Origin of the sequence: Cupriavidus basilensis OR16 (assembly GCF_000243095.1) — a bacterium.
In the GTDB taxonomy this organism is placed as follows: Bacteria; Pseudomonadota; Gammaproteobacteria; order Burkholderiales; family Burkholderiaceae; genus Cupriavidus; species Cupriavidus basilensis_D.
Genome location: NZ_AHJE01000001.1, coordinates 57,672 through 115,342, shown reverse-complemented (window position 1 = coordinate 115,342; position 57,671 = coordinate 57,672). Strand labels below are relative to the sequence as shown.

The following is a 57,671-nucleotide window of genomic DNA, read 5'->3' as shown; positions in this document are numbered from 1 at the left end:
GGCCGCCGCGCCGGCCGAGCAAGCTGCGCTCATCGTACTCAGCCTGGCCGCAATGGCCTGGGCGCTGAGCCGCCGGCCCTGGCAACTGCTCGGGCGCGACGAATTGCAGAATGGCTGGCTGGGCGCGCTGGTCTTGCTGGCGCTGCTATGGACGCTGCGCGCGACGCTGCCGGGCGGGCTGGCGATCCAGCTGTTCGGCGCCACCCTGATGGTGACGCTGTTCGGGCTGCCGCTGGCCCTGCTGTCGCTGTTCGCGGTGGACCTGGTGTCTTTCCTGGGGCTGGGCTACCTGGCTGGCGACACCTGGGCCCGGCTGGGCTGGGCGGCGCTGTGGCCACGCTATGTCTGGATGGGATTGTTGCCGGCCTTGTTATCGGCGGTGCTGCAGGGGGGCATGCGCCGGCTGCTGCCGCACCATCCTTTCGTGTTTATCCTCGGCCACGGCTACTTCGCCGCCGGCCTGGCCGCCCTGGGCGCTGGCGCGGCGCGGGCGATCTGGCGTAGCTACAGCGTGGGGGATGGCGTGCTGTCGTTGGCCGATACGCTGACCGCCGTGCTGATCCTGGCGTTTGGCGAGGCCTTTCTCACGGGCATGCTGGTGGCCGTGTTCGTGGTCTACAAGCCGCAATGGGTCGTCACCTTCCGCGACGAGGACTATCTGACGCGGTAAGCCGGCAGTCCTGCCCCGGGCGGGGCGGAACTGCCTTGGTGCGCCAGCCGGGCGGCTTCAGCTGTTCTTGGACAGGGCCAGGCGCAGCAGGTCGGCCACGGTGTTGACGTTGAGCTTTTCCATGATGTTGGCGCGGTGCGCCTCCACGGTCTTGATGGAAATGCCCAGGTCGTCGGCGATCTGCTTGTTCAGCCGGCCTGCCACGATGCGCTCCAGCACCTGCTGCTCGCGCGTGGTGAGCTTGCCCAGCAGGTCCTTGGCGGCGCGCTGCTCGCGGGCCGCGGAATGGTCGGTGCGGGCCTTTTGCAGCATGCGTTCCACCAGCGAGCGCAGCTCGGACTCATCGAACGGCTTTTCGATAAAGTCGATCGCGCCCTTCTTCATGGTGGAGACCGCCATCGGCACGTCGCCGTGGCCGGTGATGAAGACGATCGGGATATTGATGTTCTCCGCGATCATGCGTTCCTGCAGCTCGGGCCCGCTCATGCCCGGCATCCGCACGTCCAGGATCAGGCAGGAGACCTGGCCCGAGTCATAGGCGGAAAGGAACTGTTCGGCGCTGGTAAAGCTGCGAACCTGGTAGCCATTGCCCTCCAGCAGCCAGGTCAGCGAGTCGCGCATGGCTTCATCGTCGTCGACGATGAAGACAGTCTCGCCGCGGTGGGAGGTGGGGTTTGGCGTTACGGTCATGAAGTCTCCTGGGACATCAAAGTCATTTGCCGCCAAGTGTAACCGGGCCGGGCGGCAAGCAACAGGGGCGGCCCTGGCGCGCCTGATCTTGTCTTGTCAATGCCGGGCGGCCCGCCCGGCGCGTTATTGGTCGCTTATTGGTCGATCAGCGCCGGCTGCAGCGGCAGCATGATCTTGAACGTGCAGCCGATGCCATCGGCATTGTTCTCCACCCACAGGCGCCCCTGGTGGGACTCGATGATGGAGCGGCAGATATTCAGGCCCATGCCCATGCCGTCGGACTTGGTGCTGAAGAACGGTTCAAAGAGGCGTTCTTTCGTGGCCTCGTCGACGCCTGGGCCCTGGTCGATCACGTCGATGCGCATGTTCGGGCCGATCTCGCCCGGCTCGATGCGCGCGTGCAGGCGCACCACGCCGGTGGCACGCAGGGCTGGCAGCCCGGCCATGGCCTCGACGGCGTTCTTGAGCAGGTTGACCAGCACCTGCTCGATCAGTACCGGATCGACGAACAGCACCACCGGCGGCGCCGGCAGCCGGGTCAGGATGGTGACGCGGCGGCGGGTGGCCTCCAGGTCGGCCAGCCCGACGGCATCGGCCACGATGTCGTGCAGGGCGGCTTCGCGCCGCTGGGGCTGGCTGCGCTTCACGAAGCCCCGGATGCGGCTGATGATGGTGCCGGCGCGCACGGCCTGCGCCGAGGTCTTCTCCAGGATCGGGATCAGGTCCTCGGCGGTGCTGCGCCCGGAGCGCAGCCGGGCCACCGCGCCCATGCAGTAGTTGTTGATGGCCGCCAGCGGCTGGTTCAGCTCGTGCGCGAGCGACGACGCCATCTCGCCCATGGTGGTCAGGCGGCTGGTGAACTGCAGCCGTTCCTCATGCTGGCGGGCCATTTCCTCGGCGGCCTTGCGCACCGTGATATCGGTGGCGATCTGCATCTGCGCCAGGTGGCCGTCCACCCACTGAATATAGCGGCGGCGCACTTCGAACCATTTCTGCATGTCGGGTACGAACACTTCCCGCGCGTCCGAAGAGTAGGGCATCAGTTCCGAGGCCGGCAGGCCGGCGTAGGCGTCGACGAAATCGGTGGCGTCGCTGGAGACCTGCTCCTTGTCGACCTCGCCGCCGGCCAGCTTCAGGTGGCCCTCGGCTTCCCAGCCGAATAGCTGCCGGTAATAGCGGTTGGCGAACAGCAGTTCGGGCTTGTCGGTGGCCAGCACGGACACCGCGGCGTCCAGGCTTTCCAGCACCGTGGTGAAACGGTCGTGGGCGGCGGCGAGCTCCTCGCGGGCGCGTTTGGGCTCGGTGATGTCCGTCATCGAGGCCATCCAGCCGGTGTGCCTGCCACGGCTATCCACCAGCGGCGAGACGTACATGCGGGCATAGAAGCTGCTGCCGTCGCGCCGCATGGCGCGCATCTCATAGCCGCTGGCCGGGGACTTGCCCTGCAGCGTCAGGTCGATCTGCTTTTGCATCTCCTGATGGTCGTTGGGCGGCCAATAGGGGAAGGGCGGCACGCGGCCGACCAGGTCGCTGTCCTGCCAGCCGGTCATGCGGCAGAAGGCGGGATTGACGTAGGTGATGCGGCCGTTCAGGTCGAGCGCGCGCAACCCGATCAGCATCGAGTTTTCCATCGCGCGGCGGAACGAGGTCTCGGCCAGCAGGGCGCGCTGCGCCTCGGAGCGCCGGCTGGTGTGGCGCCACATGCTCCACAGGCTCCACAGCAGGAAGCACGACAGCCCGACCACCAGCCACAGCAACATGTTGTTGGGCAGGTTGGACGCGGGTGGATAGGCGTCGGCGCGCAGCGACAGCGAGTGCCCCGGCGGGTCGAGCAGCACCTCGTAGGACAGCGCATTGCCCGGCACCGGCCGCAGCGAGGTGCTGGCGCGGATCTGGTTGTTCTTGTCGATCAGCGAGAAGCGGTAGCGCTCGGTCAGCTCCGGCGGCAGCAGGTGGGTCAGGATGCCGTTGATGGAGTAAAGCGCGCCGAGGGTGCCGAGGAACTCGTTGTCCCGCACGATCGGCACCTCCATCAGCATGAAGCTGTCGCCGCGGTCATTGACCAGCGGGCGCGAGTACACCACGCGCTGCGTTTCGCGCGCGGCGTCGAAGGTATCGAGCACCTCGGGCTCCAGCGGCTGGTCCTGGGTTTCGCGCAGCCGGCTGGCAAATTCGGACGTGGACGGCAGCGACCAGCGCCCGCGCCGGGTCGCGTCCAGCCAGTTGACGAAGACGATTTCCGGGTTCTCGCGCAGGATTTCCTGCGCGGCGGTGCGGTAGGCGCCCTGGTCGAGCTGGGCGGCGGCGATGTCGCGCGCCAGCGAGGCCAGCTGGTCCTGGTTGCTCAGCAGGGACAGGCGCACGCGCTGCTGGGCCCAGGCCGCGTCGCGATAGAGCGCGTCGCGTTGCTGCTGGCGCTCGGTTTCATGGAGCGACCACAGGATCACGCCCATCGCCACCGTGAACAGCACGATCGCCACCAGCGGGATAAACATGAACCAGCTGGTCGCCACCAGGTTGCGCCAGCGCAGCCACCACAATCCGCGCGGCGGCCCGTTGACGGCGGCGGGCTCGTCCACATGGCCAAGCGTATCGAGGGGCGTCAGCGGGTTGGGCGGGGCGGCCAGCGTAGGGTCGCTGCCGCTCGCCTTGGCGGAGCCGGAAGCGGAGGGAGGGACGACTGCGGCGCGGAGGTGGGAAAAGAAATCTTTGAGGGACGGCATGGTGGGATTGACGACTGACCGACCAGTGTAGCGGGATTGAGGCGCCCCGTCGCTTGGGGTAAGCGCCAATGCGGCACTGCGGCATTCCTGCCGATGGCGCGGCGGGCCGGCGGCGTTTGGTGGCAAGGGCTGGCGCAGTTTTGTTGTGCGCCGCCGCAATATTTCACATTATAAGAAACCATATCGCAATTTGAAAATTGGGCTTGTCTTGCTCAATGTGCTTCCATAGAATCGGTCCGACCGAAAAGTGCGGACGGCAGTGCTGCGTCCGGTCCTGCCAGCCTCGCTGGCAAGCCCGGGCGGAGTGCTAGCGAAGGACCGTGCGAAGACACTCGCGGCCCGCGCGCCGTACCGTAGTCACACCGTCAGGCCGGGGCTCCCACTACAAGAATCAGGGGGCACCGAGGCAGGAATTCACCAGGAGACAGTCATGTCAGCTGTACCAGAGCAGATCCTCGGCGCAAGTAGCGCCAACGACGCCGATCCCCAGGAAACCCACGAGTGGCTTGACGCCCTGCAGGGCGTGATCGCCGCCGAAGGCACCGACAGGGCCGCCTTCCTGATCGACAAGCAGATCGAATACGCACGCGTGAACGGCGTCACCCAGCCGTTCCACGCTGAAACGCAGTACATCAACACCATCCCGGTGGAGCAGCAGGCCCGCATTCCCGGCGACCAGGACATCGAGCACCGCATCCGCTCGTACACTCGCTGGAACGCCATGGCGATGGTGCTGCGCGCCAACAAGCACACCAACGTTGGCGGCCATATTTCCTCGTTTGCCTCGGCGGCCACGCTGTATGACGTCGGCTACAACCATTTCTGGCATGCCCCGTCCGAGAAACACGGTGGCGACCTGGTGTTTGTGCAGGGCCACTCGGCACCGGGCGTGTATTCGCGCGCCTTCCTGCTCGGCCGCCTGAGCACGGAACAGCTCGACAGCTTCCGCCAGGAAGTCGACGGCAAGGGCATCTCGTCCTACCCGCACCCGTGGCTGATGCCGGACTTCTGGCAATTCCCGACGGTGTCGATGGGCCTGGGCCCGATCATGGCCATCTACCAGGCCCGCTTCATGAAGTACCTGCACAGCCGCGGCCTGGTGCAGACCGAAGGCCGCAAGGTCTGGGCTTTCCTGGGCGACGGCGAGACCGACGAGCCGGAATCGCTGGGCGCGATCGGCATGGCCGGGCGCGAGAAGCTGGACAACCTGGTGTTCGTGATCAACTGCAACCTGCAGCGCCTGGATGGCCCGGTGCGCGGCAACGGCAAGATCATCCAGGAACTCGAATCCGAGTTCCGCGGCGCCGGCTGGAACGTGATCAAGGTGGTGTGGGGCAGCCGCTGGGACCAGCTGCTGGCACGCGACAAGAAGGGCCTGCTGATGAAGCGCATGATGGATTGCGTGGACGGCGAGTACCAGACCTTCAAGGCCAAGGACGGCGCCTACGTGCGCGAGCATTTCTTCAATACGCCCGAGCTCAAGTCGATGGTGGCCGACTGGTCCGACGAGGACATCTGGCGCCTGAACCGCGGCGGCCACGATCCGCACAAGATCTTTGCCGCCTACAGCGCCGCCAACGAGCACAAGGGCCAGCCCACGCTGATCCTGGCCAAGACCATCAAGGGCTATGGCATGGGCGACGCCGGCCAGGCCATGAACATCAGCCACCAGCAAAAGAAGATGCCGGTGGACGCGATCCGCCGCTTCCGCGACCAGTTCAACATCCCGGTCGGCGACGACAAGATCGAGGAAGTGCCATACATCACCTTCGAGGAAGGCTCGAAGGAACTGGAATACATGCGCGCCCGCCGCATGGACCTGGGCGGCTACCTGCCGGCCCGCCGCCAGAAGGCGGAAGCCCTGAAGGTGCCTGAGCTGTCCGCCTTCGATGCGCTGCTCAAGGCCACCAGCGAAGGCCGTGAAGTGTCCACCACCATGGCCTTCGTACGGATCCTGAACACGCTGCTCAAGGACAAGCAGATCGGCAAGCACGTGGTGCCCATCGTACCCGACGAGTCGCGCACCTTCGGCATGGAAGGCCTGTTCCGCCAGATCGGCATCTGGAACCAGCAAGGCCAGAAGTACGTGCCGGAAGACCACGACCAGCTGATGTTCTACAAGGAATCGCAGACTGGCCAGGTGCTGCAGGAAGGCATCAATGAAGCCGGCGCCATGTGCGACTGGATCGCCGCCGCCACGTCGTACTCGACGCACGGCATCCAGATGATCCCGTTCTACATCTATTACTCGATGCGGTGATCATGCAGGATGGCCTGCGCCGCATGTACGCTGAGCAGGAAGACGTCTACTACTACCTGACGGTGATGAACGAGAACTACGAGCACCCGGAAATGCCGGCTGGCGTAGAGGGCGACATCGTCAAGGGCATGTACCAGTTCAGGAAGGGCGTGGAAAACAGCAATGCGCCGCGCGTGCAGTTGCTGGGTTCGGGCACGATCTTCCGCGAGGTGATCGCAGCCGCCGACCTGCTCAAGAAGGACTGGGGCGTCGAATCGGATCTGTGGGGCTGCCCGAGCTTTACCGAACTGGCCCGCGAAGGCCACGACGTGGAGCGCTGGAACCTGCTGCACCCGGCCGAGCCGCAACGCGAATCGCACGTGACCAAGAGCCTCAAGTCGGTGCGCGGCCCGGTGATCGCCTCGACCGACTATGTACGCGCCTTTGTCGACCAGATCCGTCCCTTCGTGCCGCGCCGCTTCGTGGTGCTGGGCACCGACGGTTTCGGCCGCTCGGACACCCGCGAGAAGCTGCGTCATTTCTTCGAGGTGGACCGTCACTGGGTGACTTTGGCTGCACTGAAGGCGCTGGCCGACGAAGGTGCCATCGGTCGTGACAAGGTGGCCGAAGCCATCAAGAAGTACAACCTCGACCCCAACAAGCCGAACCCGATGTCGGTCTAACCAGGCAACCCCCGCAGGCGCGGCAACGCCGCGTGCGCGGGCGCCAGGCTGATGCCCGGCGCCTTGCGGCGCGGCGGCGTGACAGATCACGGCGGTGAGGGTAACCTCACACGCTCGTGTTTGTCGTGCGCGCCGGCCTGCCCAGGAGACACTGAATGAGTCAAGCGATTGAAATCAAGGTGCCGGATATCGGCGATTACGACGCCGTTCCCGTCATCGAAGTGCACGTGAAGCCGGGCGACACCATCAATGCGGAAGACGCGCTGGTGACGCTGGAATCGGACAAGGCCACGATGGACGTGCCCTCGCCCCAGGGCGGCACCGTCAAGGAAGTCAGGATCAAGATTGGCGACAACGTCGCCGAAGGCACCGTGCTGGTGATGCTGGAGCCGGCTGGCCAGGCTGCCGCCGCACCCGCCCCGGCAGCATCCGCGCCGGCTCCGGCGCCCGCTGTGGCTCCGGCTCCGGCCCCTGCTGCCGCAAGCGCTCCCGCGCCGGCCGCCTCCACCGGCCCGATCGAGGTCAAGGTGCCGGACATCGGCGACTACGACTCGGTCCCCGTGATCGAGGTCCACGTCAAGCCGGGCGACACCATCAACGCCGAAGACGCGCTGGTGACGCTGGAATCCGACAAGGCCACCATGGACGTGCCGTCGCCGGCCGCCGGCGTGGTCAAGGAAGTCCGCATCAAGATCGGTGACAACGTCGCCGAAGGCACGCTGATCCTGATTCTCGAAGGCACCGCCGCTGCGCCGGCCAGCGCGCCTGCCGCTGCAGCGCCGGCTCCGGCCGCCGCCGCGGCGCCTGTTCCGGCTCCCGTAGCCAGCGCACCGGCCCCGGCACCTGCTGCCGCGCCCGCCGCCGCTCCAGTTGCTGGCGTGACCGGCGCCGCTGCCCACGCCAGCCCCTCCGTGCGCAAGTTCGCGCGTGAGCTGGGTGTGGATGTCACGCGCGTACCGGGCACCGGTCCCAAGGGCCGGATTACCCAGGACGACGTGCAGGGCTACGTCAAGGGCGTGATGAGCGGGCAATCCGCAGCCCCGGCAAAGGCAGCGGCTGCCCCTGCCGGCGGTGGCGAGCTGAACCTGCTGCCGTGGCCGAAGGTGGATTTCACCCGCTTCGGCGAGGTCGAAAGCAAGCCGCTGTCGCGCATCAAGAAACTCTCGGGCGCGAACCTGCATCGCAACTGGGTGATGATTCCCCACGTCACCAATCACGACGAGGCCGACATCACCGAGCTGGAAGCCTTCCGCGTGCAGCTCAACAAGGAATACGAGAAGCAAGGCGTCAAGGTCACCATGCTGGCCTTCATGATCAAGGCCACCGTCGCCGCGCTGAAGAAATTCCCCAATTTCAACGCCTCGCTCGACGGCGACAACCTGGTGCTCAAGCAGTACTTCAACATCGGCTTTGCTGCCGATACGCCGAACGGCCTGGTTGTGCCGGTGATCAAGAACGCCGACAAGAAGGGCGTGATCGAGATTGGCCAGGAAATGAACGAGCTGGCCAAGCTGGCGCGCGACGGCAAGCTGAAGCCGGACCAGATGCAAGGCGGCTGCTTCTCGATCTCTTCGCTGGGCGGCATCGGCGGCACGTATTTCACGCCGATCATCAACGCGCCGGAAGTGGCCATCATGGGCGTGTGCAAGTCGTACCAGAAGCCGGTGTGGGATGGTAAGCAGTTCGTTGCGCGCCTGACGCTGCCGCTGTCGCTGTCGTGGGATCACCGCGTCATCGACGGTGCGGAAGCGGCCCGCTTCAACACCTACTTCGGTCAGCTGCTGGCCGATTTCCGCCGCATCCTGCTGTAAGGCGGACGAAGGCGCGCATGACCCCAAGGGCCATGCGCGCTTTTGCCAGCAACGTCTGCAACCTGCCGTCAGCAAGCCAGGAACACTGGAAACCAGAAAGCGAGCCCATGACTACCTGCGTTGTCGTCAAGAAGGCAGGCGAGGTGGCAATTGCCGCCGATGCACTGGTGACGTTCGGCGACACCCGGCTCACGCGTGCCTACGAGCGCAACCAGAAGGTGTTCCCGGTGGGCGACAGCTTCGTGGCGCTTGCCGGTACCACCGCGCACTTCCCGGTCATGCGCAGCTTGCTGGCAGGGCTGGGCGAGGATTGCCGGCTGGGCTCGCGCGATGACGTCTTCCGGACCTTCCTCAAGGTGCATGAAAAACTCAAGAACGAGTATTTCATCAACACCAAGGAAGACGAGGACGATCCCTACGAGTCCTCGCAGATCGTGTGCCTGATTGCCAATCCGGCAGGCATCTTCGGGGTGTACTCGTACCGCGAGGTTTTCTCGTTCGATCGTTTCTGGGGCATTGGCTCGGGGCGCAATTACGCGCTGGGTGCCATGCACGCGGTCTACGACCAGCCGGCGCTCGGCGCCGGGGAGATTGCGCGGATCGGCGTGGACGCAGGCGTGGAGTTCGACAAGAGTTCGGCAGGCCCGGTCGAGGTGCAGGTGGTGCGACTGGGCGACATCGCTGGCGACGGAGCAACCAATAACGATGGCGCGGCCCGCATCTGAAGCGGGACGCGTTCTTGAGGAGCAAAACATGAGTGTGATCGAAGTCCAGGTGCCGGATATCGGCGATTTCGACGCGGTGGAAGTCATCGAGGTGCTGGTCAAGGCTGGCGATACGGTCGAGCAGGAGCAGTCGCTGATCGTGCTCGAGTCCGACAAGGCCAGCATGGATGTGCCTTCGTCCGCCGCCGGCAAGGTGGTGGAGGTGCGCATCAAGGTGGGCGACAAGGTCGCCAAGGGCGCCGTCATCTGCACGCTGGAGAGCGAAGCGGCGGCCAAGCCCGCGGCCGCACCGGCTCCCGCGCCCGCGCCTGCACAGGCATCCGCTCCCGCGCCTGCGGCCGCGGCGCCCGCGGCCGCCGCGCATTCGGGCAGCGCGGACATCACCTGCGACATGCTGGTGCTGGGCGCCGGCCCTGGTGGCTACTCGGCCGCCTTCCGCAGCGCCGATCTCGGCATGAACACCGTGCTGGTCGAGCGCTACAGCACCCTCGGCGGCGTCTGCCTGAACGTGGGCTGCATCCCCTCGAAGGCACTGCTGCATAACGTTGCCGTGATCGACGAAGCCAAGGCCCTGGCGGCCCACGGCATCCTGTTCGGCGAGGCCAAGATCGACCTCGACGGGCTGCGCCACTACAAGGAAACCGTGGTCGGCAAGCTGACCGGCGGCCTGACCGGCATGGCCAAGGCCCGCAAGGTACAGGTCGTGCGCGGTATCGGCACCTTCCTCGACCCGCATCACCTCGAGGTGCAGGAGACCGAAGGCGACGCTAAAGCGACGACGGGCAAGAAGACGGTGATCCGCTTCGAGAAGGCCGTGATCGCCGCCGGCAGCCAGGCGGTCAAGCTGCCGTTCATCCCCGAGGACCCGCGCATCGTCGACTCCACCGGTGCGCTGGAACTGCCGGAAGTGCCCAACAAGATGCTGGTCATCGGCGGTGGCATCATCGGGCTGGAAATGGCCACGGTGTACAGCACGCTGGGCGCCAACATCGACGTGGTGGAAATGCTCGATGGCCTGATGCAGGGCGCCGACCGCGACCTGGTCAAGGTCTGGGACAAGATGAACAAGAAGCGCTTCGACAAGGTCATGCTCAAGACCAAGACGGTTGGCGTGGAAGCGAAGCCGGACGGCATCTACGTCAAGTTCGAAGGCGAGCAGGCGCCAGCCGAGCCGCAGCGCTACGACCTGGTGCTGGTGTCGGTGGGCCGCGTGCCCAACGGCAAGCGCATCGGTGCGGAGAAGGCGGGCGTGGCGGTGACGGATCGCGGTTTTATCGACGTTGACAAGCAGATGCGTACCAATGTGCCGCACATCTTCGCCATCGGCGACATCGTCGGCCAGCCCATGCTGGCCCACAAGGCTGTGCATGAAGCGCACGTCGCAGCAGAAGCCGCGCACGGTGAGAAGGCCTACTTTGACGTCAAGCAGATCCCGTCGGTGGCCTACACCGATCCGGAAGTGGCCTGGGCCGGCGTGACCGAAGAGCAATGCAAGGCGCAAGGGATCAAGTACAGCAAGAGCGTGTTCCCGTGGGCGGCCTCCGGCCGTGCCATCGCCAATGGCCGCGACGAAGGCTTCACCAAGCTCATCTTCGATGAGGAAACCCACCGGATCATCGGTGGCGGCATCGTCGGCATGCATGCAGGCGACCTGATCAGCGAAGTCTGCCTGGCAGTCGAGATGGGCGCCGACGCGGTGGATATCGGCAAGACCATCCACCCGCACCCGACGCTGGGCGAATCCATCGGCATGGCTGCAGAGATCTACGAGGGCGTCTGCACGGATGTGCCGCCGCCGCGCAAGCGTTAAGCGATACACGCTAGCGACATCGTTGAGGCCCGCTGCACGGCGGGCCTTTTTACGTCTTGGTTTGCAATTAACTGCCAGGATTTTTTAGCATACGCTTGCGGCTGAGCCGACCAAGGCGGGCTTGCAGAAGGCGGGGGCGCCCGAGTTCTGTGTTCCCAGGTTCGGCAGGCAAAAAAATCCCGGCGCATGGCCGGGAATGAATCGATATTGGAATACATGGAAACCAGATACCGAGGAGACACAGTAGGAGGGCAGGGCGGCGGGGTGGCCTTCCGTGCTGCCTTCGTTGGCAAAATGCGCTGGCCATGCCAGTCGCGCTTTGCCAACGAACCGGCCGAAGCCGGTCCGTTTCCTGCCGTCGCGGATTAGGCGGCAGTGGTGGTCTTCTTGGTCGCGGTGCGAGCCGTGGCGCTGGCTTGCTGTGCGGCCTTGGTGGCGGCGCTGGCGGCTGCCTGGAAGTTGGTTTCAGCGATTTCAACGGCTTGCTTGGTGGCCTTCTGGACCGACTCGTAAGCGTTGTTGGCGGCGCTGATCGCGGACTTCACGATGGCAACGGTCGACTCGGAGCCGGCCGGGGCGTTCTTGGCGAGGTTCTCGACCAGGGTTTGCACCTTCTTCGAGTTTTCGGCCAGTTGGGCTTCGGCAACCTTGGTGAATTCAGCCTGGGTTTCCGAGGCGATTTCGTACACGTGGCGGCTATAGGCCAGGGCCTTTTCGGCAACCGGCTGGACCAGCGAGGTCTGGAGGGCCAGGAATTCCTGGGCGTCCTTGGCCGAGAGGGCCTTCTTGGCGTTGTCCACGTTTTCAGCGAACGTGGCCTTGACGACTTGCAGGTTCAGCTCGACCAGCTTTTCAATGCCTTCGAAGGCTTTGGTGGTCAGGCCAAACAGGGTTTCGAGGTTGGCTTTTTGTGCTGCAGCGACTTGTTCCGGGGTGAAGCTCATGCTGGTCTCCAATAATGAAGTTCAAGGTCATGCAAAATTAGGCCGCCCAGATGTCAAAGCCATGACGAAGTAACGGTTAATGCAGTTCTCTCGTCAGCCAGCCCCAGGCGTTTGGGGGTTATCGGCGCGCTCCGCTTGCCCTGCAAACTGGATGGTGCGCCGCAACAATTCCAATTGTAGGGAAAAGAAAAACGGTGTCAAGGTCTTCTTGTGCATTGCACAAATAACTGTTGTTGAAGTCGATGTGGTGTCACATTCTGCCTGCGTAGCGTCGGCAAGCTCGCCACGGCAGGCACGTTCCACGCACAGGGGGGGCAGGTCGGGGCGGCGCACCGCGGCGCCGGCACAGTGCTACCATCGCGGTCTGCCCGAATTGCCGCTGCCCAAATCGCTGCTGCCCAAGGGCGCAACCCACCGGCCGATGCATCGTGGCCTGGTTGCCGAGACCGCCCGCCTACGTCTGTCCTCATGCTTGCTTTTTACGCCGATCATTTTGTCCTGCCCCTGCCCGAGGGCCACCGCTTCCCGATGCGCAAGTACAGCATGCTGAGGACGGCGGTCGAGCGCGACGTGCCCGGGCTGAGCCTGGTCGAGGCGCCGCGGGCCGGGGACGATGCCTTGCTGCTGGCGCACACGCCCGAGTATGTCGCCAGCGTCTCCCGGGGTGAACTGGACCCGTCGCGCCAGCGCGAGATCGGCTTTCCGTGGTCGGACGCCATGGTCGAGCGGTCGCGGCGGTCCGCGGGCGCCACCATCGAGGCCTGCCGCATCGCGTTGCGCGAGGGCATATCGGTCAACCTGGCGGGCGGCACGCATCACGCCTATGCCGACAAGGGCGGTGGTTTCTGCGTCTTCAACGACGCGGCCGTCGCCGCCCGCCAACTGCGCCGCGACGGCCGGGTGGAGCGCGTGGCCGTGGTCGATCTCGACGTGCACCAGGGCAATGGCACCGCCTCCATCCTGCGTGACGACCCGTTCGTCTTCACGCTGTCCCTGCATGGCGAGAAAAACTATCCGTTCCGCAAGGAAGCCAGCGATCTCGACGTGGGCCTGCCTGATGGTTGCGACGACGACGCTTACGCCCAGGCGCTGCAGGGCGCACTCGATATGCTGTTCGCGCGTTTCTCGCCCGACCTGATCATTTATCTGGCCGGAGCCGATCCGCATGAGGGCGACCGGCTTGGGCGCCTGAAACTCACGCTGGCCGGATTGGCCCGGCGCGACTGCCTGGTGTTCGACGCGGCCCTGGCGCGTGGCCTGCCCATTGCCGTGGCCATGGCGGGCGGCTATGGCAACCAGATCGAGAACACCGTCGCGGTGCATGCGCAAACCATCGCGCTCGCCGCGCAATATCACGAACGCTATGCCCGGCGCGACACGGGAGCCGCCGCAGGGGCAATCCTGCCCGCCGGCGATACGGAGGCGGCACAACAATGAGTGCAACCAGCCAGGCCCACGTGGCACGCGGCAACTTGTGGATGGCCGGCATGCCGTGGCTGTTCGTCGTGATCTGGAGCACCGGATTCATCGTTGCCAAGTACGGCATGCCGCACGCGGAGCCGATGACCTTCCTGTTCCTGCGTTTTGTCGGCGTGCTGGTGCTGATGGTGCCGTTTGTGCTGATCGCGCGCGTCCCGCCGCCGCGGCGCGCCGGCAAGACCGACTGGCGCACGATCGGGCATATCGCGCTGGCAGGGCTGTTCCTGCAGGCGGGTTACCTGGGCGGCGTGTGGGCCGCGGTCAAGCTGGGCATGCCGGCAGGCGTCTCCGCCCTGATTGTCGGCATGCAGCCCATCCTGACCGCGCTGGCGGCCTCTCGCATGGGCGAGACCATCGGGCGGCGCCAGTGGCTGGGGTTGCTGCTCGGCATCCTTGGCGTGGGCCTGGTGGTGGCGAACAAGCTGTCGGCCAGCGGGCTGTCCGCGCCAAGCCTGCTGCTGGCGCTGGGCGCCTTGTTCTCGATCACCTTTGGCACCCTGTACCAGAAACGCTATTGCCCGATGTTCGACCTGCGCATGGGCTCGGTGATCCAGTTCGCCGCGGCCGCACTGGCCTGCCTGCCGTTCATGTTCCTGACCGAGACCCGCCATGTCGAGTGGAATGCCGAGATGTTCGGCGCGCTCGCCTGGTCGGTGGTCGCGCTGTCCATCGGGGCCATCTCGCTGCTGTTCCTTTTGATCCGGCAAGGCGCGGCCACCAAGGTATCCAGCCTCATGTACCTCACCCCGCCGACCACCGCCGCCATGGCGTGGCTGCTGTTCGGCGAGAGCTTCCCGCCGCTGGCCGCGCTTGGCATGGCCCTGGCCGCCGGTGGCGTCGCGCTGGTGATCCGCCGCTAATGTCCTCTTTTCGCGCTTTTCGATGAAACCGACCGCAGATACCCGCAGCGCCTATCGTCATTTCCAGCCCATCACCACGCGCTGGATGGATAACGACGTCTATGGCCACATCAACAACGTCATCTACTACAGTTATTTCGATACCGTGGTGAACACCTACCTGATCCGGGAGGGCGTGCTGGATATCGCGTCCGGCGACACCATTGGGCTGGTGATCGAGACGCAATGCAATTATTTCGCTGCGCTGAGCTTTCCCGATACGGTGGTGGCCGGGATGCGCGTGGCGCGGCTGGGCAATTCGAGCGTGCGCTACGAAGTGGGCCTGTTCCGCAACGACGAAGACGTGGCCGCGGCGCAGGGCCATTTTGTCCATGTCTACGTGGATCGCGCCACGCGCCGCCCGGTGCCGCTGCCGCCCGCGCTGCGCGATGCACTGCAGGCCCTGGTGTGCGAGCCGGCGGACGCCACCGCATGAGCCAGCCTGCGCAAAGGAGTTGAGAACCATGGATTCGCAGCAGAAGCGGGATACCGCCCAGGTCGACCAGGCCATCATCACGCGCCGCTCGGTGCGTGCGTTTCTCGATACGCCGGTGCCGCGCGACGTGGTCAACGAGATCCTGGCCGTGGCCAGCCGGGCCCCGTCGGGCACCAACGCCCAGCCATGGCGGGTCTATGTGCTGACCGGCGATGCCAAGGTGAGGCTGTCCACCGACGTGCTGGCCGCGTATGACGATCCGCAGCGCGACAGCAAATATCGCGAGGAGTATCCCTACTATCCGCGCGAGTGGGTGACGCCGTATATCGACCGGCGCCGCAAGGTGGGCTGGGACCTGTACAGCCTGCTGCAGATCAGCCGCGAGGACAAGGCGCGCATGCATGCGCAGCACTCGCGCAACTTCACGTTCTTTGGCGCCCCGGTGGGCATGATCTTCACCATCGACCGCATCCTGGAGCAGGGCAGCTGGCTCGACTACGGCATGTTCCTGCAAAGCATCATGGTGGCGGCGCGGGCGCGCGGGCTGGATACCTGTCCGCAGGCGGCGTTCACCCAGTTCCACGCGGTCATCGGCAATCACTTGCGGCTGCCGGCGGATGAAATGGTGGTGTGCGGCATGGCCCTGGGCCATGCCGACCCCGCCGCCATAGAGAATACCCTTAGTACCGAGCGTGAACCGGTAAGCGGGTTCGCGCGTTTCTTATCTTGAGAGCGTGTCGGCGGCGAAGGCGCACTTTGTGCTGCCCGCTGCCCACTGTTAGTTGGCCCGGGGCATCCTGGTGGGTGAGTGAGAAAGATGAAACGGTGTGGAATTACCACAGTCGACGTCGGTCTTAATGCACGTGTCATGTGATGTGTGCCCCATATTTTTCGTAATGTGGAATTGTTTGCAAATCGAACTTTAAAGAGGCTTCGTAAGTCTTTAATCTTGCTAACAATTTCTTTTTTTCCTAAACTGGCGCAATCCTAGTTGCGCGCTGAATGAATCATGTTCCGGTCTGATTCCTCCCTATTTTTGCGATTCTTCGGCTCTACCCCTCTTACTTCGGTTGCGGCCTCTGTGCTGTTGACCGTTTCCATGCTGGCCGCCCCTGTGGCCGATGCCGCGACGAATACGTCGGACACCGCAAAAACCAGAAAGTCACCAAGTCCGAGAAAAAGTCGGCAAGTTCTTCCTCTAAATCCGCAAAATCCAAGCAGGCCGCGACGAGCGGCAAGGCTGAGCGCGCCACTACGCGCAAGGTCGTGGTACTGAAAAACGGTAAGCGCACCGTGGTGGCGCAGCGCCAGGCGGCACCAGTTCGCGCGGCGTTCATCCCCGCGAAACCGTCGCTGGGCGAGGCACTCGGCCTGCGCAGCACCGAAGACGCGCTCGCGCTGCGCTCCAGCGTGGCGCTGGTGATGGATCAGAACTCCAACGAAGTGCTGTTCCAGAAGAACGCTGCCGCGGTCCTGCCGATCGCCTCGATCACCAAGCTGATGACCGCCCTGGTTGTGATGGACGCGCGCCAGCCGATGGATGAGGTGCTCACCATCAACGAGGAAGACCGCGACAACGAGAAGCACAGCAGTTCGCGCCTGCGCTTTGGCGCGCAGCTCACCCGCCAGGAGGCGCTCCTGCTGGCACTGATGTCCTCGGAAAATCGCGCGGCATCGGTGCTGGGCCGCAGCTACCAGGGCGGCCTGCCGGCCTTTGTGCAGGCCATGAACCGCAAGGCGCGCGAGCTCGGCATGAACGACAGCCACTTCGTCGATTCGAACGGCTTGTCGAGCAGCAATGTCTCGAGCGCGATGGACCTTGTGCGCATGGTCAACGCGGCGTACCGCAACCCCACCATCCGCGAGTTTTCGACGCAGACCGAGCATGAGGTCAATGTACTGGGCCGCACGCAGCACTACGTCAGCACCAACCGCCTGGTTCGTGGCGGCAACTGGGAGATCGGCCTGCAGAAAACAGGCTTTATCTCCGAGGCTGGCCAGTGCCTGGTGATGCAGGCACGCGTGAATGGCCGCAATGTGGTGATGGTGTTCCTGGATTCCGTTGGCAAGCTGTCCCGCTTCGCCGATGCCAACCGCGTCAAGGACTGGCTGGAGCACGTGCAGACCGGGCCAGGCCGGCTTGACGTCAAAAAAAACGCGCCGTCGCCGGCGCGTTTTTCTTTGTGGCGGCGGTGGCGCGCTTAGAGCAGCTTGCCCGGATTCATGATGCCGGCCGGATCCAGCAACTGCTTGATACCCTGCATCATGCGCAGCTCAAGCGGATCCTTCAGGCGCAGGAAATCGTCGCGCTTGAGCTGGCCGATGCCATGCTCGGCGCTGATGCTGCCGCCGTAGCGCGCGACCTCGTCCAGTACTTCGGCCGTCAGCGCCTTGCCATGCTGCGCGGTCCAGTCGCGTTGCGCACCCGCGGGGCGCGACAGGTTGTAGTGCAGGTTGCCGTCGCCGAAGTGCCCGAAGATGAACGGGCGGATGCTGGGGCTGATGGCCTTGAGGCGCGTCTGCATCGACGCCATGAAGGCCGGGATCTGCTCGATCGGCAGCGAGACATCGTGCTTCAGGTGCGGCCCGTCGGCGCGCTGCGCCTCGGAGATTTCCTCGCGCAGCTTCCACAGGCTCTGCAGTTGCGACAGCGAGGCAGAGACGGCGGCGTCCAGGCACAGCTCGCGCTCCAGCGCCTCGCCGATCACGCGCTCCAGCAGGACGTTGAGGGCGGCTTCGTCGGTGGTGTCGGCAAGTTCCACCAACACGTAGGCGGGATAGCGCTGGTCGAAGGGCTCCTGCACCCCTTCCGCGTGCCGGAGCACGAGGTCGACGCAATCGCCGGTAAAGAACTCGAAGGCTTGCAGGCGCGCGCCGCACTGCGCGAACAGCAGCTCGAAGAGCTCCAGCGCCTGCAGCGGGGAGGCCACTGCCGCCAGCACCACCGAGCGCGCGTCGGTGCGCGGAAACAGGCGCAGCGCGGCCGCGGTGATGACGCCTAGCGTGCCTTCGGAGCCGATCAGCAGCTGCTTGAGGTCATAGCCGGTGTTGTCCTTGCGCAAGGCGCGCAGGCCGTGAAAGATCTCGCCGTTGGGCAGCACGGCTTCCACACCTAGCACCAGCTCGCGGGTCATGCCGTAGCGCACCACATTGACCCCACCCGCGTTGGTCGCGAGATTGCCGCCGATCTGGCAGGAGTCCTCGGCTGCCAGGCTGAGCGGCAACAGGCGATGCGCCTCCTGCGCGGCGCGCCGCAGGTTGCCCAGGATGCAGCCCGCTTCGGCGACGAGCGTGTTGGCGATGGTATCGATCGAGCGGATCGCGTTCATGCGGTCCATGCTCAGCACCACGTTGGCGGGGCTGCTGTCGGGCGCAGCGCCGCCACACAGGCCGGTGTTGCCGCCACGCGGCACCACCGGGACCGCGGCCTGCTGGCACAGGGCCAGGCAACGCGCCACTTCATCGACCGAGCGTGGGCGCACCACGGCCTGCGCATTGCCACGATAAAGGCCGCGCCAGTCGGCAAGCCACGGCGCAACCTGGTCGGGTTCGGTGGCGACCACGTCGGGGCCTAGCGCTTCGATCAGGCGGGGCAGGAAAGCGGAGTTTTGCATGGTGGTTCTATCCGGAGAGGCAATGCGGCTTCAGGCCGCGGAATGAGAGGGGTCCTGGCCGCTCGCGAGGGGCTCGCCGCGCGCGGCCAGCCGCAGGCCAAGGCGCGCCGCGGCACCGCGCAGGTGGGTCACCGCCGCGTTGCGCGCTTGTTCGGGGTCGCCGGCGCGGATGGCGTGGAAGATGGCCAGGTGCTCCTGGTGGACCTGCTCTGACAGGCCATCCTGCTGGCGGGTATTGAGCCGCGCCACATGCACGGCGTGGTGCAGTTGCAGGTTCATGTATTGCAGGAGCTGCGCGTAGTACTTGTTGTGGGTGGCGGTGGCGATCGCCACATGGAAGGCGGTGTCCGCCTCCACGCTGCGGTGCGGGTCGTGCAATTGCGCCGCGAGCCGCTCTAGCAGCGTCTGCATGCCGGCGACATCCTGCGCGGTGCGCCGCAGCGCCGCCAGCGCGGCGGCGGCGCTCTCCAGATCGAGCCGCAGCTCGTAGATGCTCGCGAGTTCGTCGCGATCGATGCCGATTTCCTGCGGCAGCTGGAAGCCGGCATTGCCCACGCGCGAGCGGACCGTGCTGCCCACGCCCTGGCGGCTTTCGACCAGTCCCTGGGAGCGCAGGTGCTCGGTCACCTCGCGGATGACAGCGGGGCTGACACCGTATTGCTCGGCAAGCTGCTTGCCGGTTGGCAGCCGGGCGCCAACAGGATAGGTGCCGCCGGCGATTTCGGCGCGAAGTTGCTGGGTCACCTGTTCGGTGAGGGTAATGGCTTTGGTCCGCATGCCCAGCAGGATATAGCTATTCAGGTTATCTGAAAACTAAGCGTAAACCCTTGGTACAAACCATTCATTCGAAATTGAGCGCTGGGAGGGAAAGGCAGGAAAAGGCAGGCGAGGCGTGCCTGAAGACTCGGCGGGAAGGGCGCCGGGCCCGCCCGCCGTCAACGTCGCTGCGTTCAGGCCGCGACGTCGGTCGCGTAGCCCATGCCGCGCGAGATCTGCAGTGCGGTTTCCTTGAGGTTCTGCAGCCAACTGTCCTGCAGGCGGTCGGCGGGGGCCGAGAGCGAGAGCCCGGCCACCAGACGGCGCGAGTCATCGTAGATGCCGGCGGCGATGCAACGCACGCCAAGCTCCAGCTCTTCGTTGTCGCGCGCATAGCCGTTGGTGCGCACCCAGTTGAGCTCGCGCTCGAGCTTGATCAGGTCCGTGATCGAGGTGCGGGTGTGGCCGGCCAGCCCGGTGCGGGTGGCGTAGTTGCGCACCCGCGCGACTTCATCGGCGGCCAGGAACAGCTTGCCTACCGAGGTCAGGTGCAGCGGCGCGCGGCCGCCAATGGCGCGCACCACCTGCATGCCGGAGCGCTCGCTATAGGCGCGCTCGATGTAGACGATCTCGTCGCCTTGCCGCACTGACAGGTTCACCGTCTGGCCCGTCACGCGGTGCAGGGCCCGCATCGGTGCCAGCGCCGCGTCGCGCACCGACAGCCGGGCCTTGACCAGGTTGCCGAGTTCCAGCAGCCGCATGCCAAGGCGGTAGCTGCCCGGATCGGAGCGGTCGACAAAGCGGCAGGCCACCATGTCGTTGAGGATGCGGTGCGCGGTGGACGGGTGCAGCCCGGTGGTCAGCGACAGTTCCTTGAGGCTGACCGGATCAGCATGCTGGGCGAGCGCATCCAGCAGGGTCATCATGCGTTCGATGACCTGGATGGACGTCTTGCCTGGGGCTTTGTCTGCTTCTGCCATGGGGAAATGTTGCCGTGCGGCAAATTAAGCGGTTGCCTGATTCTATCTCGCATTGTGAAAATTTCAATAGGTGAAATGGCATTACCGAAAGAATCTTCGGAATTCGCCGACGACGGATGTGTCGGAAAAGGCATGCAGAAATGCGGCGAATTCCCCCCGGCCGTGCACGCTTTTGTATGCTGGCTGGTGCGCGAGGGCGCATAATTGCGGGGTTTCGGGGTCTGGAAAAGGGAAACAATGCGAGTTGGTCTGTTCGCCACCTGCCTGGTGGACCTCATGCGTCCGGAAATCGGCTTCTCGGTGCTCAAGTTGCTGGAGAAGGCTGGCTTTGAGGTGATGGTGCCTGAAGCCCAGACCTGTTGCGGCCAACCTGCCTACAACTCGGGCGAGCGCACGGCATCGCGCGACCTGGCGGAGAAATTCCTGCGCGAATTCGAGATGTTCGACTACGTGGTGATTCCGTCCGGATCCTGCGGCGGCATGGTGCTGCATCACTATGCCGATCTGCTCGGCGACGATCCCGAATTGAATGGCCGTTATGAAGGGCTGCGCTCGCGGGTGTTCGAGCTGACCGATTTCCTGGTCAACGTGGCCAAGCTGGGCGAGTTCGACTCAAAGTTCGCGGGCCGCATCACCTACCATGATTCCTGCTCTGGCTTGCGTGAGCTGGGCGTCAAGAGCCAGCCGCGCGCCCTCCTGGCGCAATTGCCCGGCGTGCAGTTGAGCGAGATGAAGGACTGCGAGGCCTGCTGCGGATTCGGCGGCACCTTCTCGGTCAAGTACGGCAATATCTCCACGGCCATCGTCGACGAGAAGTGCGTCAACATCAAGGCCAGCGGCGCCGATGCCGTGGTGCTCGGCGATCTCGGCTGCATGCTCAATATCGAAGGGCGCCTGCGCAGGACCGGCGACACGCGCACGCAGGTGCTGCATATCGCCCAGGTATTGGCAGGCGACGCCTGAGCCCGCGAGATAAAAACAAACCTTAGCGAGATCCCCGCTATGCAAGTTCGCAGCATGGAATTCAAGGCGCGCGCGGGCCAGAAGCTGGCCGACCAGCGCCTGCAGCAGAACCTCAAGAAGCTCTCCACCAAGTTCGTCACGGCGCGCGCCGATGCCATCCGCGATATCGATTTCGATGCCACCCGCGAGGCCCTCAAGGAGCGCCGCGACCGTGCGCTGCAGAACCTCGATGTCTGGCTCGCTACCTTCGAGGAAAACGCCACGCGCCGCGGCGCCACCGTGCTGTTGCCGAGACCACGGCCGACGCCGCGCGGCTGGTGGCGCAGATCGCGCAGAAGCACGGCGTGAAGAAGGTCATCAAGAGCAAGTCGATGGTGACCGAAGAAATGCGCCTGAACCAAGTGCTGGGCGAGATGGGCGTGCAGAGCATCGAGACGGATCTGGGTGAGTACATCCTGCAGATCAACGATGCCGAGCCGCCGTCGCACATCATTGCCCCGGTCGTGCACAAGGACAAGGAAGAGATCGCCGATCTCTTCGCCAAGGTGCACCACAAACCGCGCCTGACCGATATTTCCGAGATGACACGCGAGGCGCGCGAAGTCCTGCGCCCGGAATTCCTGTCCGCCGACATGGGCGTGACCGGTGGCAACTTCATCATTGCCGAGACTGGTTCGGTCGCGGTGGTGACCAATGAAGGCAACGAAGGCATGTGCACGGTGATGCCGCGCGTGCACGTGGCCGTGACCGGCATCGAGAAGGTGCTGCCGACGCTGGAGGACCTGGCCACCGTGATGCGGCTGCTGCCGCGCTCGGCCACCGGCCAGGCCATCTCGAATTATTTCTCGCTGCTGACCGGCCCGCGCGCGCAGGGCGAGCGCGACGGCCCCGAGCATATGTATTTCGTGCTGGTCGACGGCGGGCGCAGCGGCCTGATCGGCGGCGATTTCCAGGACATGCTGCGCTGCATCCGCTGCGGCGCCTGCATGAACCACTGCCCGGTGTACCAGAAGATCGGCGGCCATGCCTACGGCTGGGTCTACCCGGGCCCCATGGGCAGCGTGCTGACGCCGAGCTATGTCGGCATCGCCAACGCACTGGACCTGCCGCAGGCGGCCACGCTGTGCGGCGAGTGCAACCGCGTGTGCCCGGCGTCGATTCCGCTGTCGGACCTGCTGCGCAAGCTGCGCGAGAAGCAAATGGAGCGCGGCCTGCGTCCCTGGCAGGAGCGGCTCGGGCTGCAAGTGTGGGGCTACGTGGCGCGCCGCCCGGGGCTCTACGCCTTCGCACCCGCATCGGCGCGCGCTTGCTCTCGCGCATGGCGGCAGCAGCAAGCTGATTGCCAGCTTGCCGATGGCTGGCCGCGGCTGGACCGAGACCCGCGACCTGCCGGCACCGAGCGGACGCACGTTCCGCGAACTTTACAAGGAAAGGAGGGCCCGTTGATGGCTACGACGACAAGCAATGCGCCGGCGCTGGCAAGCATGCGCACCGCACTCGATCAACATCTCGGCGGCAAGCTTGCCGCCGATGGCCTGGTGCGCAGCTGGCGCGAGGCCGCCCCGGGCCTGGTGCTGCCTCCGATGTTCGGGCAAGCAATGGAAGAGTTGCTGCGCCGGCTGGAGATGTCGGCGGTCTTTGCGCAGGATAGCTGCTCGTTCTCGAGCACAGCCGTCACTGACCAGCTCAAGCGCTGGCTGGACAAGGCGGCCACTGCTTGATCAGCCACACGCCTTGCCGAATGCAAAAGGCCCCCGCCGAGCGGGGGCCTTTTGCATGGTGCGTGGCTAAGCGAGCGAAGCGCGAGGCTCAGCCCAGCAGCAGGGCATCATCATCCAGCTGCTCATGCCGCGTCTGCTCGAACATGCGCAGCAAATCCGGCACGTCCAGCCCGGCGCGCTGGTCGCCCGACACGTCCAGCACCACCTGGCCCTGATGCAGCATCACCGTACGTTGCCCGTAGTCCAGTGCCTGGCGCATGCTGTGCGTGACCATCATCGTGGTGAGCTTGGCATCCTCCACGATCTTGGCGGTCAGTTCCAGCACGAAGGCGGCGGTCTTCGGGTCCAGCGCGGCGGTGTGCTCGTCGAGCAGCAGGATGCGCGAGGGCTGCAGCGAGGCCATCAGCAGGCTCACCGCCTGGCGCTGGCCGCCCGAGAGCAGGCCGATGCGGTCGGTCAGGCGATTTTCCAGGCCGAGGTTCAGCAGGCGTAGCTTGTCGCGGAACAGCTCGCGCGAGGGCTTGTTCAGCGCCGCGCGAAAGCCGCGGCGGCTGCCGCGCGCCATGGCCAGCGCCATGTTTTCCTCGATGGTGAGCGCCTCGCAGGTGCCCGCCATCGGGTCCTGGAACACGCGCGCCACCAGCGGGGCGCGGTCCCAGGCCGGCTTGCGCGTCACGTCGACGTCATCGATCGTGATGCGCCCGGTGTCCACCATCTGGTCGCCGCTGATGGCATTGAGGAAGGTGGATTTACCGGCGCCGTTGGAGCCGATCACGGCAACGAACTGGCCCGTCGGGATATCCAGGCTGAGGCCGCGCAGCGCGCGCGTCTCGATCGGGGTGCCGGGATTGAAGGTGAGTTTCAGGTCTTGTGCGCGCAGCATCTCAGGCACCTCCGTTCTTGCGGCCGAACAGCTTCTTGCGGGTCCCGGGCAGCACCAGGGCACCTGTCACCAGTACGGCGGTGACCAGGTTCAGGTCTTGTGCCTTGAGGCCGATGAACTCGCTGTTCAGGGCCAGCGCAATGAAGAAGCGGTAGAGGATGGCGCCCAGCACCACGGCCAGCGTGGTGTACACCAGCCGGCGCGCCGGCAGGATGCTCTCGCCGATGATCACCGCGGCCAGGCCGATCACGATGGTGCCGATGCCCATGGAGATATCGGAGCCGCCCTGGGTCTGCGCGAACAATGCGCCCGCGAGAGCGACCAGGCCGTTGGACAGTGCCATGCCGGCCAGCGTGGCGCGGCCGGTGGCGATGCCCTGGGAGCGCGCCATGCGCGGGTTGGCGCCGGTGGCGCGCATGGCCAGGCCGAGCTGCGAGGAGAAGAACCAGTCCAGGCCGAGCTTGGCCACCACCACCACGATCAGCAGCAGCGCGGGGCGCAGCATGTAGTCGGGCAGCCAGTCGGGCTGCAGGATGGTGAAGATGGTGGATTCGGTGATCAGCGGCACGTTGGGCTTGCCCATGACGCGCAGGTTGATCGAGTACAGCGCGATCATCATCAGGATACTGGCCAGCAGGTCCATGATCTTGAGGCGCACATTGAGCCAGCCCGTCACAAAGCCGGCAAAGGCGCCCGCAACGATCGCCAGCCCGGTGGCGAGAAACGGATCCTGGCCCGAGGCGATGAGCGTGGCTGCCACGGCGCCGCCCAGGGGGAAGCTGCCGTCAACGGTCAGGTCGGGAAAGTTGAGGATGCGGAAGGAGATCAGCACCCCCAGGGCGACGAGGCTGAAGATCAGGCCGATCTCCAGGGCGCCCAGCAGGGAAAAGAGGGACATGGGGGAAATCCAGTTGCTTGTGTCCGGCACGGGAGGCCGAATCGGAAAACGCCTGGCGTGCTGCCCGGGTAGGGCGGCGCGGCGCAGGCGTTTCCGGGGGGCGGGCCCGGATAGAGCCACCTGCGCGCGAACGCGCAGGATCAGCGTGCCGTGATTACTTGATGACAGTCTTCGCTTCCTTGACCAGCTCCGGCGAGAGCGTCACGCCTTGCTTCTCGGCCGCGCTGGTGTTCACGAACAGCTCCAGCTTGTCGCTGGTCTCGGAGGCGATCGCGCCGGGCTTTTCGCCCTTCAGGATGCGGACCACCACCTTGCCGGTCTGGTGGCCGAGGTCGCCGTAGTTGATGCCCAGTGCCGCGATGGCGCCGCGCTTCACGCTGTCGGTATCGGAAGCCACCAGCGGGATCTTCGACTCGTTGGCCACCTTGACCAGCGCTTCGTACGCCGACACCACGTTGTTGTCGGTGTTGGTGTAGATCACGTCGACCTTGCCGATCAGGCTCTTGGCGGCGGCGCCGATGTCGACCGTGCGGGGGGCGGCGGCCTCTTTCAGCGTCATGCCTTCCTTGGCCAGCAGCGCCTTCAGTTCCTTGACCACCACCACCGAGTTGGCTTCACCCGGGTTGTAGACCATGCCGACGGTCTTGGCCTTGGGCACGACGCGCTTGATCAGGGCAACCTGGCGGTCCAGCGGCAGCTTGTCCGAGACGCCGGTCACATTGGTGCCGGTTGCACTCCAGGTCTTGACCAGCTGGGCGGCGACCGGATCGGTCACGCCGGAGTACACCACCGGCACCGACTTGGTGGCCGCTACCACGGCCTGCGCCGACGGCGTGGCGATGGCGACGATCACATTGGGCTGGTCGCCGACGAACTTGCGGGCGATCTGAGCGGCGGTGCCCGTATTGCCCTGCGCGCTCTGGTATTCCCACTTCAGGCTCTTGTCGGCGTCAAAGCCGGCGGTCTTCAGCTCGTCGCGCACGCCATCGCGGATGGCGTCCAGCGCGGGATGGTCGACGATCGAGAGCACCTTGACGGTCTGGGCCTGCACGGCGCCACCATACAGCAGCGCGAGGGCGACGGCGCTGCCCAGGATGGTCTTGGTCGATGTCTTGAGACACTTCATAGTTTTTAATCTCCCCCGGATATGGGTTCTGGGTGATGAGCCGCGTTTCGTTCTCGATAAGAACTGGTCCGCCGTCCTGCCCGGCGGCGCGCTGCGCCGGCCGGCCGGTCCGTTGTGTGGGCGATACGCCAGGCGGCAGGCTGGAGGACGCTCTTGTACAGCGGATACGACGGCGATAAGCCTGCGAGGATACCATTTTCGAGGCGATTTTTGCCTTGTTTTGCCCCGTTCCCGCTGGTCGGTGGGGGAAAACGGCAAGCCCGGAGCACGCCATGGGCGGCTCCGGGTGGCGCACCGTCGCGGGTGCCTTGAACGCGGAAACGTTACTGCGCCGGATTGTGGATTTCGGCGTGGATGCGGGCAATGGCCGCAGTCACCGCTTCGGGCAGCGGCGTTTGCCAGGCATCGATGTTCTCGCGCAGTTGTTCCAGCGATGTGGCGCCGACGATGGTGCTCGCCGCGAACCAGCGCGAGTAGCTCCAGGCCAGCGCCAGCGTTGCCGGCGAGAGGCCATGTTCGCGTGCCAGCGTCACATAGCGGGCGGCCGCGGCCAGGCTTTCCGGGCGCAGGTAGCGCGGGCTCCAGTCGGGCGGGAAGCGCGTCAGGCGGCCCTTGGCGTGCGCGTCGAACACCGGGTGGGCGAGATCGCCGCCGAGGTACTTGCCGGTGAGCTGGCCAAAGGCCAGCGGGCTGTACACCAGCAGGCTCACGTCGGTACGGAAGCACGCCTCGTCCAGGCCCTGCTCGAAGCTGCGGTTCAGCAGGTTGTACGGGTTCTGGACAGTGGCGATGCGCGGCAGGCCGTGCAGCTCAGCCTGCTTGACGAACTCGGCCACGCCCCACGGCGTTTCATTCGAGACGCCGACATAGCGGATCTTGCCCGCGCGCACCAGTTCGCCCATGGCTTCGAGCTGCGCCTGGATCGAGGCGCACTCGCGCTCATTGGCCGGATCGAACTGCTTTTGCCCGAAAATGGGCGCGTTGCGAGCGGGCCAGTGGATCTGGTACAGGTCGATGTAGTCGGTCTGCAGGCGGGCCAGCGAGGCGTCCACCGCCGCGCGGATGCTGTCCGGGGTCAGGTCGCCGCCATTGCGGATCCACGGCATGCGCGCCGGGCCGGCTACCTTGGTGGCCAGCACGATGCGCTCGCGCTGCTGGCGCTTGAGCCAGGTGCCGACGATGCGTTCGGTGCTGCCATAGGTCTCGGCGCGAGGCTTGACCGGATACATCTCGGCGGTATCGATGAAGTTGATGCCGCGCGACACCGCGTAGTCGAGCTGGCTATGGCCTTCGGCTTCGGTGTTCTGCTCGCCGAAGGTCATGGTGCCGAGGCAGATGCGCGAGACCTGCAGGTCGCTGCGCCCAAGACGGGTGGTTTCCATGGCTATCCTTGTGAGGCTAGGGTGATAAGGCGCGAAATCCGGCTCGGGGCCGGCTCAGGGCCGGCGCTGTCAGGCGCGCAGCGCGGCGGCGCATTCCTTGACCAGCACCGGGCCGCGGTAGATCAGCCCGCTGTACACCTGCACCAGCTGCGCGCCGGCCGCGATCTTGGCTTGCGCATCGGCGCCGCTGAAGATGCCGCCCACGCCCACGATGGGCACCGCGTCCCCAACCACCGCGCGCAGGCCCCTGACCACCCGCGTGGACGACTCGAACACCGGCCGGCCCGACAGCCCGCCGGCTTCCTCGCCATGCGGCAGGCCCTTGACGGCGTCGCGGGCAATGGTGGTGTTGGTGGCGATCACGCCGTCGATCCGGTGGCGCACCAGCGCGTCGCCGATATTGCCGATCTGGTCGGCGTCGAGGTCCGGGGCAATCTTGAGCGCGAGAGGCACGTAGCGCTTGTACTTGTCGGCCAGGCGTTGCTGCGCATCCTTGAGCGTGGAAAGCAGGTGATCGAGCTCGCTGGCACCCTGCAGCTGGCGCAGGTTCTTGGTGTTCGGCGACGAGATATTGACGGTGACATAGCTGGCGTGCGGGTAGACCCGTTCCAGGCAGTGGAGGTAATCGTCCACCGCGCGCTCGATCGGCGTATCCGCGTTCTTGCCGATATTCAGGCCCAGCACGCCGCCTTCGGCCTTCCAGCGCGAGGCATTCACGTTGGCGATAAAGGCATCCACGCCGCCGTTGTTGAAGCCCATGCGGTTGATCAGCGCATCGGCCTGCGGCAGGCGGAACATGCGCGGACGCGGGTTGCCCGCCTGCGGGCGCGGCGTTACGGTGCCCACCTCGATAAAGCCGAAGCCGAAGGCGGCCAGCCCGTCGATGTACGCGCCATCCTTGTCGAGCCCGGCGGCCAGGCCAACCGGGTTGGGGAAGCGCACGCCCATCACCGTGCGCGGGTCATCGGCGATGGTATTGCCAATGCAGCCCGCCAGCCCCATGCGTTTGGCGCGGAGCAGGTTGTTGAGGGTGAAATGGTGAGCGTCCTCCGCATCCATCGAGAACAGGGCGGGGCGAAACAGGGGGTAGAGCGCGTTCAGCACAGGGAATCAGCTTGGAAGTCGTGACCAAGGCGGCATTGTAACGGTTGGGCCGGATCGGGTACGGCCACCAGGGGCGGGCGCGAACTGCGCAGGCTATCCGCTACAGGTTGTTTTGCGGGGCTTGCTCGCCGGGCTGCGGCGGAACGACGGGCACGGCGGTGGGCGACGCCATGGCGGTGGCTGCATCCCGCGGCGACTCCGGCGCCCCATCGAACGCTCGCCACTGGTTTGCGGTCAGCACCTGCAGCGGCTGGTAGCGCGCCTTATAGGCCATTTTGCGGCTATCGGCAATCCAGTAGCCAAGGTACAGGTGCGCCAGGGCGAGCTCGCGGGCCTGCTGGATCTGCCACAGGATGTTGTAGGTGCCGTAGCTGGCGTGCACCTCCAGCGGATCGTAGAAGGTGTAGACCGACGACAGGCCGTCGTCGAGCACATCGATCATGCTGACCATGCGCAGCCGCCCGGCCTCGGGCGAGCCCGGCGGCTCGCGGAATTCAACCAGCCGCGAGTTGACCCGGCTTTGCAGCAGGAACTGCTCGTACTGGTCGCGGCTGTCCTGGTCCATGCCGCCGCCGGCGTGGCGCATCGACTGGTACAGCAGGTAGAGCGAATAATGCTCTTCCACATAGGTCAGCGGCGCCACCAGCGCCTGCAGGCTGCCGTGCTGGCGCCAGGCCCGGCGCTGGCTGCGGTCCGGGCGGAACTGGTCCACCACCACGCGGCTGGTAGGTGAAGATGCCGCTGCGCCGGAAGCCGGCGCGCACCAGCCGCGAATAGACATCGGCGTTGATCAGGTGGGCGGGCGTGGCCACCTGCGAGCGTGCCATGCGGCCATCGAGGTAGCTGCAAGCGTAGGGTGCCGTAGCGTAGAACTGCAGCGCGGAAAGGGGTAGTTCCTTTAGCTTGCTCATGGGTCTGCAACGGCCAGGGATGAAACAACAACGCGAGGAAACGCCGTTCGCGCTACGTCTTGCACCTTACGTCTGCGTCCATCTTTGCAGCACGGTCTTGTCGAAGCCCCACGGCACGATATCCGGCTGGCGGGTGGCGATGCGGATATGGGCCGCGAACTCCGCGCGCGGGATGGGACTCGCCCCGAGCGAAGCCAGGTGATCGGTTTCCTGCTGGCAGTCTATCATCGCCACGTCGTGGTTGCCGAGGAACGCGCACAGCGCGGCCAGGGCGATCTTGGAGGCATCGGTGCGCCGCGCGAACATCGATTCGCCGTAGAACATCCGCCCGAGCGCCACGCCGTACAAGCCGCCCGCGCGCTCGCCCTGGTACCAGGTCTCCACGCAATGGGCCAAGCCGTTACGATGCAGTGCACCATAGGCGGCAATGATGTCCTCCGTGATCCAGGTGCCGTGCTGGCCATCGCGCGGGGTTTCCGCGCAGGCCTGCATCACCGCGATGAAGTCGTCGTCGACGCGGACTTCCCAGTCGGGATCGCGCAGCACGCGCTTGAGCGTCTTGCGGAAGGTGCTGGAAACGCGCAGCGCCTGCGGCGGCAGCACCATGCGGGGATCGGTACTCCACCACAACACCGGCTGGCCTTCGGCGTACCAGGGGAAGATGCCTTGCCGGTAGGCCAGCAACAGGCGCTGGGCTGACAGCTCGCGGCTGGCTGCAAGCAAGCCGGGCGCATCGGAGCCCGGGCCGAGCGCACGCTCGACCGGCGGGAACGGATCATGCGGATCCAGCCAGGTGATCATGCGGGGCGTGCGGGCAGCTTGCCCGTGTTCAGGGTTCGACCGTGGCCCGGGTGGTCAGCGGGCGCATCGGCTTGTCGATATCCAGGCTATGCAGGCGGAAGGTGCCGTCGGCCAGCCGTCCCGCCGCGCGATCCGCAAAGAAACAGCGCAGCGAATGGATCACGGTGGGAAAGGCCAGTTCGTCCCAGGGCACATCGGCTTCCTCGACCAGCTTCACCTCCAGGCTCTCCTCGCCCGCCGAGATGTCCAGGTCCTCCAGCGTTGCCAGGTAGAACATGTGCACTTGATGCACATGCGGCACATTCAGGATCGAGAACAGTTCGCCCACCTGCACCCGTGCCCCGGCTTCCTCCAGCGTCTCGCGCGCGGCGCCCTGCGCGGTGGTCTCACCGATCTCCATGAAGCCGGCAGGCAGCGTCCAGAAGCCGTAGCGCGGCTCGATGGCGCGCTTGCACAGCAGGACCTTGTCCTCCCACACGGGAATGGTGCCGACCACATTGCGCGGGTTGACGTAGTGGATGGTGCTGCAGTTGTCGCACACTGAACGCAGGCGCGTGTCGCCTTCTGGGATGCGCAGCACGACCGCATGGCCGCAGTTCGAGCAGAATTTCATGAGGGGCGTCCGGGAGGAATGGCGAAAGTGTATCACCGCCGATGGGGGCTGCCGGGGGTGGAATGCTAGTTTGGGGTGGGGTCGCGCGCGGCATCGCACCGAAGTCGAGCGCCCGGCGCACAAAAAAAAACGCCCGGTATTGGGCGTTGGTTTGCTTTGCATTCGACCGTGACTGCATTGGCATGCAGGCGTTTAGCAGCAGGTCATCGCGCTGCCAGATGACCCGGTCTTGCCGTACGGTCAGCATCCAGGTGGTGGTGGCGCGCGGCTGCGGGTCGGCGAAGGCGCGTGGGGTCAGCAGCGCGCCACAGGCGCCGTGCTCCGGGTCGCGCACCGAGGTGTAGCGGATCATGCCGATGCCGGCCTCGCGCGCCGTGCGGGCCAGGGCCTGGCAGGCCTCATATTGGTCGGGGTCGGTCCACTTCGCTGCGTCCTCGGAGAAGGGCGGTGCATCGAGCGCGATGCCTTCGGTGCGCACGCTGACCTGGAACAAGGTGTGGGGCCGGGCGTCGATGCGCGGCAGTGCCGGGCTGTCCAGCAGGAAGCGCCAGCGCCAGTAGCCAAGCTCGGCGCAGGCGGTGCGGATGTCGTCCGCACCGTAGAACACACCGGGATCCTGCTCGGCACGAAAGCGCGAGCCCCAGGGCGAGGGCGGGTAGCGAAAGGGCGTGAACAGCAGGTAGTGGAGGTGGCGTGCGTCGGCGGGCACCGCAGGCTTGCGGGCGTCGAGCACAGCTTCCAGCACGGCTTGCTCCTCCAGGCTGTCGACCAGCGGCATCGTCGACACGACGTGCTGGGCCTCTACCGCTCGCCAGAGCGTGAGCGCAAACGGCTTGCGCTCAGATGCGACCGCGGGTGGCATCCAGATAGTGAACGACACGTACCAGGCCCTCGGTTGTGCGGATCAGGTCAAGCGGCTTGCCGCCCAACGCCAGGTTTTCGTTGGCCAGCCAGAGGCGGGCCTGGTCACTGTGGCCGAGGATGGCGTCGAGCGAGCGGAACAGGCGGACGAACAGCACGCCGAACTCCCATTCCTTGCGGTGCGCATCGAGCACATAGCCCCCGGAACCCATGCGCGACACGGAGGCGGTGCTGATGCCCAGCACATTGGCCACGCCGGCCTGGCTGATGCCAAGGAAGCCGGCCGCGCGCATGACCGCCTTGGTGAGGGTGGTGCCGGGGTCCGGACTACCGGCAGGAAGATGCTCGGGGACTTGCCTGGGTTGCATCGCCTTGCTCCTGTTTCTTCAGAAACATTATAGGCGGCTCGTTTCGTAAGGGAAGCAGTAAAACGCCGCCGCCATCTGCATGATTCAGCGGCTTGGCCCGCTGCGAAAGGGGCGCTTGTGCTGTAAGCGATTTTTCTGCTGCGGGCTGCGTCGCGTTGGGCGCGGGGCGCGGGGAGCGGGGAGTGGGCTCCCCGCGGAATCAATACGTCTCGATATGCAGCCGTCCCTCAGCCTTCATGGTGGTTTCCAGCTCACGCCAGGCCAGCCCGGCGCCGGCGCAGACTTCCCCGAACGCGGCCAGCACGCCGTCCTCCATCCCCTTGAGTCCGCAAATATAGACGTGGCCATGCGGGTCGTTCAGCAGCCCCGCCACGCGCGCGCCGGCTTCGCGGATGGCGTCCTGCACGTAGCGCCGGGGCTGGCCGGGATCGCGCGAGAAAGCGAAATGAATATCGAGCAAGCTCGGCGGCAGTTTCATCAGCGGGCCGAAGTAGGGCAGTTCCCGCGCATTGCGGGCGCCGAAGAACAGCATGCGCTGCCCGTCGAACTGCGCCAGGTTGCGCCGCATGCGCTCGGTCATGGCGCGCATGGGCGCCGAGCCAGTGCCGGTGCAGATCATCATGACGCTGGCTTCGCGATGGTTCGGCATGAGGAAGGTGCTGCCGAACGGGCCGACCACGCGCACTTCGTCGCCACGAGCGAGGTCGCACAGGAAGTTGGATGCCACGCCGCGCACCGGCCGTCCTTCGTGATCCTGCTCGACGCGCTTGACCGTCAGCGCTAGGTTGTTGTAGCCCGGCCGCTCGCCGTCGCGCGGGCTGGCGATGGAATACATGCGGATGTAGTGCGGCTTGCCGGCTGCGTCGGTGCCCGGCGGCACGATGCCGATGGCCTGGCCTTCCAGTACCGGGAAAAAGTGCTGTCCAAAGTCCAGCACGAGGTGATGCACGTCGCTCGATGCGTCTTCGGCGGTCAGGCGATAGTTGCCGGCCACGGTGGCGGTGACGGGGGCGCGCACGCCGTGCAGGTTGACGTACGGATGCGCCGCCGACCATGGCGCCTTGGGCGAGGTGTGGCGGCTGGCTTCCACCTGCTGGGTTTGCGGCTCTTGGCCGGTTTCCGGCAAGGATGCATCCGGCGCGGTCCCGGTCTCCACGTCTGCCGGCAGGGGCAGGCTGGCGGGGAGTTCGTCCCACAGCAACTGCGTCTCGATCGGGTACGCCTCGCTTTTCAGCATCGTGCGCCAGTTGTCGATGGCGCCGGTGGGGCATGGCCCCAGGCAGGCGCCGCAGCCGTTGCACACGTCGGCCCTGACCACGTAGTTGCGCTCGTCATGGGTGATCGCGTCGATCGGGCAGGCGTCTTCGCAGGTGTTGCAGCGGATACAGATCTCGGGGTCGATCAGGTGCTGCTTGATGATGTCGGGGGCGCCCATCGCTTTGGTCTCCTTGGCGCGCGGCCGGTCTGTCGCCGCCGCTGCGCCGCATGTTGGCAGTGTCAGTTGAAGCGTACGTATTCGAAGTCCATCGGCTGGCGGTTGACGCCCACCATCGGCGGGGCGATCCAGTTGGCGTACTTGCCGGGCTCGGTGACCCGGCCCATCAGCGAGGCCACGAAGGCGCGATCCTCGTCGGTCGCCAGCCACTCGCGCTCGCCGGCTTGCCATTGCGCTTCGGTGAGCAACTCGCCCGCGGGCGAGACATGGACGTTGGCCAGGCTGCCGATCTTGCGGTTGAACGCCTTGTGCGGCACTGTCATGCGCAATGCGATGCCATGCTTCTCGATCACCTTGTTCCAGCGCGCCACGCCGCCGAGCGTGTCCTTGACATAGTCGTCGCGCAGCACCTCGTTGAGCGCGTTGAGCATGGGCACCTCGCGCTCGCCCAGGCGGCCGTCGGTGACATCAAGGATGCGGTACACGTCGCCCTTGAGCATGTGGTCGTCGCCGCGCTTGCCTTCTTCGAAGCGGCCCTTGAGCCCGGCGCTGTAGAAGGTCGCGGCGTTGGACGACTGGTCGGCCCCGAACAGGTCGATGGTCACGCTGTAGTGGAAATTGAGGTAGCGCTGGATGGTCTCGAGATCGATCACGCCCGCGGCGCGCACGTCCGCGGGATCCTGGATATCGCGCTCGCGCATCACTTCGCAGGTGCGCTGGATCACGCGGGAGATGCCGGATTCACCCACGAACATGTGGTGGGCTTCTTCGGTCAGCATGAAGCGCGTGGTGCGCGCCAGCGGGTCGAAGCTGGATTCGGCCAGTGCGCAAAGCTGGAACTTGCCGTCGCGGTCGGTGAAGTGGGTGAACATGAAGAAGGCCAGCCAGTCCGGCGTGCGCTCGTTGAAGGCGCCCAGGATGCGCGGGTTGTCTTCGTCGCCGGAGCGCCGGCCCAGCAACGCTTCGGCCTCTTCCCGCCCGTCGCGCCCAAAATGGCGATGCAGCAGATACACCATGGCCCACAGGTGGCGGCCCTCTTCCACGTTGACCTGGAACAGGTTGCGCAGGTCGTAGAGCGAGGGGCACGTCATGCCCAGGTGGCGTTGCTGCTCCACCGAGGCCGGCTCGGTATCGCCCTGGGTGACGATGATGCGCCGCAGGTTGGCGCGATGCTCGCCCGGCACTTCCTGCCAGGCCGCTTCGCCCTTGTGCTCGCCGAAATGGATGCGGCGTGCCGGGTCGGCGGGCTGGAGGAAGATACCCCAGCGATAGTCCGGCATCTTGACGTGGTCGAAGTGCGCCCAGCCGGAAGGATCGACCGAAACCGCCGTGCGCAGGTAGACATCGTGCTGTTGCGAGCCTTCAGGCCCCATGTCGCGCCACCAGTCGAGAAAGGCGGGCTGCCAATGTTCGAGCGCGCGCTGCAGCGCGCGGTCGTCGGACAGGTTGACGTTGTTCGGGATCTTCTGGCTGTAGTCGATGCTCACGGGGTTGTCTCCTTGTCTTGTTCTTGTGTTGCGTGGATGGCCGGCCCAAATGCGAATGGGCAAACCGGCTTAGACGCGGTCCCAATCGAAGCGGGCCTTGCTGCCCGAGCCGAACACCTTGAGCGCGCCTTGCTCGCCCACCGCGTTAGGCCGGTTGAAAATCCAGTTCTGCCAGGCGGTGAGGCGGCCGAAGATGCGGGTCTCCATGGTCTCCACCGGCCCGAAGCGCAGGTTGGCTTCGAGTCCCGTCAGGGCGTCCGGCGACAGGCTGGCCCGCTCCTCGATGGCAATGCGGATCTCGTCTTCCCAGTCGATGTCGTCGGGCGTGGCAGTGACGAGGCCGAGCGAGGCGGCGTTGAGGGCGTCGAGCGGCGCGCCGATATGGTCCTGCACGGCCTGGATCGCCACCACATCCTGATAGAAGCGCGCGGCCAGCCGGGTCTGTCCGTTGACGGTCGGATAGCGGCCGAAGTTGGCGGCGCTGGCGAACACGCGCGGCGCGTCGTCCGGCGCGTCGGGCAGGTGCAGCATGTAGCTGCGGTCGGCGGCCAAGGCCAGTTCCAGCAAGGTGCCGGCAAAGCAGGAGTCCGGCTCGATCAGCGCAAACAGCGTGCGTGACGAAACCTCCAGGCGCGCCAGCGTGCGGCGCAGCATGCCGATGGTTTCGCGCACGAACCAGTGGCCGGCATGCGCATCCAGCAACGCATCGGTGGCCAGCACCTGATGGGGGTCGCCCTCGGTCTTGAGGATCCACAGGCCGATGTCGAGATGGTTGGCGCGCAGCGTGAGGATGGCGTCGTCGAGCTCGCGCGCCATCTTCAGCGGCCACCACTCGGCGCCGGCGGCAAGGATCGCGGGCAGCGCCTGCGGCTGGTGCTTGGCCGGGCCGAAGACCGTCAGCGTGGCCTTGCGGGCACGCGGGTCGATGTGCACCTGGACCGTGTCATAGCGGTAGCCATGCGCATCCTGGCTGCGCGACAGTGGCGTGAGCTTCACGCCATCCTGGTCGGCGGGCCGGTCGCTGTGCGCGGCGAGCGCAAGCGCGCGCTGTTGCACATGCTCCGCGAAGCGCGCCGGCTTGACCACGGCATCGACCAGCTTCCAGTCGTGTGCCCGCTGTCCGCGCACGCCCTCGGTCGTGGTGCAGAAAATGTCGGCGTGGTCGCGCCGCACGCGGCGCTTGTCGGTGATGCGCGTGAGCCCGCCGGTGCCCGGCAGCACACCTAGCAGCGGCACTTCGGGCAGGCTGACGGCCGAGGCGCGATCGTCGACCAGCACGATCTCGTCGCAGGCCAGCGCGAGTTCGTAGCCGCCGCCGGCGGTGGTGCCGTTGCAGGCCGCGATGAACTTCAGGCCCGAGTGGCGGCTGGCGTCCTCGATGCCGTTGCGGGTCTCGTTGGTGAACTTGCAGAATCACCTTCCAGGCGTGCGATGACTTGCCGAGCATGAAGATGTTGGCGCCCGAGCAGAAAATGCGGTCCTTGGCGCTGGTGAGGATCACGGTGCGTACTGGCCACCGGGCCTGCGAACGTCAGTTTCCAGTGGCGGTACTGCGCGGGGTCGCGCTCAAAAGTGACGGGGGCTTGCTCGGTGGCGGTGGGGGCGGCCGGGGCTGACATCGTGGTCTCCTTTATGCATTATATTGTCGATCATCCCTTGCGATGAAATATAGTGCACAACGCCGGCCGGTGCAATCCTTGCGCGATGTTCAGGTGCCGATCACGCACCAATCACGCGAAGATGGGCGCGCAAGGCTTGCAGGGAGGTGGTGGGATCCTGGCCGCTGGTGTCGATCGTCACGTCCGCGCGGGAGTACAGCGGGGTGCGCGCCAGCAGGATCCGGCGCAAATCGTCCATGGCTTCACGGTTACCTTCCATCGGGCGCATGTCGCCCTGCGCCACCACCCGCGCCATATGTTCCTCGGGCGAGGTCCTTACCCAGACCGTGTAGCAGCGCGCCAGCAGCAGGTTGAAGGTGGAGGGCTCGGAGACCAGGCTGCCGGGCGTGGCCAGCACCATGCGGTCGTTCTCCCGCAGCACGCGCTCGAGCGCGCGCATCTCGTAGCGGCGGTAGGCGGCCTGGCCGTAAAGGGAGTGGATTTCGGCCAGGCTGGCGCCGGCTTCCTGCTCGATGACGCCGTTGAGTTCGACAAAGGGCACTTCCATGGCCGCGGCCAGCGCGCGCCCGAGCGTGGATTTGCCGGCGCCACGCAGCCCGATCAGCGTAATGCGGCGATGGCGCGCGTCATGGGAGGCTGAGGGCGCCAAGGCATGGTGGCAAGCCTCGCGCACGCGTGACAGGTCTGCCGCCGGCAGTTGCGCCAGCCACTGCACCAGTTGCGAGAACTCGGAGGCTGGCTGGCCGCCTGCGGCGTGCTGCGTTTCCATCTCCGCCAGCACCACCGGCAGTGGCACATCCAGCGCGCGCGCCACCTGGCGCAGCAGCAGCACGGACGCATTGCCGGTGCCGGTTTCCAGGTTGGCGAGGTAGCGCTCGGACACCTCCGCGCCGCGCGCGAGGTCCTTGCGCGACATGCCCCGCGCCGCGCGCAGTGAGCGGATGCGCTCGCCGAGTTGCGTCAGGTAGGGGTCGCGCTCGCCGGCAGGGCGGGCGTCGGAGGAATCGGGGGCCAGCAGAGGGTCTGGATCGCGGCGCATGGCGGGCGGGTTGTGATAGGGCGAGGGATCGGGCGGCGCCGGTGGGGCCGGGATTGGGGTTGCGATTATAAGGGACGCGGCCTTCGTGTTATATAGTGCATTTCTCTGCTTGCATAATAGTTGATATGCAATAAAATGCATCGGCAAATGAAGGTCAACAAGAAAAACAAGAAATCACAACAAACCTGACTCCGTTCCCACGGCGAAGCGCGACCGGGGGGCGGCATCGAGGAGTGGAGACATGACGCCCCCCATTGCATCCCCGTCCCCGGCGGCCGATGCGGCCGCCGCGGCCATTTCAGTACTGCCGGCCCGCTATAACGCCGCCGCCGACTTGCTGTCGCGCAACCTGGCGGCGGGCCGCGCCGACAAGATCGCCTATGTGGACGATGCCGGCTCGCTCAGCTTCGCCGCGCTGGACCAGCGCTGCCGGCGCTTTGCCGCCGCGCTGCTGCACGCCGGGATTCGCCCCGAGGAGCGCCTGCTGCTGTGCGCGCTCGACACCATTGATTTCCCCACGGTGTTCCTCGGCTGCCTGTTGGCCGGGGTCGTGCCTGTGGCTGTCAATACGCTGCTGACCGTCGACGATTACGCCTTCATGCTTGAGCACAGCGGCGCGCGCGCGGCGGTGGTCTCGGCGCCGCTGGCTACCATCATGCGCGATGCCATTGCCAAGGCGGGCATCGCACCCGCGCTGATCCTCGCCGCACCGGATTCCGGCAGCGCAGGCCCGGGGCCGAGCGTGGCCGACATGGCCGGGCAGGGCGTGCCGCGCGAAGGCGCTGCCGCCACCCGGCCGGACGACATCGCCTTCTGGCTGTATTCGTCCGGTTCCACGGGGCGCCCCAAGGGCACCGTGCACACGCATGGCAACCTGTTCCATACCGCCGATCTCTATGCACGCCAGGTGCTTGGCCTGCGTGAAGACGATGTGGTGTTTTCCGCGGCGAAACTGTTCTTCGCCTACGGCCTGGGCAATGCGCTGACCTTTCCGCTTGCGGTTGGCGCCACCACCGTGCTGATGGCCGAACGCCCCACGCCGCAAGCGGTGTTCCGCCGGCTGCGCGAGCAGCGCCCCACGGTTTTCTGCGGCGTGCCCACGTTATATGCCGGCATGCTGGCCGCGAGTGACCTGCCGTCGCGCCCCGACGTCGCGCTGCGCGTTTGCACCTCGGCGGGCGAGGCGCTGCCCAAGGACATCGGCGACCGTTTCCGCGCGCATTTTCCCGGCGACGTGCGCTACGGCACCACCGGCAAGCCGGTACCCGGCTATGCGTTGAAGCTGCTCGATGAAGCGGGCCAGCCCTGCGCGCCGGGCGAGATCGGCGACCTCTTTATCAAGGGCCCGAGCGCCGCGCTGATGTACTGGGGCAACCGCGAGAAGACCCGCGACACCTTCGTGGGCGCCTGGACCCGCAGCGGCGACAAGTACCTGCAGGATGCCGATGGCTACTTCATCTACGCAGGGCGCAGCGACGATATGCTCAAGGTGGGCGGCATCTATGTCTCGCCCTTCGAGGTCGAGGCCGTGCTGGCCCTGCACCCGGCCGTGCTGGAGGCGGCGGTGATCGGTGTGGCCGACGCCGACGAACTGGTCAAGCCGAAAGCCTTCGTGGTGCTGCGCCCGGGCCAGTCCTGGCACGATGGCATGGCGTTGGAATTACAGGCCTTCGTCAAGTCGCGCCTCGCGCCCTACAAGTACCCGCGCCAGATCGAGTGCGTGGCTGAACTGCCGAAGACGGCCACCGGCAAGATCCAGCGCTTCCGGCTGCGCCAGCGCGAGGAGGCTGTGCGCGCGGCGGCCGAAGGCGCGGCCCCGGAGCCGGCAATCGTGCCGGCAACGACCGACCGATGATGAAGGGCAAGGGCATGCAAAGCGAATTGGTGGAAATTCCGTTTGACGGCCGCCGTATCCAGGTAGAGATCCAGTGGTTGCGGCCGCAGCGGCAGGAGCGCCCGCTGGTGGTCTTCCTGCACGAGGGGCTGGGTTCGATCAGCATGTGGCGCGACTATCCGGCCGCGCTGTGCGAGGCCGGCGACTTTCGCGGCCTGGTGCTGTCGCGTTATGGCTATGGGCGTTCCACCCCGCGTCCCGCCCCGGAAAAGTGGGGCGTCGACTTCATGCATCGCCAGGCGCGCGAGGCGCTGCCGGCGCTGTTCGATGCACTCGAGATCGGGCCGGGACGCAAACGTGGCAAGCCCTGGCTGTTTGGCCACAGCGACGGCGGCTCGATCGCGCTGATTCATGCCGCGAGTTTCCCGCAGGCGGTCGATGGCATTACGGTGCTGGCGCCGCACATCCTGGTGGAGGATCTCTCGGTGAGCAGCATCCGGGCCACCCGCGAGACCTATCTGCAAACGGACCTGCGCAGCAAGCTGGCGCGCCATCACGACGACGTGGATTCCGCCTTCTGGGGCTGGAACGATATCTGGCTCGATCCCGCGTTCCGCGCCTTCGACCTGCATCCGCTGCTGTCGCAGATTCAATGTCCTGTGCTGGCGGTGCAAGGCGAGGACGACGAGTACGGCACCATGGCGCAGATTGAGGGTATCCATCGATATGCACCTCAAACCGTCCTGCTTAAACTCCCGCGATGCGGCCACTCGCCACACCGCGACCAGCCTGGGCCGTTGACGGATACGGCGGTCAGGTTTATAACGGCACATACTTCATACCTAAAATAATTCCGCGCCCCCAGCGCGCCGGCCTGCAGTTCCCGCCGTCTGGCAACTCGCAAGGTCTGCGAATGTTGCGCACGACGAGGGAATCCCGCAGGGCGGCGATGCCGGCCCAGGCGACGGAAGTCGGCTTGACCACCAGGAGACATCCATGCATCGCTTCACATCGCGCGGGCTGGCCCCCGCATGCCTTGCCATCGCTGCATCGAGAATGGCTTCAAGATGTACGTGCAGGAGCAGGGCGGCAAGCTGGGCGGGCGGGAGATCGAGTACTTCAAGGTCGACGACGAGTCCGATCCGGCCAAGTCGCCGGAGAACGCCACCAAGCTGATCAAGCGCGACCAGGTCGATGTGGTGGTGGGCACGGTGCACTCGGGCGTGCAGATGGGCATCGTCAAGGTGGCCAAGGAAAACAACACGCTGCTGATCATCCCCAATGCGGGCGTGGACGAAGCCACCGGCCCGCTGTGCGGCCCTAACATCTTCCGTTCCTCGTTCTCGAACTGGCAGCCGGGTTATGCCATGGGCCACGTGCTGGCCGAGCGCGGCATGAAGAAGGTGGTCACGCTGACGTGGAAATACGCCGCCGGGGAGCAGTCTGTCAAGGGCTTCAAGGAAGCCTTCGAGGCCAAGGGCGGCAAGGTCGTGAAAGAGTTGAGCCTGCCGTTCCCCAACGTGGAATTCCAGGCATTGATCACCGAGGTGGCGTCAATCAAGCCCGATGCGGTCTTCGTGTTCTTCGCCGGCGGCGGCGCCGTGAAGTTCGTCAAGGACTGGGCCGCGGCGGGCCTCAAGGACAAGATTCCGCTCTACGCGTCGGGCTTTCTCACCGACGGCACGCTGGAGGCGCAGGGCAACGCAGCGCAAGGCATCGAAACCACGCTGCACTATGCCGATGGCCTGTCCAACCCGCGCGACAAGAGCTTCCGCCTGGAATACGCCAAGGCCTACAAGCTGCAGCCTGACGTGTACGCCGTGCAGGGCTACGACGCCGCCCAGTTGCTGGCCGCCGGCGCTAGCGCGGTCAAGGGCGACATGAGCAAGAAGGCCGAGGTCATCAAGGCGATGGAGCAGACCAAGGTGGACAGCCCGCGTGGTGCGTTCACGTTGTCGAAGGCGCACAACCCGGTGCAGGACTTCTACCTGCGCAAGGTCGATGGCCGCGAGAACAGGCTGGGCAGCGTCGCGGTGAAGGCACTGGCCGACCCGGCGCGCGGCTGCCGGCTCTGAGCGGTTGAACGCAGTGGCCCGCCGCCGCCAGGGCGCCGGGCCGAAGTCCGGCCCCGCTGGCGGGGCCGCATACCGCAACCGAGTTGCCGCTTTGCCGCATGGATATCCATGGATATCGTTTCCTTCTTCATTCAGTGCCTTAACAGCATCCAGTACGGCTTGCTGCTCTTTCTCGTGGCCAGCGGCCTGACGCTGATCTTCGGCATCATGGGCGTGATCAATCTCGCCCATGGCAGCTTCTACATGCTGGGCGCCTACCTGGCCTTCACGCTGGCCGGGCTGACCGGCAGCCTGCTGATCGCCATCCCGCTTGGCATTGTGCTGGCGGTGGCGTTCGGCTATGTGCTCGAGTGGGTGTTCTTCAGTTATCTCTACCAGCGCGAGCATCTGCAGCAGGTGCTGATGACATACGGGCTGATCCTGGTGTTCGAGGAGATGCGCAGCATCCTGGTGGACGACGACGTACATGGCGTGACAGTGCCGGCCATGCTCGACTGGTCCTTGCCGATAGGCAACGACATGACCTATCCGGTCTACCGCTTGTTTATCTCCGCGATCTGCCTGCTGGTGGCCGCGGCCATGTACCTGGTCATCCGCCGCACGCGCCTTGGCATGATGATCCGTGCCGGCGCCACCAACCGCGAGATGGTGCAGTCGCTGGGTATCAACGTCACCGTGCTGTATCGCTTCGTGTTCGCGCTGGGCGTGGCCCTGGCGGTGCTGGCCGGCATGATCGCCGCGCCGGTGTCCTCGGTCTATCCGGGCATGGGCAGCCAGGTGCTGATCGTGTGCTTCGTGGTGGTGGTGATCGGCGGCATCGGCTCGGTCAAGGGGGCCATGGTGGCTTCGCTGCTGCTGGGTTTCGTCGATACCTTCGGCAAGGTGTTCTGGCAGGAGGCCTCCGGCGTGCTGGTCTACCTGCTGATGGCACTCATCCTGCTCTGGAAACCCCAGGGCTTGTTCAAGGCGGGGTAGGGATATGCCGAGCGATACCAATGCATTGGATGGTCCGTTGCGCGCGCGCAGCGGACCCATGCCCTGGCTGGGCGGCCTGGAAGGTCATGATCATGGCCATCTTCGCGCTGTCGCTGCAGCTGCTGATCGGCTACACGGGGCTGGTCAGCCTGGGCCACGCGGCTTACTTTGCCATGGCGGCCTACGCCACCGCGATAATGGCGCCGCAGGCCGGTCCCGGCAACGGCTGGCTCCTGCTGCTGGGCGCGCTGGGCGCCGCGGCGCTGCTGGCGCTGGTGGTCGGCGCGCTGGTGCTGCGCACGCGCGGCATCTATTTCATCATGGTCACGCTGGCCTTCGCGCAGATGGTGTATTTCGTCTTCCATGACACCAAGATCGCGGGCGGCAGCGACGGTACCTATATCTACTTCCGCCCCGAGTTCGGCCTGCTGGGCGCGCGCCCGTTCGACGTGAACGACGTCACGCATTTCTACTGGCTGGTGCTGGGCGCGCTGGTGCTCACGGTGGCGGGGCTGGCGGTGGTGCTGCGCTCGCGCTTCGGCCATGCGCTGGTGGGCATCAAGCATAACGAGCAGCGCATGCGCGCCGCCGGCTATGCCACCTATCGCTACCAGCTAGGCGCCTTTGTGGTGGCCGGCACCTTTGCCGGCCTGGCAGGCTACCTGTATGCCATCCAGTACGGCTTCGTCAATCCGGAGATCGCATCCTGGCATCAGTCCGGCAATGCCATGCTGATGGTGATACTGGGCGGGGCCGGCAGCCTTGCCGGCGCGGTGCTCGGGGCCTTCTCCTTCGTATTGCTCGCGGAGTGGTTCAGCACGCTGACCAAGCACTGGCAGTTGCTGATGGGCGGCTTTGTCATCGTCGCGGTGGCCTTGCTGCCGCATGGACTGATCAGCCTGGCCCGTGGCGTCGCGCGCCGGCGCGAAGGAGAATCCCGATGAACGCACCTGTACCTGCGCCGGTCTTGTCGGCCCGCAAGCTGACGCGCCGCTTTGGTGGCCTCATCGCGGTGGGGGACGTGGACCTGGACCTGGCCTTGCACGAGATTCACGCGGTGATCGGCACCAATGGCGCGGGCAAGTCCACGCTGATCAATATGCTGTCGGGCGAGCTGCCGCCATCGTCGGGTGCCCTGCAATTGCAGGGGCGCGACGTGACCGGCTGGTCGCAACCGCGCCTGGCACGCGAAGGCGTGGGCCGCAGTTACCAGCGCAACAACATCTTCCTGCCACTGACTGTGCGCGAGAACTGCCGCCTGGCTGCGCAGTCACGCGCGCAGCGGGCCTGGCGGCTATGGGAGGGCGCGCAGCGTTGCCGCACCAGCCGTGCGCTGGGCGACGAGGCGCTGGAGTGCGCCGGCCTGGCCGGCTGTGCGGATACGGTCGCCACGGCGCTGTCGCATGGCCAGAAGCGCCAGCTCGAGGTGGCGATGTGCCTGGCCACCCAACCCACCGTCCTGCTGCTGGATGAGCCGTTGGCCGGCATGGGCGCGGAGGAGTCGGCACGCATGCTTGCACTGTTGCGCTCGCTGCGCGATGGCCATGCGGTGCTGCTGGTCGAGCACGATATGGAAGCGGTCTTCTCGGTTGCCGACCGGATCACGGTCATGGTCAACGGCACCGTGATCGCCTCGGGCGAGCCTGAGGCGATTCGCGTCAATCGCGAGGTCCAGCAGGCTTATCTGGGCGAGGAGGGCGAAAACGGTGAAGCGGGCGGGAGCGGGGCAATCTCCCACCGGGCGGCCCTGCATCGGGAGCAAGCGGCATGAGCGCGCAGAACGGGATGATTGCCGCACGCGGCGTGCATGCCTGGTATGGCAGCAGCCATGTCCTGCGCGGGATCGATTTCAGCGTCGGCACAGGCGAGACCGTGGGCTTGCTGGGGCGCAACGGCATGGGCAAGAGCACGCTGCTGCGCACCCTGCTTGGCCACGTGCGGCAGCGCGAGGGCACCATCCTCGCCGGCGGGCGCGATGTCTCCCGTGCGCAGCCGTATGAAGTGGCGCGCCTGGGCGTGGCCTATGTGCCCGAAGGAAGGGGCATCTTCCCCAATCTCTCGGTGCGCGAGAACCTCCTGATGGCGGCACGCAAAGGACCGTCTGGCCGGATGGACTGGGACGAGGCCAGGGTGCTGGACCTGTTCCCGCGCCTCAAGGAGCGTCTTGGCCACGGCGGGCAGCAACTCTCCGGCGGCGAGCAGCAGATGCTGTCGATCGGCCGGGCCCTGATGACCAACCCGGACTGCTTGATCCTGGACGAGGCGACCGAAGGCCTGGCGCCGCGCATCGTCGCCGAGATCTGGCAGGTCATTGCCACCGTGCGCGCCACCGGCATTGCGTCCGTGGTGGTGGATCGCAACTACCGCACGGTGCTGGCCAATGCCGACCGCGTGGTGGTACTGGAGAAGGGCATGGTCGTCATGAACGGGCCTGCTGCCGAGCTGGCGGTGGAGCCCGGCTTGCTGGACCGCTATCTGGGGGTTTGATTGTGACTAAATGTTCACAATTTGTGCCGATGCAGCAACGCCGATATTCCCCCATTCCTGGGTAATTTGGTGGTCCACCCCGCGCAAGCGCTTGACCAGGCGGGACTTCCCTCGCATGCTTGACACGTCACCAGCAGCTGGCAGGTTCCTCAAGGGAGGATGCGCCCTAGTGGTCGTCACCCGGCACTTCATCTAGAATGGCGCGCGTTTGTGCAATGCAATAGCGGCGCGGTGCCGTTGCGCCGTCTCGGGCGCACAAGCCGTGCGCCCAGAGCGGTGCGCGAGCCTTTCAACCTTACCTTTATCCATGACCCAGCCCGCATCCAGTCATTATTTCGTCGAAAGTCCCAGCAAGCGTGCGCTGGTGATCGGGGCGATCGGCGTCGTCTTCGGCGATATCGGTACCAGCCCGTTGTACGCGCTCAAGGAGTGCTTCAGTACCGAGCATGGCATCCCCTTTAGCGACGCCGCCGTCATGGGCATCATCTCGATGCTGTTCTGGGCGATGATCATCGTTGTGTCGCTCAAGTACGTGATGTTCGTCATGCGCGCCGACAACGACGGCGAGGGCGGCATCCTGGCCCTCATGGCGCTGGCGCTGCGTACCGCGGCGCCGCGCTCGCGCATGGCGAAGCTGCTGATGATGTTCGGCATCTTCGGCGCCTGCATGTTCTATGGCGACGCGGTGATCACCCCGGCGATCTCGGTCCTGTCGGCGGTGGAGGGCCTGGAGATCGCCGCGCCCGGGCTTTCGCACTTCGTCATACCGATCACGCTGGTGATCCTCGTGGCCCTGTTCATGATCCAGCGCAGCGGCACCGCCGCGGTGGGCAAGCTGTTCGGGCCCATCATGATGGTGTGGTTCGCGGCGCTCGGTGCCCTGGGCGCGTACCACATGCTGCATGCGCCCTCGATCCTGATGGCGGTCAACCCGTATTACGCGGTCACCTTCCTGATGCAGCATTCGTTGCAGGCCTTCGTGGTGCTCGGCTCGGTGTTCCTGGTGCTGACCGGCGCGGAAGCGCTGTACGCGGACATGGGCCACTTTGGCATCCGGCCGATTCGCATGGGCTGGTTCGCGGTGGTCATGCCGTGCCTGATGCTGAACTATTTTGGCCAGGGCGCGATGCTGCTGCAGAATCCGGAAGCCATCAGCAATCCGTTTTACCTGATGGTGCCGCAACCCTTGCTGCTGCCGATGGTGGTGCTGGCCACCTTTGCCACGGTGATCGCCTCGCAGGCTGTCATCTCGGGCGCGTTCTCGCTGACCAGCCAGGCGATCCAGCTGGGCTTCGTGCCGCGCATGCGCATTCGCTATACCTCGGACGCTGAAATCGGCCAGATCTACCTGCCGAGAAGTCCGACAACCTGGCCGCCGCCTACGGTATCGCTGTGACCACCACCATGGTGATCACCACGTTCCTGGCTGCCGTGGTCATGCGCAATGTGTGGAAGTGGAACCCGGTCCTGGTGACCCTGATCGGCCTGACGTTCCTGCTGGTCGACCTGGCGTTTTTCTCGGCCAACCTGCTCAAGATCGCCGAGGGCGGCTGGTTCCCGCTGCTGATGGGCGGCACCGCCTTCTTCCTGCTGATGACCTGGCACAGCGGGCGCAAGCTGCTGCGCGCGCGCAGCCTGGAAGATGGCATCCCGCTCGAGCCCTTCATCGGCGGCTTGCTGGCGCACCCGCCGCATCGGGTCGAAGGCACGGCCGTTTTCCTGACCGGCAACACCGAGTCGGTCCCGGTTTCGCTGCTGCACAACCTCAAGCACAACCGCGTGCTGCACGAGCGCGTGGTGTTCCTGAGCTTCGTGACGCGCGACGTGCCCTACGTGGACGATGACCATCGCCTGACCTGCAAGGATCTTGGCGGCGGCGTGTTCATCCTCAAGTCGGAGTATGGCTTCAAGGAAACGCCGGATGTGCAGCGGGTGCTGGATCTGGCCCAGCGCAAGCTCAACATGCAGTTCGAGTTGATGGAGACCTCGTTCTTCATCGCCCGTGAATCGGTGATTCCGTCGAAATTGCCGGGTATGTCGATGTGGCGCGAAAGCCTGTTTGCCTGGATGCATCAGAACGGCGCCAAGCCCTCGGACTTCTTCCAGATTCCGGCCAACCGCGTGGTTGAGTTGGGGACCAAGGTGGAGATCTGACGGCAGTGCGGGTTTGCGCGCCGTAGTTCAAGGCCGGCTTGATGCGATTTGATGCCCGCGGGCTGCAAATTTCTTGGCTTTCAGGATCTTGCAGCCCGCGGGCATCATTTTTTGGATTGGTGTTTGCTGCCCACCACGGTCGCGCGCATGGCGTCGCTGTGCAGCGGACTGAAGAAGAGCGAGCCGGTGCAGCAGCGTTCGGCGCCCGCAGCACGTAAAAAAAAAGCCCCTGTGCCATGCGCAGGGGCTTTTGTCAGGCGCGCGATGCTCAGCGCTTGAGCTTGGCGAAGGCCGCCGCCATGGCGCCGGACGGCTCCTCGCGGCGCTGGCCGCCGCCGAACCCCTTGCCCTGGCCGGGGCGCTGGCCCTGGCCCTGGCGCGGCGCGTTGCCGCGATCCGTCTGGCCCGCGCGGACCGGCCCTTGGCCGGGCTCGTCGTCCAGGCGCATGGTCAGGCCAATGCGGTTGCGCTTGACGTCGACCTCCATCACCTTGACCTTGACGATCTGGCCAGCCTTGACCGCCTCGTGCGCGTCCTTGATGAACTTGGCAGGCCCTTCTTGATCTGGTCGAGGATCCGCTTGACCACCGGGTAGGCTTCCGGGTGGACCGAGGAGCGGTCCAGCGGATTGTCGCCGTCGTTGACGCGCAGGAAGCCAGCGGCCTGCTCGAACGTCTTGTCGCCCAGGCGCGGCACCTTCTTCAGCGCGGCGCGGTTGGGGAAGGCGCCGTTGGCATCGCGGTACTCGACGATATTGCGCGCCAGCACCGTGTTCAGGCCGGACACACGGGCCAGCAGCGGGGCCGAGGCGGTGTTTACGTCCACGCCCACGGCATTCACGCAATCCTCCACCACGGCGTCGAGTGCGCGGGCCAGCTCGCGCTGGTTCACATCATGCTGGTACTGGCCCACGCCGATCGACTTGGGATCGATCTTGACGAGTTCTGCCAGCGGATCCTGCAGGCGCCGCGCGATCGAGACCGCACCGCGGATCGACACGTCGAGGTCCGGGAATTCCTTGGCGGCCAGCTCCGATGCCGAGTAGACCGAGGCGCCGGCTTCGCTGACCACGATCTTGGTCAGCTTGGCTTCGGGCAACGCCTTCATCAGGTCCAGCACCAGCTTGTCGGTTTCGCGGCTGGCGGTGCCGTTGCCGATCGATACCAGCATGACGTTGTGCTGCTTGGCCATGCGCGCCAGCGTGGCGAGCGAGCCGTTCCAGTCGCGGCGCGGCTCGTGCGGGTAGATGGTGGCGGTGTCGATCAGCTTGCCGGTGGCGTCGACCACGGCCACCTTGCAGCCCGTGCGGATGCCCGGGTCGATGCCCATCACGGACTTCGGGCCGGCCGGCGCGGCCAACAGCAGCTCATGCAGGTTGCGGCCGAACACCTTGATGGCTTCGCCCTCGGCGGTTTCGCGCAGCTGGGTCAGCAGCTCGGTTTCCAGGTGCGGCTGCACCTTGACGCGCCAGCACCAGCGGCAGACATCGGCCAGCCACTTGTCGGCCGGGCGGTTCTGGTTCTGGATGCCGACATGGCGCGCAATCATGCCTTCGCACGGGTGCGGCACCATCGCGTCCTGCTCTTCGCCCAGGCCGAGCTTGACCATCAGCACACCCGCATTGCGGCCACGGAACAGCGCCAGCGCGCGGTGGGACGGAATGGTGCGGATGGTCTCGCTGTATTCGTAGTAGTCGCGGAATTTCTCTTCTTCCGCGCCTTCCTTGCCTTCCATCACCGAGGAGGTGACCAGGCCGTTGTTCCACAGGTGCTCGCGCACCTTGCCCAGCAACTCGGCGGTTTCGCCAAACTGCTCCGACAGGATATCGCGGGCGCCGTCCAGCGCGGCCTTGACGTCCGGCACGCCACCGTCGGCGGTGGGGTTGCCGTTGACGTACTTGGCGGCCTCGGCCTGCGGGTCCAGCGAGGGGTCGGCGAGCAGCGCGAGCGCCAGCGGCTCCAGCCCGCATTCGCGCGCGAGCTGGGCGCGGGTGCGGCGTTTGGGCTTGTAGGGCAGGTAGAGGTCTTCCAGGACCTGCTTGGTTTCCGCGCCTTCGACGGCTGCGCGCAGTTCGGGCGTCAGCTTGCCCTGTTCCTCGATCGAGGCGAGGATGGTGGCGCGGCGCTCTTCCATCTCGCGCAGATAGAGCAGGCGTTCTTCCAGGTTACGCAGATGCGTGTCGTCCAGGTTGCCGGTCACTTCCTTACGGTAACGCGCAATGAACGGCACGGTCGCGCCTTCGTCGAGCAGTTCTACGGCCGCCGCCACTTGGCGGGGTTGGACGGACAGTTCGGCCGCGATGAGCGACACGATCTTTTGCATGACGGAAGCTGGCAGAGTGGACATCAGGAAAACAGTCGGTCGAAAGCGGGGCATTTTGCCACAAGCTTGCCGCCGCGCGGCGGGGTGCTTGGGGCGGGGCGCCGCTTGCGTGATGCGGGGTGCCCGCACGGCGGTTGGGGCGGCGTCGGGATGCCGGCCTGCTTGCATGGCAACAACGATGGCAACAAGCGCGGCAACAAGCAGGGCGGATGTTAGAATCGAGGCATGATCGTCAAGCCACATTCGACCGCCCTTGCGGCCGCGTTCCCCGACCGCGTTGCCACCCAGCCTGTGCTTCGCGCGGGCCGCTTCCTGCCCGCGCAGGTGCGGCTCGCCGTGCTTGCCACGGGCCTGGCGGCGCTGCTCCTGCCAACGCTCGGCCACGCGCAGGGGACGCCCGGTGCCGCGCAGTCTCCGGCAGCGGCAGGCGCGGCGCAAACGCCGCCCCGGGATTTTGCCGCGGAACGCAAGGCCATCAGCGACTCGCGTGCCTGGACCACCTATCGTTATGGCACGGCCGAGCACGATTGCTACAACAAGTTCTTTGTCACGCATTGCATCGACAAGGCCAAGGACGCGCAGCGCGCCGAGTTGCAGGTGCTGCGCAAGCGCGAGCTTGAGGTCGGTGATGCGGAGCGCGCATTCAAGGCGGCCGAACGTGACCGGCAACAGGCGATCCAGCGCGCCCAGTACGAAGCGGAGCAGCCCGGCCGCGACGCCAACGAGCGTGCCAGCCGCGAAAGCTACGAGCGCAAGCAGCAGGAGCAGAAGCTGCGCGATGCGCAGCACGAGGCCGGCGCGCCGCAGCGCGCCGCCAATGCCCAGGCCTATGACAAGAAGCAGGCCGACTTCGACGCCCGCGTCAAGGCGGCGCAGGAGCAGGGCGCGCAGCAAGCCAAGCAGCGGCAGGAAAATGTAAAGGCCTACGACCAGAAGCAGCGCGACGCCGAGCAACGGCAGAAAGACGTCGACGCGCGTCGTGCCAAGGCCAAGGAGCAGCAGGGGCAGGCGTCCGCGCCGCGTCCCTTCGGTTTCTGAGCGGCTACGCGCCGCGCCCACAGCCGGGGGCAATACCGGCGACAATGGCCGGTGCCAGACGTCGGCGCGATGCACCTGGCCGCGCCCACGTCAAATGCCGTACCGGCGCGCCGGCGCCCAGCGCCGGCTTTGAGCGGGAGAGCCGATGGACCGCAACCTGAATACCTTATCGCGACAGATCATGGAGTTGCAGATCGAACATCGCGATCTCGATTACCTGATCGACCGCATGGCGGCTGACGCCACGCACGACGAACTGCAACTGCGCCGACTGAAAAAGCGCCGTCTCAAGCTCAAGGATGCCATTACCTTGCTCCAGGTTCAGCTCGAGCCGGACGTGCCCGCCTGATCTCCCTTGTCCCGGGCCGCTCTAGAAGCGGCTCGCCAAAAAGCCTCGCCTTGCCTGACTCCGAAGACCTGCCCGCCGCCGCCGTAACGTCCGATCCGTCGGATCGGTCCGCTACGCCTAACACGCCTGACTCGCCCGAGACGCCGGTGACCAGCGCCGCCGGGCCGTCCGGCACGGCGGCTTCGCATGCCGCCCAACTGGCCACCATCTTTGCCGAGACCGGTACCCTGGCCACGGGCATCGAGGGCTATCGCCCGCGCGCGGCGCAGGAACAAATGGCCGCAGCCGTGGCCGGGGCGATCGAGCGCGCCGACACGGTCATCGTCGAAGCCGGCACCGGCACCGGCAAGACCTTCGCCTATCTCGTGCCCGCGATGCTGTGGGGCGGCAAGGTGATCCTCTCCACCGGCACCAAGAACCTGCAGGACCAACTCTTCCTGCGCGATATCCCCACGGTGCGCAAAGCGCTCAGCGTGCCGGTATCGGTGGCGCTGCTCAAGGGGCGGGCGAACTATCTCTGCCACTACCACCTTGAGCGGGCCGAGATCCAGGGCCGCCTGGCTTCGCGCCAGGACGCCGCGTGGCTGCGTGAGATCGCCCGCTTTGCCAAGGTCACGTCGTCGGGCGACAAGGGCGAGCTGGCCTCGGTGCCGGAAAACGCGCCGGTCTGGCAACTGGTCACCTCGACCCGCGACAACTGCCTTGGCACCGAGTGCCCGAACTACAAAGAGTGCTTTGTGATGCGAGCGCGCAAGGAGGCGCAGCAGGCGGACATCGTGGTGGTCAACCATCACCTGTTCTTCGCCGACGTGGTGCTGCGTGACACCGGCATGGCCGAATTGCTGCCGGCTGCCAATACGGTGATCTTCGACGAAGCGCACCAGCTTCCCGATACGGCCACGCTGTTCTTTGGCGAGAGCCTTTCGACCAGCCAGCTGCTGGAACTCGCGCGGGACACCGTGGCCGAGGGCCTCTCGCACGCGCGGGACGCCGCGGACTGGGTGCGGATCGCGGCACCCCTGGAGCGCGCCGCGCGGGACCTGCGCCTGGCCTTCACCCGGGACAATTCCCGCCTGGCGGTGAGCCAGATCGAGGCGGATCCCCGCATCGGCAAGCCGTTCTTCGAGACGCTGGATGCGCTCGAGACCGCGCTCGCGGAGTTCGTAACCCTGCTGGAAAGCCAGGCCGAGCGCGCCGAGTCGCTCGAGCAATGCCATCGCCGCGCGGTGGAGCTTGACCAGCGCCTGGCCGCCTGGCGCAACGAATCCAAGGGGCCATCGCCGCCCGCCGCCGGACAGGGCGATGAAAAAGCCCCGGCCAGCGCTGCATTCGGGCCGGAAACCGTGCGCTGGGTCGAGGTGTTCTCCCAGACGGTGCAGTTGCACCGCACGCCCTTGTCGATCGCGCCGATCTTCACGCGCCAGCGGGAAGGCCATCCGCGGGCCTGGATCTTCACCTCGGCCACACTGTCCGTGAAGGGTAATTTCACGCACTATGCTGCCCAGCTTGGCCTGGACAAGGACAAGTCGCTGACGTTGCCCAGCCCATTCGATTACGCCACCCAGGGCCTGCTCTACGTGCCGCGTGACCTGCCGGCACCGCAGTCGCCGCAGTTCACCGATGCCGTGGTGCAGACCGCGCTGCCGCTGATCGAGGCGGCCGGCGGCCGCGCTTTCCTGCTCTGCACCACGCTGCGGGCGGTACAACGCGCGTCCGACCTGCTGTACGAGGCCTTCGCTGAGCGTGGCCTCGAGCTGCCCTTGCTGGTGCAGGGCCAGGCCAGCCGTACCGAATTGCTCGATCGTTTCCGCGAACTCGGCAATGCGGTGCTGGTGGGCAGCCAGAGCTTCTGGGAAGGCGTCGACGTGCGTGGCGAGGCACTTTCATTGGTCATCATCGACAAGCTGCCGTTCGCCCCGCCCGATGACCCGGTGCTGGCGGCGCGTATGGAAGTGCTGCAAAAGAAGGGTCTCAGCCCGTTCGCCGTGCATCAGCTGCCGCATGCCGTGATCACGCTCAAGCAGGGCGCGGGGCGGCTGATCCGCTCGGAATCCGACCGTGGCGTGCTGGTGATCTGCGATACCAGGCTGGTGGAGAAGCCCTACGGCCGCCAGATCTGGCAGAGCCTGCCGCCCTTCAAGCGTACGCGCGAGGCCGAGACGGTGGTGCGCTTCCTGGAATCGCTGCGTAATGGCGAAGGCACGCCCGCGGGCGACCAGCCCGGAGGGGAAGCCGTGCTGGATTGACCTCCGTATTTGATGTAATCGCTGTTGGGGAAGTTCTTTTCCATCACACGGGCGGTATCGTCGCGCAAGTCCTTCATGCCCAGCGAATCGTACGAGCGGATCATGATGTACAGCGCTTCCTCGTTGGCCGGCGCACCGTCATAGTCCTTGAGCGCCTGCTGAGCCCGGTTTGCAGCGGCCAGGTAGGCGCCACGGCGGTAGTAGTAGCGTGCCGCATGGACCTCGTGCTGGGCCAGCGAGTTCACGATGTATTGCATGCGCGCGGCAGCATCCGTCGTGTACTTGCTGTCCGGGAAGCGCGTGACCAGCGTGTTGAAGGCGTCATAAGCAGCGCGCGCGGCCTTGGGGTCACGCTCGCTCAGGTCCTGGCCGGAAAAACGGCCAAGCCAGCCCAAATTGTCATTGAAGTTGATCAGGCCCTTCAGGTAATAGGCATAATCCACATTCGGGTGATTCGGATGCAACTGGATGAAGCGGTCGACCGAGGCAAGCGCGGCGGCGGTTTCGCCGTCCTTGTAGTTGGCGTAGGCGGTATCGATCTGTGCCTGCTGGGCGAAACGGCCGAAGGGATAACGTCCCTCCAGCTTCTCGTACAGCTTCACAGCTCGGGTAAAGTCGCCGGAATCTAGTGCGTCCTTGGCTTCCGAATATAATTTGTTAGCCGACCAGCCGGCAGTTTCGTCTGGTTGATCCGACAGCAGGCCGCACGCCGATAGCATGACGCAGCCGCCTGCGAGCAGAATCGCTCCAATTCTTGCGCGCCAGCTGGCGCGCTTCATGCTCATCAATTGCATGGGCAACGTATCCCGGATGAAAAATAGCGTCAAGCATTATAGCCCAAGCCCCTTGCCGGAAACCGCCGCCAAGGGCATCGAGCAGCAAGCTGCCGATTCAACCGACATCTTGAACGAGGTGGAGGACCTGGAAGACCTGACCGATGTGGCCGCGCTAGGCGGCCTGGAGGCAGGAGCGGAGGCGTCTCCAATCGAATTGGAAATGCAGCCGGTAGAGATTGAAGTTGATGGTGCATCACACGGCGAGCGCCTCGATAAGTTGTTGGCGCGCCACCTGAGCGGCTTCTCGCGAAGCCGCCTGCAGCAATGGATCGAGAACGGCGCGGTGCTGGTCGACGGCGAGACGCGCCGCTCCAAGTCCTCCGTGCAGATGGGCGAGCGCGTCGTGGTCCGTCCGCAGGCGGCGGCCGAATCGCGCGCCTTCGTGGCCGAAGACGTACCGCTCAACGTCGTGTACGAGGACGCCACGCTACTGGTCATCGACAAGCCCGCCGGGCTGGTAGTGCATCCTGCCGCCGGTAACTGGGGCGGCACCGTGCTGAACGGCCTGCTGCACCGCTATCCGGAGGCAGCGAGCCTGCCGCGCGCAGGCATTGTCCACCGGCTCGACAAGGAGACCTCCGGGCTGATGGTGGTGGCCCGCACGCTGACCGCCCAGACCGACCTGGTGCGCCAGCTGCAGGCACGTACCGTCAAGCGCAGCTACCTGGCGCTGGTGTGGGGCGAGACGCCCGAGTCCGGCACCATCGATGCGCCGATCGGCCGCGACCCGCGCGAGCGGATCCGCATGGCGATCGTGCTCACCAACAGCGGCAAGCCCTCGCGCACCCATTTCCGTACCCTTGGCACGGTGCCGCTCGGGCGCGGCCATGTCTCCATGGTGATGTGCCAGCTCGAAACAGGCCGTACCCACCAGATTCGCGTCCACTTCGAATCGATCGGCCATCCGATGGTGGGCGACCCCGTCTATCACCGCGCGGCCACCCAGCGCGGCCAGCGTCCGGCAATCAAGGCCCCGCTGCCGGTGCCGCTGCCGCGCCAGGCGCTCCACGCTTTCCGGCTTGGGCTGGTGCACCCCGCTACCGGCAAGACCGTATCGTGGGAGGCGCAGCCGCCCGACGACCTGCAGGCGCTGATCGAAGCGCTCGATTTCGACCGTGCCGGTGACGAAGACGAAGACGACGGCTGGACGGAGGGCGAGGACGGGGCATGGGAATACGGCGATGACGACTGAGGCGCCATGGCTGGTCCCCGACTGGCCGGCTCCGGCGCGGGTGCGCGCATTGTCCACCACCCGCCAGGGCGGCGTCAGCGAGGGCCCGTATGGCCTCGCTGATGGCAGCCCGGGCGGGCTTAACCTCGGTACCCATGTGGGCGACGATGCCGCCGCGGTCGCTGCCAACCGGGCACGGCTGGCGGCGCGGCTGCCGGCCGTGCCCGGTTGGCTGGAGCAGGTGCATGGCTGCGCGATTGCCACCGAAGACCAGTTTGCCGCCAATGGCGTGGTCCCGCAGGCGGACGCCAGCATCGCCACGAGCGCCGGCCGGGTCTGCGCCGTGATGACGGCAGATTGCCTGCCCGTGCTGCTCTGCGATCGTGCTGGCACGGTGGTTGGCGCCGCGCACGCGGGTTGGCGGGGGCTGTGTGGCGGCGTGATCGAGGCGACCTTGGCCCGCATGGGCCAGCAGGCCGGCGCGCAGGCGCAATGGCTGGCCTGGCTCGGGCCTGCCATCGGCCCGGACGCCTTCGAGGTTGGCGCCGAAGTCAGGCAGGCCTTCCTCGCACAAGCCCGGCCTGACGAGACGGCGCAGGTGGATCTTGCCTTTCGCGCCGGCGCAAACGGCAAGTACTTCGCCGATATCTACGCGCTGGCCCGCATCCGCCTGGCCCGCGCCGGCTGCACCGCGGTGTACGGCGGCGACACCTGCACCGTCAGCGATGCGCAGCGCTTCTACTCCTACCGGCGCGACGGCGTCACGGGGCGCATGGCCAGCCTGGCCTGGCTGGACGCCTGAACCTTTCTCCGCGTCAATTCCCGGCAGGCGGCTGTTCCGATCCTGCGGATTCCGCAGGTTCCACGGGGCCGGAAGACGCTTGCGCGCGCTTCGCCTGCCGGCTTCCTCTGCCTTGCGCCTGCGCAGGCGCCCAGGGGTGCCCATGATGTACACCAGGATCGCCACCGGGAACAGGCCGTAAAAGACGAAAGTGGCCAGTCCCGCGACCACGGTATGCTCGGTAATGGCCATCATCAGGACCACATACAGCCAACCGATTGCAACGATGTACATCAGAAAGTCATCCTTCTCGGGCAAGCTAGCCCCGTGGCCGGAGTGGCGCCACAGGGAGGGTCGCAGGTTCGCGCTGAACGCATTTTGCCGTTGGCGCCGGTCCGCGCATTTTTCCGCATTGACAGGCATAACATTGCAAGGCAACAATGGCTTCGAATGCACTGCAAGGCTGTGCTCTGGCAGGCATTCGCAGGCTCCGCCGCGATGACCCGATCTGATCCGGTCCGCGGCGCGGCGTGTCCGGCAAGCATACCGCATGACGTCACCAGCCGAGGGTGTCAGCGCGGGCCGGTTCCGAGGCTGGCGGCGGGGGAGAGCCCCGCAGTGGTGGTGCGCCGCCCAGCCAGCTTTCAAATAAGTGACGGCAGAGAGACGAAACATCATGGCAACCGGCAAAGGTGCGGCAGCTTCCACCAAGGAAGACAAGTCCCAACCGTTTTCATTTGCTTCGGGGCCATTTGATCCAGCGACATGGCTGGAATGGTCCCGTCAGGCACAGGCTAACGGTGCGACGACCCAGCAGGGCATGCCTGGCATGCCCGTTATCCCCGGTTTCGAGGCATTGCAGGGTTCCGCCATGGCGGGCGTGAAGATCGCGCCCGATCAACTGGCCGACATCCAGCAACGCTACATGAAGGACTTCACCGCGCTCTGGCGAAGCATGGCCGAAGGCGGCGCCAATCCCGCCACGGCCCTTGCCGATCGCCGCTTTTCCGGCGATGCCTGGCGCAGCAGCGCAGCGTTCCACTACGCTGCCGCTTTCTACCTGATCAATGCGCGCGCCATGAATGAGCTGGCCGGCGCGGTCGAGGCCGACGCCAAGACCCGCCAGCGCATCCGCTTCGCGATCTCGCAATGGGTCGACGCCATGTCGCCGGCCAATTTCCTCGCCACCAATCCGGAGGCGCAGAAAAAGCTGATCGACTCCGGCGGCGAATCGCTGCGGGCCGGCGTGCGCAACATGCTCGACGACCTTGGCCGCGGCAAGATCTCGCAGACCGACGAATCCGCCTTCGAAGTGGGCCGCAACGTGGCCGTGACCGAAGGCGCGGTGGTCTACGAAAACGCCTACTTCCAGTTGCTGCAGTACAAGCCCGTCACCGACAAGGTGTTTGCGCGCCCGCTGCTGCTGGTGCCGCCTTGCATCAACAAGTACTACATCCTCGACCTGCAGCCGCAGACCTCGCTGGTGAGCTACATGGTGGAGCAGGGCCATACCGTCTACATGGTTTCCTGGCGCAATCCGGACGCCTCCATGGCCGAGCTCAGCTGGGATGACTACATCGAGCACGCCGCCATCCGCGCCATCGAAGTCACGCGCGAGATCAGCGGCCAGGACCAGATCAACGTACTGGGCTTCTGCGTGGGCGGCACCATCGTCTCCACCGCGCTGGCGGTGCTGGCCAAGCGCGGCGAGCGCCCCGCGGCCAGCCTGACGC

The 57,671-nt window shown here is 65.9% G+C and carries 39 protein-coding genes and 11 pseudogenes (2 of these 50 cut by a window edge); 27 read left to right on the top strand and 23 right to left on the bottom strand.

Translation table 11 applies throughout. The features are described 5' to 3' along the window. On the top strand, positions 1 to 670 hold the 3' portion of the coding sequence (locus tag OR16_RS00475) for a hypothetical protein (RefSeq protein ID WP_006155999.1). 26 nt of this gene lie to the left of the window's left edge; the window shows 670 of its 696 coding nt (coding positions 27-696); its start codon lies beyond the left edge, outside the window; the stop codon is at positions 668 to 670. Positions 671 to 727: 57 nt separating this feature from the next. Here OR16_RS00475 and OR16_RS00470 read toward each other — a convergent pair whose 3' ends face one another. Both OR16_RS00470 and OR16_RS00465 read right to left on the bottom strand, forming a co-directional pair. Then, positions 728 to 1,360: a response regulator transcription factor gene (locus OR16_RS00470; RefSeq protein WP_006155997.1), complete on the bottom strand. Its 633-nt coding sequence runs from the start codon at positions 1,358 to 1,360 to the stop codon at positions 728 to 730. A 134-nt stretch (positions 1,361 to 1,494) separates the two neighbouring features. Beyond that, a complete protein-coding gene (locus tag OR16_RS00465) occupies positions 1,495 to 4,083 on the bottom strand; it encodes a PAS domain S-box protein (protein ID WP_006155996.1) in 2,589 nt (862 codons plus the stop codon). Between the two features lie 430 nt (positions 4,084 to 4,513). On the opposite strand from OR16_RS00465, the pseudogene aceE reads away from it, so the two are divergent. The 4 genes and pseudogenes from aceE to lpdA all read left to right on the top strand — a co-directional run bounded on the left by aceE (position 4,514) and on the right by lpdA (position 11,351). Beyond that, positions 4,514 to 7,005: pseudogene (aceE, locus tag OR16_RS00460) on the top strand (pyruvate dehydrogenase (acetyl-transferring), homodimeric type). 155 nt (positions 7,006 to 7,160) lie between these two features. Next, positions 7,161 to 8,816: a dihydrolipoyllysine-residue acetyltransferase gene (gene aceF, locus OR16_RS00455; protein WP_006155995.1), complete on the top strand. Its 1,656-nt coding sequence runs from the start codon at positions 7,161 to 7,163 to the stop codon at positions 8,814 to 8,816. Positions 8,817 to 8,923: 107 nt separating this feature from the next. Further along, positions 8,924 to 9,541, top strand: a complete 618-nt coding sequence (locus OR16_RS00450) for an MFS transporter (RefSeq protein ID WP_006155994.1) — start codon at positions 8,924 to 8,926, stop codon at positions 9,539 to 9,541. A 28-nt stretch (positions 9,542 to 9,569) separates the two neighbouring features. Continuing rightward, complete coding sequence (lpdA, locus tag OR16_RS00445) at positions 9,570 to 11,351, top strand: dihydrolipoyl dehydrogenase (protein ID WP_006155993.1); 1,782 nt, start codon at positions 9,570 to 9,572, stop codon at positions 11,349 to 11,351. Positions 11,352 to 11,716: 365 nt separating this feature from the next. Here lpdA and phaP1 read toward each other — a convergent pair whose 3' ends face one another. After that, the gene (phaP1, locus tag OR16_RS00440; RefSeq protein WP_006155991.1) at positions 11,717 to 12,295 is read right to left on the bottom strand and encodes a TIGR01841 family phasin PhaP1; all 579 of its coding nucleotides are present in this window, start codon (positions 12,293 to 12,295) and stop codon (positions 11,717 to 11,719) included. 468 nt (positions 12,296 to 12,763) lie between these two features. On the opposite strand from phaP1, the gene OR16_RS00435 reads away from it, so the two are divergent. From OR16_RS00435 to pbpG, 5 genes and pseudogenes are all read left to right on the top strand, one after another. Continuing rightward, entirely contained in the window at positions 12,764 to 13,732 is a 969-nt protein-coding gene (locus tag OR16_RS00435; RefSeq protein WP_006155989.1) for a histone deacetylase family protein, read from the top strand. Beyond that, positions 13,729 to 14,634, top strand: a complete 906-nt coding sequence (locus OR16_RS00430; RefSeq protein ID WP_006155988.1) for a DMT family transporter — start codon at positions 13,729 to 13,731, stop codon at positions 14,632 to 14,634. The genes OR16_RS00435 and OR16_RS00430 overlap by 4 nt, the downstream gene beginning before the upstream one ends. Before the next feature lie 22 nt (positions 14,635 to 14,656). After that, the gene (locus tag OR16_RS00425; RefSeq protein ID WP_006155987.1) at positions 14,657 to 15,109 is read left to right on the top strand and encodes an acyl-CoA thioesterase; all 453 of its coding nucleotides are present in this window, start codon (positions 14,657 to 14,659) and stop codon (positions 15,107 to 15,109) included. Positions 15,110 to 15,137: 28 nt separating this feature from the next. Continuing rightward, complete coding sequence (locus OR16_RS00420; protein ID WP_006155986.1) at positions 15,138 to 15,839, top strand: nitroreductase; 702 nt, start codon at positions 15,138 to 15,140, stop codon at positions 15,837 to 15,839. 279 nt (positions 15,840 to 16,118) lie between these two features. Next, a pseudogene (gene pbpG, locus OR16_RS00415) lies at positions 16,119 to 17,314 on the top strand (D-alanyl-D-alanine endopeptidase). Here the strand turns inward: pbpG and OR16_RS00410 are convergent. The 3 genes from OR16_RS00410 to OR16_RS00400 form a co-directional block, all read right to left on the bottom strand. Next, positions 17,311 to 18,723, bottom strand: coding sequence for an FAD-binding oxidoreductase (locus OR16_RS00410; protein WP_006155983.1), 1,413 nt, complete (start codon positions 18,721 to 18,723; stop codon positions 17,311 to 17,313). The pseudogene pbpG and the gene OR16_RS00410 sit on opposite strands and share 4 nt — an antisense overlap. Positions 18,724 to 18,753: 30 nt before the next feature. After that, positions 18,754 to 19,500, bottom strand: a complete 747-nt coding sequence (locus OR16_RS00405) for a FadR/GntR family transcriptional regulator (protein WP_006155982.1) — start codon at positions 19,498 to 19,500, stop codon at positions 18,754 to 18,756. A 173-nt stretch (positions 19,501 to 19,673) separates the two neighbouring features. After that, a complete protein-coding gene (locus tag OR16_RS00400; protein ID WP_006155981.1) occupies positions 19,674 to 20,459 on the bottom strand; it encodes an IclR family transcriptional regulator in 786 nt (261 codons plus the stop codon). 237 nt (positions 20,460 to 20,696) lie between these two features. On the opposite strand from OR16_RS00400, the gene OR16_RS00395 reads away from it, so the two are divergent. From OR16_RS00395 to OR16_RS00385, 3 genes and pseudogenes are all read left to right on the top strand, one after another. Then, positions 20,697 to 21,422: a (Fe-S)-binding protein gene (locus OR16_RS00395; RefSeq protein WP_006155978.1), complete on the top strand. Its 726-nt coding sequence runs from the start codon at positions 20,697 to 20,699 to the stop codon at positions 21,420 to 21,422. A gap of 39 nt (positions 21,423 to 21,461) precedes the next feature. Then, positions 21,462 to 22,868 (top strand): annotated as a pseudogene (locus tag OR16_RS00390) (LutB/LldF family L-lactate oxidation iron-sulfur protein). Beyond that, the gene (locus OR16_RS00385) at positions 22,868 to 23,143 is read left to right on the top strand and encodes a hypothetical protein (protein WP_043417844.1); all 276 of its coding nucleotides are present in this window, start codon (positions 22,868 to 22,870) and stop codon (positions 23,141 to 23,143) included. The pseudogene OR16_RS00390 and the gene OR16_RS00385 overlap by 1 nt, the downstream one beginning before the upstream one ends. 88 nt (positions 23,144 to 23,231) lie before the next feature. Here OR16_RS00385 and OR16_RS00380 read toward each other — a convergent pair whose 3' ends face one another. The 14 genes and pseudogenes from OR16_RS00380 to OR16_RS00315 all read right to left on the bottom strand — a co-directional run bounded on the left by OR16_RS00380 (position 23,232) and on the right by OR16_RS00315 (position 37,670). Then, positions 23,232 to 24,026, bottom strand: coding sequence for an ABC transporter ATP-binding protein (locus tag OR16_RS00380; RefSeq protein WP_006155976.1), 795 nt, complete (start codon positions 24,024 to 24,026; stop codon positions 23,232 to 23,234). A 1-nt stretch (position 24,027) separates the two neighbouring features. Beyond that, positions 24,028 to 24,924 carry an ABC transporter permease gene (locus OR16_RS00375; RefSeq protein WP_006155974.1) on the bottom strand — a complete coding sequence of 299 codons (897 nt, stop codon included), beginning with the start codon at positions 24,922 to 24,924 and terminating at the stop codon, positions 24,028 to 24,030. A gap of 154 nt (positions 24,925 to 25,078) precedes the next feature. Further along, positions 25,079 to 26,050 carry an ABC transporter substrate-binding protein gene (locus tag OR16_RS00370; protein WP_006155973.1) on the bottom strand — a complete coding sequence of 324 codons (972 nt, stop codon included), beginning with the start codon at positions 26,048 to 26,050 and terminating at the stop codon, positions 25,079 to 25,081. Positions 26,051 to 26,373: 323 nt separating this feature from the next. Further along, positions 26,374 to 27,432, bottom strand: a complete 1,059-nt coding sequence (locus OR16_RS00365; protein WP_006155972.1) for an aldo/keto reductase — start codon at positions 27,430 to 27,432, stop codon at positions 26,374 to 26,376. 69 nt (positions 27,433 to 27,501) lie between these two features. Continuing rightward, positions 27,502 to 28,536 carry a quinone-dependent dihydroorotate dehydrogenase gene (locus tag OR16_RS00360; protein WP_006155971.1) on the bottom strand — a complete coding sequence of 345 codons (1,035 nt, stop codon included), beginning with the start codon at positions 28,534 to 28,536 and terminating at the stop codon, positions 27,502 to 27,504. A 100-nt stretch (positions 28,537 to 28,636) separates the two neighbouring features. Beyond that, a pseudogene (locus OR16_RS00355) lies at positions 28,637 to 29,447 on the bottom strand (arginyltransferase). Between the two features lie 66 nt (positions 29,448 to 29,513). Continuing rightward, a complete protein-coding gene (gene aat / locus OR16_RS00350; RefSeq protein WP_006155969.1) occupies positions 29,514 to 30,248 on the bottom strand; it encodes a leucyl/phenylalanyl-tRNA--protein transferase in 735 nt (244 codons plus the stop codon). Between the two features lie 28 nt (positions 30,249 to 30,276). Continuing rightward, the gene (locus tag OR16_RS00345; protein WP_043417840.1) at positions 30,277 to 30,861 is read right to left on the bottom strand and encodes an NUDIX hydrolase; all 585 of its coding nucleotides are present in this window, start codon (positions 30,859 to 30,861) and stop codon (positions 30,277 to 30,279) included. A gap of 199 nt (positions 30,862 to 31,060) precedes the next feature. Then, positions 31,061 to 31,741: pseudogene (locus OR16_RS00340) on the bottom strand (RES family NAD+ phosphorylase); the annotation flags it as partial. Continuing rightward, a complete protein-coding gene (locus OR16_RS00335; RefSeq protein WP_006155966.1) occupies positions 31,701 to 32,090 on the bottom strand; it encodes an MbcA/ParS/Xre antitoxin family protein in 390 nt (129 codons plus the stop codon). The pseudogene OR16_RS00340 and the gene OR16_RS00335, both read right to left, overlap by 41 nt. Before the next feature lie 199 nt (positions 32,091 to 32,289). Beyond that, a complete protein-coding gene (gene boxA, locus OR16_RS00330) occupies positions 32,290 to 33,525 on the bottom strand; it encodes a benzoyl-CoA 2,3-epoxidase subunit BoxA (RefSeq protein WP_006155964.1) in 1,236 nt (411 codons plus the stop codon). A gap of 62 nt (positions 33,526 to 33,587) precedes the next feature. Next, complete coding sequence (boxB, locus tag OR16_RS00325) at positions 33,588 to 35,012, bottom strand: benzoyl-CoA 2,3-epoxidase subunit BoxB (RefSeq protein WP_006155962.1); 1,425 nt, start codon at positions 35,010 to 35,012, stop codon at positions 33,588 to 33,590. Between the two features lie 69 nt (positions 35,013 to 35,081). Then, positions 35,082 to 36,631, bottom strand: a pseudogene (gene boxC / locus OR16_RS00320) (2,3-epoxybenzoyl-CoA dihydrolase). A gap of 100 nt (positions 36,632 to 36,731) precedes the next feature. Next, positions 36,732 to 37,670 (bottom strand): helix-turn-helix transcriptional regulator, encoded by a 939-nt coding sequence (locus OR16_RS00315; protein ID WP_006155959.1) that lies wholly within the window; start codon positions 37,668 to 37,670, stop codon positions 36,732 to 36,734. Positions 37,671 to 37,911: 241 nt separating this feature from the next. Between OR16_RS00315 and OR16_RS00310 the strand changes: the two genes are divergently transcribed. From OR16_RS00310 to OR16_RS00275, 8 genes and pseudogenes are all read left to right on the top strand, one after another. Further along, positions 37,912 to 39,525: a benzoate-CoA ligase family protein gene (locus OR16_RS00310; protein ID WP_006155957.1), complete on the top strand. Its 1,614-nt coding sequence runs from the start codon at positions 37,912 to 37,914 to the stop codon at positions 39,523 to 39,525. Positions 39,526 to 39,539: 14 nt separating this feature from the next. Next, the gene (locus OR16_RS00305; protein ID WP_085961260.1) at positions 39,540 to 40,355 is read left to right on the top strand and encodes an alpha/beta fold hydrolase; all 816 of its coding nucleotides are present in this window, start codon (positions 39,540 to 39,542) and stop codon (positions 40,353 to 40,355) included. A gap of 180 nt (positions 40,356 to 40,535) precedes the next feature. Continuing rightward, positions 40,536 to 41,579 (top strand): ABC transporter substrate-binding protein, encoded by a 1,044-nt coding sequence (locus tag OR16_RS00300; RefSeq protein ID WP_006155955.1) that lies wholly within the window; start codon positions 40,536 to 40,538, stop codon positions 41,577 to 41,579. 108 nt (positions 41,580 to 41,687) lie between these two features. Further along, positions 41,688 to 42,554, top strand: coding sequence for a branched-chain amino acid ABC transporter permease (locus OR16_RS00295; RefSeq protein WP_006155954.1), 867 nt, complete (start codon positions 41,688 to 41,690; stop codon positions 42,552 to 42,554). 20 nt (positions 42,555 to 42,574) lie between these two features. Beyond that, positions 42,575 to 43,498 carry a branched-chain amino acid ABC transporter permease gene (locus OR16_RS00290; protein ID WP_006155953.1) on the top strand — a complete coding sequence of 308 codons (924 nt, stop codon included), beginning with the start codon at positions 42,575 to 42,577 and terminating at the stop codon, positions 43,496 to 43,498. Beyond that, on the top strand, positions 43,495 to 44,325 hold the full coding sequence (locus OR16_RS00285) for an ABC transporter ATP-binding protein (RefSeq protein WP_006155952.1): 831 nt from the start codon (positions 43,495 to 43,497) through the stop codon (positions 44,323 to 44,325). Before OR16_RS00290 ends, OR16_RS00285 begins: the two co-directional genes overlap by 4 nt. Then, complete coding sequence (locus OR16_RS00280) at positions 44,322 to 45,041, top strand: ABC transporter ATP-binding protein (RefSeq protein WP_006155950.1); 720 nt, start codon at positions 44,322 to 44,324, stop codon at positions 45,039 to 45,041. Before OR16_RS00285 ends, OR16_RS00280 begins: the two co-directional genes overlap by 4 nt. 307 nt (positions 45,042 to 45,348) lie before the next feature. Further along, positions 45,349 to 47,195: pseudogene (locus OR16_RS00275) on the top strand (potassium transporter Kup). A 268-nt stretch (positions 47,196 to 47,463) separates the two neighbouring features. Here the strand turns inward: OR16_RS00275 and OR16_RS00270 are convergent. Beyond that, positions 47,464 to 49,541, bottom strand: a pseudogene (locus OR16_RS00270) (Tex family protein). A gap of 201 nt (positions 49,542 to 49,742) precedes the next feature. Here OR16_RS00270 and OR16_RS00265 point away from each other — a divergent pair. The 3 genes from OR16_RS00265 (at position 49,743) to OR16_RS00255 (ending at position 53,150) form a co-directional block, all read left to right on the top strand. Next, positions 49,743 to 50,555, top strand: coding sequence for a hypothetical protein (locus OR16_RS00265; RefSeq protein ID WP_006155946.1), 813 nt, complete (start codon positions 49,743 to 49,745; stop codon positions 50,553 to 50,555). Between the two features lie 145 nt (positions 50,556 to 50,700). Next, positions 50,701 to 50,904, top strand: a complete 204-nt coding sequence (locus OR16_RS00260) for a DUF465 domain-containing protein (RefSeq protein WP_006155945.1) — start codon at positions 50,701 to 50,703, stop codon at positions 50,902 to 50,904. Positions 50,905 to 51,050: 146 nt separating this feature from the next. After that, complete coding sequence (locus OR16_RS00255; protein WP_006155944.1) at positions 51,051 to 53,150, top strand: ATP-dependent DNA helicase; 2,100 nt, start codon at positions 51,051 to 51,053, stop codon at positions 53,148 to 53,150. Here the strand turns inward: OR16_RS00255 and OR16_RS40640 are convergent. Continuing rightward, positions 53,147 to 53,944, bottom strand: a pseudogene (locus OR16_RS40640) (outer membrane protein assembly factor BamD); the annotation flags it as partial. The gene OR16_RS00255 and the pseudogene OR16_RS40640 sit on opposite strands and share 4 nt — an antisense overlap. Here OR16_RS40640 and OR16_RS00250 point away from each other — a divergent pair. Together OR16_RS00250 and pgeF are read left to right on the top strand one after the other, a co-directional pair. Further along, positions 53,928 to 55,178, top strand: a complete 1,251-nt coding sequence (locus OR16_RS00250) for an RluA family pseudouridine synthase (RefSeq protein ID WP_423739618.1) — start codon at positions 53,928 to 53,930, stop codon at positions 55,176 to 55,178. The pseudogene OR16_RS40640 and the gene OR16_RS00250 sit on opposite strands and share 17 nt — an antisense overlap. Continuing rightward, entirely contained in the window at positions 55,168 to 55,959 is a 792-nt protein-coding gene (pgeF, locus tag OR16_RS00245) for a peptidoglycan editing factor PgeF (RefSeq protein WP_006155941.1), read from the top strand. The genes OR16_RS00250 and pgeF overlap by 11 nt, the downstream gene beginning before the upstream one ends. 81 nt (positions 55,960 to 56,040) lie before the next feature. Here pgeF and OR16_RS47990 read toward each other — a convergent pair. After that, positions 56,041 to 56,232, bottom strand: a pseudogene (locus OR16_RS47990) (hypothetical protein); the annotation flags it as partial. A gap of 382 nt (positions 56,233 to 56,614) precedes the next feature. Between OR16_RS47990 and phaC the strand changes: the two are divergent. Then, positions 56,615 to 57,671: pseudogene (phaC, locus tag OR16_RS00240) on the top strand (class I poly(R)-hydroxyalkanoic acid synthase); it runs 748 nt beyond the window's last position.

What these genes read in the sequence shown, in the direction of transcription:
- OR16_RS00370 (WP_006155973.1), bottom strand. Translation starts at nt 26,050, where the DNA reads ATGAAGTGTCTCAAGACATCGACCAAGACCATCCTGGGCAGCGCCGTC.
- OR16_RS00345 (WP_043417840.1), bottom strand. Translation starts at nt 30,861, where the DNA reads ATGAAATTCTGCTCGAACTGCGGCCATGCGGTCGTGCTGCGCATCCCA.
- OR16_RS00425 (WP_006155987.1), top strand. Translation starts at nt 14,657, where the DNA reads ATGAAACCGACCGCAGATACCCGCAGCGCCTATCGTCATTTCCAGCCC.
- OR16_RS00305 (WP_085961260.1), top strand. Translation starts at nt 39,540, where the DNA reads ATGCAAAGCGAATTGGTGGAAATTCCGTTTGACGGCCGCCGTATCCAG.
- OR16_RS00470 (WP_006155997.1), bottom strand. Translation starts at nt 1,360, where the DNA reads ATGACCGTAACGCCAAACCCCACCTCCCACCGCGGCGAGACTGTCTTC.
- phaP1 (WP_006155991.1), bottom strand. Translation starts at nt 12,295, where the DNA reads ATGAGCTTCACCCCGGAACAAGTCGCTGCAGCACAAAAAGCCAACCTC.
- OR16_RS00385 (WP_043417844.1), top strand. Translation starts at nt 22,868, where the DNA reads ATGGCTACGACGACAAGCAATGCGCCGGCGCTGGCAAGCATGCGCACC.
- OR16_RS00315 (WP_006155959.1), bottom strand. Translation starts at nt 37,670, where the DNA reads ATGCGCCGCGATCCAGACCCTCTGCTGGCCCCCGATTCCTCCGACGCC.
- OR16_RS00295 (WP_006155954.1), top strand. Translation starts at nt 41,688, where the DNA reads ATGGATATCGTTTCCTTCTTCATTCAGTGCCTTAACAGCATCCAGTAC.
- boxA (WP_006155964.1), bottom strand. Translation starts at nt 33,525, where the DNA reads ATGGGCGCCCCCGACATCATCAAGCAGCACCTGATCGACCCCGAGATC.
- OR16_RS00280 (WP_006155950.1), top strand. Translation starts at nt 44,322, where the DNA reads ATGAGCGCGCAGAACGGGATGATTGCCGCACGCGGCGTGCATGCCTGG.
- OR16_RS00290 (WP_006155953.1), top strand. Translation starts at nt 42,575, where the DNA reads ATGCATTGGATGGTCCGTTGCGCGCGCGCAGCGGACCCATGCCCTGGC.
- OR16_RS00450 (WP_006155994.1), top strand. Translation starts at nt 8,924, where the DNA reads ATGACTACCTGCGTTGTCGTCAAGAAGGCAGGCGAGGTGGCAATTGCC.
- OR16_RS00395 (WP_006155978.1), top strand. Translation starts at nt 20,697, where the DNA reads ATGCGAGTTGGTCTGTTCGCCACCTGCCTGGTGGACCTCATGCGTCCG.
- OR16_RS00335 (WP_006155966.1), bottom strand. Translation starts at nt 32,090, where the DNA reads ATGCAACCCAGGCAAGTCCCCGAGCATCTTCCTGCCGGTAGTCCGGAC.
- OR16_RS00420 (WP_006155986.1), top strand. Translation starts at nt 15,138, where the DNA reads ATGGATTCGCAGCAGAAGCGGGATACCGCCCAGGTCGACCAGGCCATC.
- OR16_RS00250 (WP_423739618.1), top strand. Translation starts at nt 53,928, where the DNA reads ATGCTCATCAATTGCATGGGCAACGTATCCCGGATGAAAAATAGCGTC.
- OR16_RS00430 (WP_006155988.1), top strand. Translation starts at nt 13,729, where the DNA reads ATGAGTGCAACCAGCCAGGCCCACGTGGCACGCGGCAACTTGTGGATG.
- OR16_RS00405 (WP_006155982.1), bottom strand. Translation starts at nt 19,500, where the DNA reads ATGCGGACCAAAGCCATTACCCTCACCGAACAGGTGACCCAGCAACTT.
- OR16_RS00265 (WP_006155946.1), top strand. Translation starts at nt 49,743, where the DNA reads ATGATCGTCAAGCCACATTCGACCGCCCTTGCGGCCGCGTTCCCCGAC.
- pgeF (WP_006155941.1), top strand. Translation starts at nt 55,168, where the DNA reads ATGACGACTGAGGCGCCATGGCTGGTCCCCGACTGGCCGGCTCCGGCG.
- lpdA (WP_006155993.1), top strand. Translation starts at nt 9,570, where the DNA reads ATGAGTGTGATCGAAGTCCAGGTGCCGGATATCGGCGATTTCGACGCG.
- OR16_RS00375 (WP_006155974.1), bottom strand. Translation starts at nt 24,924, where the DNA reads ATGTCCCTCTTTTCCCTGCTGGGCGCCCTGGAGATCGGCCTGATCTTC.
- OR16_RS00465 (WP_006155996.1), bottom strand. Translation starts at nt 4,083, where the DNA reads ATGCCGTCCCTCAAAGATTTCTTTTCCCACCTCCGCGCCGCAGTCGTC.
- OR16_RS00285 (WP_006155952.1), top strand. Translation starts at nt 43,495, where the DNA reads ATGAACGCACCTGTACCTGCGCCGGTCTTGTCGGCCCGCAAGCTGACG.
- OR16_RS00300 (WP_006155955.1), top strand. Translation starts at nt 40,536, where the DNA reads ATGCCTTGCCATCGCTGCATCGAGAATGGCTTCAAGATGTACGTGCAG.
- OR16_RS00260 (WP_006155945.1), top strand. Translation starts at nt 50,701, where the DNA reads ATGGACCGCAACCTGAATACCTTATCGCGACAGATCATGGAGTTGCAG.
- OR16_RS00435 (WP_006155989.1), top strand. Translation starts at nt 12,764, where the DNA reads ATGCTTGCTTTTTACGCCGATCATTTTGTCCTGCCCCTGCCCGAGGGC.
- aceF (WP_006155995.1), top strand. Translation starts at nt 7,161, where the DNA reads ATGAGTCAAGCGATTGAAATCAAGGTGCCGGATATCGGCGATTACGAC.
- OR16_RS00310 (WP_006155957.1), top strand. Translation starts at nt 37,912, where the DNA reads ATGACGCCCCCCATTGCATCCCCGTCCCCGGCGGCCGATGCGGCCGCC.
- OR16_RS00365 (WP_006155972.1), bottom strand. Translation starts at nt 27,432, where the DNA reads ATGGAAACCACCCGTCTTGGGCGCAGCGACCTGCAGGTCTCGCGCATC.
- OR16_RS00380 (WP_006155976.1), bottom strand. Translation starts at nt 24,026, where the DNA reads ATGCTGCGCGCACAAGACCTGAAACTCACCTTCAATCCCGGCACCCCG.
- aat (WP_006155969.1), bottom strand. Translation starts at nt 30,248, where the DNA reads ATGATCACCTGGCTGGATCCGCATGATCCGTTCCCGCCGGTCGAGCGT.
- OR16_RS00400 (WP_006155981.1), bottom strand. Translation starts at nt 20,459, where the DNA reads ATGGCAGAAGCAGACAAAGCCCCAGGCAAGACGTCCATCCAGGTCATC.
- OR16_RS00410 (WP_006155983.1), bottom strand. Translation starts at nt 18,723, where the DNA reads ATGCAAAACTCCGCTTTCCTGCCCCGCCTGATCGAAGCGCTAGGCCCC.